The sequence below is a fragment of the Neobittarella massiliensis (ex Bilen et al. 2018) genome (assembly GCF_900289145.1).
Lineage (GTDB): Bacteria > Bacillota > Clostridia > Oscillospirales > Ruminococcaceae > Neobittarella > Neobittarella massiliensis.
The window spans coordinates 1-52,386 of sequence record NZ_OKQO01000012.1 but is presented as its reverse complement, the minus strand read 5'-3'; the positions used below and the strand labels follow the sequence as shown (position 1 = coordinate 52,386).

The following is a 52,386-nucleotide window of genomic DNA, read 5'->3' as shown; positions in this document are numbered from 1 at the left end:
CGTTCGTCCTGAGCCAGGATCAAACTCTTTATCATAGTTGTATCTAAACAGACTCACGCCTGTCCAAATCTAGCTCATTTCAAACTCTAACGTTTAAAATTACTTGAATGATTTCTTTATCTAGAAATCTAGAATCTTGGGTTCCGTTCAAGCTTTAGTATTGTTCAATTTTCAAGGTCCGTGTGGTCCAGCGCCCCGTTTAGCGCTGTTCCTTATTCTATCATGCGGCTTCCAGTTTGTCAACACCTTTTTGAGATGTTTTTTTCGCCGGAGCTTTTCGCCCCCGCCGACAAACCTGACTGTTAGGCCATTTTCTCGGCCCCCTGTCGCTGACAGCTTGTTTATATTACCACACCCCTCGACGCCTGTCAACGCCTTTTTTACATCTTTTTTGCAAATACGACAAAAAACTTTACAAGTTATACTTGGGGTTATAAAAGGTGGGCTATGTGGGGCGATAACATTACAGAATGCAATATTTTCCTCTTTGCTGTGAGAGATCGCCTTTTGACAGAAAGTGTAAAACCTCTGCGGCCTATTATATAGGAACAAAGTTTACTTTGCAGCCTGTACACAGTCTTTTCACCTGGTGGTCACAATTGACGGCTTTCTTTGTGCAGTTAGACCGATGGGCCCCAAGAATTTTTAAACAGCACCACAAATCGGCGGTTTCTGGCCGCTTACGCATTGTGCTACTGCCGGTATTCGTTTATAATGGGAAAGAAACTTTTCTAGTTTTTTAACACATAGCGGCGGCATTTTTGCTAGGATAGAGCTATGTGCAGACAGCGCGCAGACGACCGCCGGCCGGCGGCGCTGCCGCTTTTCCATTACGATTTCGCCGCGCTGGTCTGACCGCGGCAAGAGAAAGGCACGGTTTGCAAACATGATAGAAGTCAAAAACCTCGTGAAGCGCTACGGCAAAAAAGCCGCGGTGGACGATATCAGCTTCACCATCAACAAGGGGGAGATCCTGGGCTTTTTGGGGCCCAACGGCGCCGGCAAGTCGACGACCATGAATATCATCACCGGGTATCTATCCTCCACTTCGGGTACGGTGCTGGTGGACGGGCACGACATTTTAGAGGAGCCGCTGGAGGCCAAGCGCCACATCGGTTACCTGCCCGAGCTGCCGCCTTTGTATGTGGACATGACGGTGACCGAGTACCTGAACTTCCTCTACGACCTGAAAAAGGTAAAGCTGCCCCGGGCCGAACACATCGAGGAGATCTGCAAGACCGTAAAGATCGACCACGTGGCCGGCCGGCTGATCAAGAACCTGTCTAAGGGCTACCGGCAGCGCGTGGGCGTGGCCGGCGCGCTGGTGGGCAACCCGGACGTGCTGATATTGGACGAGCCCACGGTTGGCCTGGACCCCAAGCAGATCATCGACATCCGCAATCTGATCAAAGACCTGGGCCAAAAGCACACCGTGATCCTGTCCTCGCACATCCTGCCCGAGATCCAGGCGGTATGTGAACGGGTCATCGTCATCGACAAGGGCCGGCTGGTGGCCGACGACACCCCGGACAACCTGTCGAAAGTGCTCAGCGGCTCGAGCAAGGTGACCGCGCGGGTGGTGGGCGACGAGCAGGAAGTGCTGGCGGCCATCCGCCAGCTGCCGGACGTGCAGTCGTGCACCCCGCTGGGCTCGAAAGAGGCTGGCTCGTACGAGTTTTCTATCGAGCCCAAAGAGGGCAAAGACGTGCGCGGCGCGCTGTTTGAGACGCTGTCGCGCCACGGCTGGCAGCTGATCGGCCTCAAGGGCAGCGAGATGACGCTGGAGGATATCTTCCTGCGGCTGGTGAGCGACGACGCCCAGACCAGCCAGGAAAAGACCGAGCCGGAGAAAAAGAGCCGGTTTTCCAAAAAGAGCAAAAAGCACACAGGAGGCGAAGAGTAGATCATGAGAGCCATATTCAAACGGGAATTTCGCGCCTACTTCACCTCCCCGCTGGGCTATATCTATCTGGCGGCGGTGTTCGTGTACTCGGGCATCTTGTTTTACATCAATAACCTGCAGGCCACCTCGACTGATATGCGGCCGCTGTTCGTATCGCTGTGTAGCGCGGGCATCATTTTGATCCCCATTTTGACCATGCGCCTGTTCAGCGAGGACAAAAAGCTCAAGACCGACCAGGCGCTGCTCACCGCCCCCATCACACTGAGCGAGCTGGTGCTGGGCAAGTTCCTCTCCTCCTTTGCGCTGTACCTGTGCGGCAGCGCTATCACGCTGGTATACGCGCTGTTCATGTCGGCCTTTTCGTCGGTGAGCTGGTCTATGGTGCTGGGCTGCTTTATCGGCTACGCGCTGTCCGGCGCAGCGCTGATCGCGGTGGGCATGTTCATCTCGGTGCTGACCGAAAACCAGATGATCGCCGCCATCGCCAGCTTTGTCGCATCGCTCTTCCTACTGACCTTTTTTGACACCCTGGTCAAGCAGATCCCGATGGCGGGCCTCCGCCAGGTGCTGCTGAGCCTGTCGGTGGTACAGAATTTCGCAAACTTCACCATTGGCGTCATCGACATAGCCTCGGTGGTGTTCTTTGTGAGCTTTGCCGCGCTGTTCATCTTCTTCACCGTCCGCATCATCGACAAGCGGCGCTGGAGCTGACACTGTGTACCCGCGCGTGCGCAAACAAGACATTTACGGAGGAATCTAACTGATGAAACAACCCAAAACGGCAAAAAGCAGGAAATTTCGCTACGGAAGCTTTGCCACCCTCCTCACCGTCGGCGTCATTGTGCTGGCGGTAGCTGTCAACGTGGTGATGGGCCTGCTCAGCGACCGGTTCTCGCTGACGCTGGACCTGACTCCGTCCACCGCCTTTAAGCTGTCGGACGAGAGCAAAGAGGTGCTGGGCACCCTGACCGAGCCGGTGACCATCTATGTGCTCAACGACGAGAGCACCTATGTGGCCGGCAGCGGCCAGACGGGGCTGGACCCCAACTACTCGCAGGCCAACGAGATGTTTAAACTGTTTGCCGGCAACAAAAACGTGACGCTGGAGTACGTGAACATGGTCAAAGACCCGTCGTTCAAATCGAAGTTCCCCGACCTGGAGCTCAATGAAAACGACGTGATCATCTCCTCGAGCACCCGCAACGTGCACATCGGCGGCGCCGACCTGTTTAACCTGCAGACCACGGCCTACGGCAGCCGCATCATCTCCTCCAAAGCCGAGAGCACGCTGGCCTCGGGCATTTTGATCGCCACCTCGAAAGAGGCCACCAAGGTCACGGTGCTCACCGGCCACGACGAGTTCACCGCCGAGCCGCTGTCGAACCTGCTGCAGCAAAACAGCTTTGATGTGGACACCCAGAACATCGTGGGCAACAGCGACCCCATCCGCCCCGAGAGCTCGATTCTCATCCTCTGCGGCCCCAAACGCGACTTTACCGATGAGGAGATCGACAAGCTGGATACCTTTTTGACCAACGGCGGCGACTACGGCAAAACGCTCCTATACTTTGCCGACAGCGAGCAGCCCGAACTGCCCAAGCTGGAGAGCTATCTGGCCGAGTGGGGCATTACCGTAAAGCCGGGCGTGCTGTTTGAGGGCGACAACTCCCGCGTGATCCAGAGCGACCGCTTCAACACCATCGCCGACTTTACCCAGAACAGCTTTACCTCGGCTCTCATCGAGAAAAATCTGTTCCCCTCTATCCCCTACTGCGTGCCGCTGGAAGAAACCAACACCAGCGACGCCATCAAGGTGTCGACGCTCATCCGCTACGGCGACCAGGCGGGCATCTACCCCGAGGACGCCCCCAGCAACTGGAAGGCCACCGCCCAGGACATGGTGCAGTACCCCACGGCGGCGGCCATCAGCACCAAGACCATCAGCGACAAGTCCTCTTACGTGGCGGTGTTTGGCAGCGTCAACTTTATCAACGAGTCGCTGCTGGCCGAGTCGAGCCTGGGCAACGCCAAGCTGCTGACCAGCCTGGCCAACACGGTGACCGACCGCGGCGATATGGTCACCATCGAGCCCAAACGGGTCTCGGGCGGCTATCTCGACATCAAGCAGGACGAGAGCAACATGATGTTTGCGCTGTTTATCGTCATCGTGCCGGTGGCGGTGCTTGGCTGCGGCATATTCGTATACCTGCGCAGGAGGCACCTGTAAATGGGCAAAAAGCAAAAGCGTACCATTTTTTTGCTGCTGGGAGCGCTGCTGGTGGTAGCAGCGGCTATAGCCGTGCTGCTACTGCTCCCCGAAAAAGAGGAGGGGGGGCAGGATGGGCCCTCGGTCGTGCTGACTGATCGGCCGGTAGACGAGGTGGCCTCGCTGGCGGTAGAGAATGAAAAGGGCAGCTATCAGTTTATACAGGCAACTACCGGCAGCTGGCAGGTGCCGTCACTGGGAGATATCCCCCTGGGCAAAAATAAGATCTACGAGTGCTCAAAGACCGCGGCCAAGATCAGCGCCACCCAAAAGGTGAGCGACAGCGCCGACGACAATGCCAAGTACGGACTGGACCAGATACAGGGTACCGCCACCGTCACCTATACCGACGGCACCAGCGTCAAGTTGGAGTTCGGCGACGAGATAGACGGCGGCGGGCGCTACTTCCGCATTGCCGGCAAAGACGCCATCTACGCCGGAAGCGCCAACGCGCTGGCCTATCTGACCGGGCAGGACCTGGACCTGATCGATCTGGAGCTGTCGCCGTACGACTCCACCTCCTCAGACAACCTGAAGCGGGCGGAGTTTCAAAATGCCAGCGGAGTGTTCGTCATCGAGAACATCCAGTCGCAGCAGGTGACCGACGGGTATGGCAACTTCTTTAAATACCGGGTCTCCGGTGCGGCACAGGGATATGTCGACCCCGCCTTCTTTGCCGAGAACTTCACCAATCTGGTGCAGTTCAGAGCCTCGAGCGCCATAGCGGTCGACCCCACGCCGGAACAGCTGGCCGGCTATGGGCTGGACGCCCCCCAGAGCTACCTGCTGCTGGGCGAAGGAGACAGCGCCATCAAGGTACTCATCGGCAGGGCCGACGGCGATATCTATTACGCCATGCGCGACGGCTATCCGGTGGTGTTCAAGCTGGCCGACTACGTGGTCAACTGGCTGGAGATATCCCCCTTTGATATCCTCAACAAATACGCCACCGCCCCCGCAATGGATCAGGTGCGCGAGGTGACGCTGGATATTGGCGGCGAAAAGACGGTGCTGGCGGTGACCGATGCCGCCACCAGGACCGGCACCTGCAACGGGCAGGCGACAGACGCCAAACTGTTTGGCGAGATGTACCAGCTGCTTTGCAGCGCCCGGCCGGAGGAACAGACCGGCAGCGCCCAAAAAGGCGAGCAGGTGGCTGCGATCACCTTTACCTATAACGACGGCAGCCAGGACGTGATGGCCCTGTTTAGTACCGAGAGCCGCAAGCTGTTGGTGCAGAAAAACGGGCAGGACCTAGGGCTTGCCCGCCGGGCGCTGTTAGATGCCCTCAAACAGGGGGCCGAAAACCTGCAGGCCGGCAAACAAGTCTCTAAACAGTGGTAGCGCATACCGGCCGCCGGCCGGCACTGCGCCCCGCTGCCCGGGCGGCAGAGCGCCCGGACCACAAGTAAAAGATCCCCCGTCGGGGGCAGAGTGATACCCGGTCGCAGGACTGGGTATCACTGTTTTTGACGGCCCGACACACCGGTGCGCCAACATAGCAACACACCAGTATACCAACACACCGCATAAAGGAGCAATGACCATGGACATCACACAGAGGCTGAGCCAGGAACTGCACATCCCACTCAAGAGTGCGGCAGCGGCCGTTGAGCTGATCGATGAGGGGAATACCATCCCTTTTATCGCCCGCTATCGCAAGGAGCGCACCGGCAATCTGGACGACCAGCTGCTGCGCCAGCTGAGCGACCGGCTGGAATATCTGCGGGGGCTGGACAGCCGCCGCGCCGAGGTAGGACAGGCCATCGACCGACAGGGGCTCATGACGGCTGCCCTGCAGGCCCAAATAGACGCCGCCACCACTCTGACCGAACTGGAGGATCTGTACCGTCCCTACCGGCCCAAGCGCCGCACCCGCGCCAGTATTGCCCGGGAAAAAGGTCTGGAGCCGCTGGCCGACTGCATTTATACCGGCAAGCGGCCAGCTGGCAGTGACGGGCCGGACCTTGAGCGGGTGGCGCTGGCCTTCACCGCCCCGCAGAACACGGCTGAAAACGCCCCCGACACCGCTCAGGCGGCCATTGCCGGGGCCATGGACATCGTGGCCGAGCAGATATCCGACAGCGCCCAGGTGCGCCACGCGCTGCGGGAGCTGCTGCTCTCTGGGGCGGCGCTGTGCTGTCAGGGCAAAGAGGGCTGCCAGGAGAGCGTGTACCGCACCTATCAGGACTTCTCGCAGCCGCTGCAGCGGCTGGCCGGGCACCAGGTATTGGCCATCGACCGGGGTGAAAAGGCCGGCCTGCTCAAGGTGTCGCTGCAATTTGACCGGCCGCGGGCGCTGGGGGCGCTACAGCGCTGCCTGCCGGGGCGGCACCCCTACAGCAGTTACCTGTACCGGGCGGCGGAGGACGCCTTTGACCGGCTGATCCTGCCCTCGGTCACCCGCGAGATCCGCACTCAGCTGACCGAGCGGGCGGTGGAGGGAGCCATCAATCTGTTTGGCCAAAATCTAAAACAGCTGCTGATGCAGCCGCCGGTGCGCCAGATGGTGACGATGGGCTTTGACCCGGCCTACCGCACCGGCTGCAAGATCGCGGTGGTCGACGATACCGGCAAGGTACTGGCCACCACCGTCGTCTACCCCACTCCGCCGCAAAAAAAGACCCGGCAGGCCGCAGAGACGCTGCTGGACCTTATCAGAAAGCACGGGGTGCGAGCCATTGCCATCGGCAACGGCACCGCCTCGAAGGAGTCGGAGATCTTTGTGGCCGACCTGATACGGGAAAACAAGTTGGACGTATCCTACCTGGTGGTGAGCGAGGCGGGGGCCTCGGTGTACTCGGCCTCCAAGCTGGCAGCCGAGGAGTTCCCCCAGTACGACGTGTCGCTGCGCAGTGCCATCTCTATTGCCCGGCGGCTGCAGGACCCGCTGGCCGAACTGGTGAAAATAGACCCCAAGAGCATCGGTGTGGGCCAGTACCAGCACGACATGCCCGCCGCCCAGCTGGATCATGCCCTGGACGGGGTGGTGGAGGATTGCGTCAACGCGGTGGGGGTGGACCTAAATACCGCCTCTCCCTCGCTGCTGCGGCGGGTGGCGGGGCTATCGCCGGCGGTGGCCAAAAACATCGTCGCATTCCGCGAGGAAAACGGCGCCTTTACCAGCCGGACACAGCTCAAAAAGGTCAAGGGATTGGGCCCAAAAGCCTTTTCGCAGGCGGCGGGCTTTTTGCGGCTGGACCCGGCGGCCGCCAAAGACCCGCTGGACACCACCGCCGTGCACCCCGAGAGCTACCCGGCAGCAAAAAAGCTGCTGGCCCTGTGTGGGTACAGCAAAAAGGACCTGCTGCACGGCGACCTGAGCCAGCTGCGGCAGCGGGCGGCGGAGCTGGGGAGCCAGGCATTGCAGCGGGAGACCGGCGCCGGCGACTACACCCTGCAGGACATGATAGACGAGCTGCTGACCCCCGGCCGCGACCCCCGCGATGAGCTGCCCCCGCCGCTTTTGCGCAGCGACCTGATGGATATCGCCGATTTAAAGCCGGGCATGCAGCTGCAGGGGACGGTGCGCAACGTCATCGACTTTGGCGCCTTTGTGGATATCGGGGTACACCAGGACGGGCTGGTGCACATCTCGCGGCTGTCCAAGTCGTTTGTCAAGCACCCGCTGGACGTGGTGAAGGTGGGCGACATCGTGACGGTGTGGGTGCTGGAGGTGGATACCGGACGCGGGCGCATATCGCTGAGCATGGCGGGCCCCGACTGACGAGCGTCAACGCCGAGAGCGCACAAAAACCACTAAAAAAATACCGTCCCGCCTTGTCAAATCGGCGGCGGGTCACTATACTAGAGGTGTGTCGGCCTTTATCGTTTCCCGGCGGTAGAAAAGGGCCGAAAAGGAGCATGTGCTTTTCTATTTTTCACCTGCGGCAAAATCTCTTCCCGCCGCACGGATTATCGCCGGAGAAATGGAGAACCCATGAACGAGAGACTTAAACGCGAGGAAAAGTGGTGGCGCAACGCCACCGTGTACCAGATCTACCCCCGCAGCTTTTTCGACGCTAACGGCGACGGCGAGGGCGACCTGGCCGGTATCACCGCCAAGCTCGACTACATCAAGAGCCTGGGGGTCGACGTGGTGTGGTCCTGCCCCTACTTCGTGTCGCCCAAGGCCGATAACGGTTACGACGTGGCCGACTACCGGGATATCGACCCCGCCTTTGGCACCATGGAGCAGTGGCGGGAGATGGTGGACGGCGTGCACCGGCGGGGCATGCGATTTGTGATGGATTTTGTGGGCAACCACACCAGCGACGATCACCCCTGGTTTCGCCAGGCCTGCCAGTCAAAAGACAGTCCCTACCACGACTACTACATCTTTAAGCCCGGACGGGCAGACGGCAGCGAACCCTCGAACTGGATGTCGGTGTTCGGCGGCAGCATGTGGGAGAAAAACCCCGCCACCGACGAGTACTACCTGCACACCTTTGCGGTCAAACAGCCCGACTTAAACTGGGAAAACCCCAAAGTGGTGGATGAAGTGGTGGACATCATGCGCTTCTGGATCGAGCTGGGAGTGGACGGGTTTCGCCTCGACGCCATCAACTACCTCTACAAAGAGCCCGGCTACCCCGATGTGGAGCCGCTGCCCGGTTCCAAGTACGGTTTTGCCACCGAGCACTACGCCAACAAGCCCCGGGTACACGAGCATTTTAACACCCTGAACCGGCGGGTATTCTCTAAATACGGGGCCATGACGGTGGCGGAAGTGGCCTATGTGGACATGGACACCGCCCGCGGCTACTGCGGCCCCGACCGTCAGGAGCTGGACATGCTCTACCCCTTTGATATCCTCAATGTCGACCAGGAGGGGTTTGACAAATTCGCCCCCAAGCCGCTGGATCTGCCGCTGCTCAAGTCGGAACTGGCCCGCTGGCAGACCGGCCTGCACAATAGCGGCTGGCTGGCGCTGTTTATGGGCAACCACGACCAGTGCCGCGCCGTGAGCCGCTTTGGCGATGACGGCAAGTACTGGAAACAGTCGGCCAAAATGCTGGCCAACTGCTTTTACATGATGCAGGGCACCCCCTACATCTTCCAGGGCGACGAGATCGGCATGACCAACGTCCACTACGACAGCGTGGATAAATTCCGCGATGTCGAGGTGTATAATACCTACCGGGAGCACGTGATCGAGGGCGGCGAGGACCCGCAGAAATGGCTGCAGCTGTTCTGCGACCGGGCACGCGACAACGGCCGCACCCCCATGCAGTGGGACGACAGCAAAAACGCCGGCTTTACCACCGCCGACGAGCCCTGGATCGAGGTGGTAGACAACTACCCCCGCATCAACGTGGCGAGCCAGGAGAAAGACCCCGATTCGATCTTAAACTTCTACCGGGAGCTCATCGCCAAGAGAAAGCAGTGGGACGTGATCGCCTACGGCGACTTTGCCCTCCTGCAGCCCGACAGCACCGAGCTGTTTTGCTACACCCGCCACTGCGACGGCCAGGACCTGCTGTGCGCCAACAACTTTACCGACCACGAGGTCAGCTTTGACCTGCCGGCGGCGTTTACCAGCGAAAATGTCACCGTCCTGCTGCAAAACTACCCCGACTTAGCGCTGTCTGGCACCGTGACGCTGCGCCCCTACGAGTGCTTTACCCTCATCTGCGGCGACTAGTTCGCTTTACCGCCATTTAGGGCGCGTACAGATCTGCAAATTAAAAAGGGAGTATTCCACATCTTTTTACAGAGTGTGGGATTCTCCCTTTTTTGTTTTTCTCTTTTGTTGTGGCTATTTGGATCGGCGGCAACCGCACCATTTTTTGTTTACGACATCGCTACAGGCTGTAGCCGAATTTAAAGCGCACCCGGTCCCCCACCCACAGCGTGGCCGAGTGCTCCAGTGCGCGGCCATCCTGCAGGTAGGCGGTGCCTTTGAGCAGCAACAGGCTGCTCTCGCGGGTGATCTGCAGCTGCTGGGCCTCGCTGGCGGTGGGGGCTACCACCTCCAGATAGTCCTCCACCCGCGAGGCCTGCAGCCCATAACGGCGGTACAGCTGGGGGGAGATGCGCCCCTGGGGCAGCGGGCTGTCGCCCAGCCCCGGCACCAGCTGCTGCGGCAGCCAGGAGCAGGAGAGCGCCACCGGCCGGCCCTCCAGCAAAAACAGGCGGCGATAAAACACTGCCGATTCCTCCAACACAAAGCCGGTGCGGCTGTCGGCCAGCTGCCCGGCGGCCAGCTGTCGGCAGCACAGCACCTGTGCCGTGAGGGATACCCCTTCTCCGGCAAAGCGCTGGGAGGAGGTAAGCGTGTAGTCCATGGCGTGCACGAACGGCACCGCCCGCCGGGTGAGAAAGCTGCCTTTACCGCGGCGCTTGACGATGAGACCGTCTTTCTCCAGCTCGGCCAACGCCTGACGCACGGCGATACGGCTGACCCCATATTGGGCGGTGAGCTGATTTTCAGAGGGGAGCTTGTCCTCCGGTCCCCAGCGACCGGAGGCGATCTTCGCCCGCATATCCTGGGCGATCTGGTAGTACAGAGGGGTAGGATCATTTTTATCGATACCGACGGCTGCCATAAAGAGCCTCCTCATTTTGTAGGTTTGATGGCGGCAGAGATGCTCTCGACCGGCCAGTGCCAACTGAACCGCTAAACTTTTTCGCAGTAGCGCACAGCACCGCCGGATCTGCGGATGCCGGCACTATCGGGTAAAGGCAAAAGCACACGCACAAAAAAGTGCTTGCCAGGCGGTGCAGTCATATGTCTACACACCCCAGCTGAACGCAAAAGTCACCGAGTAATTTTATAACACGAGCGCCCAAGATCTGCGGCTTTGGGGGCAACCGCACAGCTGGCGATAGACAGCTGCCGGCGTTTTTAAAAAATGTACTGTATGGGGGCCCTGCATCCCATACAGAGAGTGGCCTTGGCCGCGGTATGCCGCATATCGGCTATTTTTTATTATGGCAGAACACACCAGAAAATGCAATGCGGGCATTGACAGTCGGCCCCAACTTGTGCTATTCTTAATACAAGTTAACCAGCAGGAGGTGTTCATATGTCCTGTATCTCGATCGTGGGGGCGGCCGCCGTATACGACTGGGCCTATACGGTAGATGCTCTGCCCCGGTTTGGGGATATCGTATTTATCGATCAGCCCTGTCAAAAACCGCTGTTTGGCGGCTGCGCCATCAACATGGCCGTGGGCTTTGCCCGGCTGGGCGGTTTTACGCCGCGGCTGTTCTATCCGGTGGGAAACGACTTCTGCTATCCCCCCGGCCAAAATCCCTTTGAGCAGCAGGGGGTCGACTGCCGGCAGTTGGTACACGTGCCCGATGTGCCCAGCGGTTTTGCCCACCTGTACATGCAGCCCGACGGCACCACCATGTGCTTTGCCTACCCCGGCGCCAGCGCCGTGGCCCGCTACCGGCAGCCTGCCCAGCTCGACGACTGGGTGATCGTCACCCCGGTGTTGGGCGATTTCTGTACCGATTTGCTCGAGCAGGCGGTACAGCAGGGCAAAAAAGTGGTCTTCTCCGGCATTACCGGCCCGGCGCTGCTGTCCTGGCTGCCTGCGGCAGCGGCGCTATTTCTCAACAGCCACGAGCTACACCTGCTCATGCAGGCCGGAGGCTTTAGCGGTCCTGCCCAACTGCAGGCACAGTACCCCGATCTGCTGCTGTTCGTCACCGACGGGGCCCGCGGCAGCACAGTGTGGCAACAGGGGTTTGACACTCCGGTACCGGTTGCCCGCCCACAGCAGGTGACCGAGTCGACCGGCGCCGGTGACTCGTTTGCCACCGGTACGGTGCACGCGCTGATGCGCGGCAGCGACCCGGTGACCGCCGCCCATTTTGGGGCGGTGGTGGCCAGTTTTGTGGTAGAGCAGCTGGGAGGGCAAACAGGTCTGCCCTCAGCCGCTATGGCCCGCGACCGGTTCGCGCAGCAGTTTTCGCACCTGCTGCCCCGCCTGCACTGACTTATTTTGCACACGCCATCCATTTATATAGAGACCAGAAAAGGAGCAGCGATATGAGCGAACATTTGAACCTGTACGACCGTGTACTGGGCAGCATTTACGGGGTAGCTGTAGGCGATGCACTGGGCATGGCCACCTCGTTTTTGACCCCTGAACAGATCAGAGAACAGTTTGGCGACTGGGTCGATACCTTTCACGACCCCGAGCCCGGCCACATCTTCCACGACGGCCTAAAAGCCGGCGAGTACACCGACGACACCGAGCAGACGGTGGCCATCATGAACTCCTTCATCAAATACCACAAGGTGGTGCCCGAAGATATCGTCAGTGAGATACTGGCCTGGGCCGAGCGGGTAAAAGATAAATACGCCTCTCCCCTGGGCCCCAGCACCGAGCGGGCACTCAAATCAATCAAGGCCGGCGGCTCTTATGAGGATACAGGCAAACGCGGCAACACCAACGGTTCGGCCATGCGTATCGCACCGGTGGGCATCGTGCACGGTATTTTGGGCTCCACCCTGCAGGAGATGATGCCCGATCTGGTGCTGGTGTGCAAGCCCACCCACAACACCCCAGCCGCCATCGGCTCGGCGGCGGCCATCGCCTGGGGCATCGCCAAAGCTATTCAGGGCGAGAGCGACTACCGGGCACTGCTCGATGAGATGGTCACCGCCTGTATAGAGGGCGAAAAGTACGGCGAGCCCTGGGTTGGCGCTCGGGTCTCTACCCGTATGAAGTGGGCTATCGACACCGCCCTGCACGCCACCGACGACCGCCAGACCATGCGGGAGCTGTACGAAATGATCGGCGGCTGCGATCTGTGCGCCGACAGCATCCCTCTGGCGGTGGGTATGTACGCGCTGGCTGGCGGCGATACCATAAAAACGCTGGAGTACTGCGTCAACTGCGGCGGCGACTGCGACACCAACGCCTGTATGGTGGGCGCTATTGCCGGAGCCGTGGGCGGGGCCGGTTCCTTCAGACCCGACTGGATCAAGACGGTGGAGGAGAAAAACCCCACCGACTATAAAGACTACGCTCAAAAGATGATCGAGGTAGCCGGGCAGTGGGAAAAAGCGACTTTTTGATCCACCTCGTATAGTCAGACCAATAAAGAGAAGCAGGTCATTTTATACCGAACATAACAAAAAGCAGGTGTTTGCGACAATGTTTTTGTGCACACCTGCTTTTTTGCTGCTATACTATAAGTGGCAACGGCCCGTATGGTCCTGTCTTTCGGCGTTGCTGGCCGCTGCCGACCCAAGGTCTGTTCACTGTCCTTTGCTACTCGGTCAAAGACCGGTACCAGGCGAAAAACAAACCTGTAGTTTTTGATCTTTGCCGCCCGGCGGCCCCTGCACTCTATGCCGTCTCCGCCAGGCGATCGGATCTCGGCCTCCTCTCTACCGGTAACGCCCCGGCTGGTATGCAGACACTTCCCGTAACGGTACACCGCTGCCCGTGCAGCTGACATAAACCACATTTTACTTTTGCCGCTGCTCAAACCGGCTGCGGCACCATTAAGGAGGTCTTGTTGTGAAACTCGGCATACACACGCACGCCTGGGGCGGCCATTTTGGTGGCGATACTCTGTACATCATCGACCGCTGCAAACAGCTGGGGATGGACTTTATCGAGTTCCCGCTGATGGAGATCGATGCCTTTGACCCGGTTGCGGTAAAGGCGCGACTGGAGGGCGCCATCGAGCCCACCTGCTCCACCATCATCCCCGATCCCCACTGGGACATCGGCTCTGAGGACCCCGCCTGCCGCCAGCTGGGCATCGACTTTTTAAAGGGCTGTATCGACAAGACCCGCGACGTGGGGGCCACTGTGTTCTCGGGCATGTGCTACTGCCTGCCCTCTAAGCAGGTGCCGCCGGGCTACGATCCGCGCGCCGAGCGCAGTCGCTGTGCCGCCGCCGTAAAAGAGATCGCCCGCTACGCCGCCCAGTTCGGCATCACCGTGGGCATCGAACCGGCCAGCCGGTTTTCTAATCACCTGGTAAACACCACCGGGCAGGGACTCGACTTTTTAGCCGAGGTGGACGAGCCCAACACCATCCTGCACCTGGACAGTTTCCACATGTGTTACGAGGAGCGCGACTTCTATAAAGCGGTGGTGGCCGCCGGCGACAAGCTGGGCTATTTCCACATGTGCGGCAACGACCGGGGCCGACCCGGCTACGACGACATCATCGACTGGGACGGCGTGTTCCACGGCTTTTTGCAGGTGGGCTTTAACGGCTACCTGGGTTTCGAGGGGTTTGATACCACCTGTAAGTACATCTACCGCGATATCATCGGCAACCCCGACGACTTTGCCCGCCAGAGCATGGCCTTCGCCGACGAGATGCTCAAAAAATACGGGTATACCCGGGGGTAGGCACGCATCTGTGCAAATAAAAAAGAGGGCAGGCACCAGATCGAGGTGCCTGCCCTCTTTTTTATTCGGCGGTACTGGGCCCCCTACACCACATACCCGTTATACAGCTCCCGCAGCTCCTCTGCCACCTCGGGGTGGGCAAAGTCTTTGCGGTACACCATGTTCACCTTGCGCACCATGCTGGCATTTTCGATGGGCAGCACTGCCAGCTTACCTTTGCGCTGCTCCTGTATGCAGGCGCTGTGTCCGATCACCGATACCCCCAGCCCCTGCTCCACCAGCTCTTTGATGGTGGCCACGTTGTCCATCTCGATCATCACGTTGTAGTCCTGGATGGTGTGAAAGTTCCCCAGCAGATAGCTCTCAAACAGCTTGCGGGTCCCCGCTCCTTTTGAGCGCAGGATGAACCTCTCCCCCTGCAGCTCCTCCAGCCGCACGCTGGCCCGGCCGGCAAAAGGATGGTCGGCCGGCGCGATGAGGCAGAGGTAATCGGTGTCCAGCAGCACCGATATCAGGCTGTCGTCCGACAGCTCCCCCTCGATCACGGCCAGGTCCACCTCAAAGGTTCGCAGCAGGTCGTGGATATCTTTGAGTCCCGCTGTCTGGATGTGCATGTGCACGTCCTGGTGGCGCCCGCAGTAGGCCGCCATCACCTGGGGCACCAGGTGTTCGCCCACCGTGGGGGTGATGGCCACCGACAGATGGCGGATGTTTTTCTGCCGGTCCAGGATGGCCTGCCGCGCCGCTGCCGCTACCGCCACCGCCCGCCGGGCGTACTTTTCGAGCACCGCCCCTTCGGGAGTGAGCAACAACTTTTTTTTGCTCTTATAAAAAATCTTTATGCCGTAGCTCTGCTCCAGCTGCCTTATGTGGTTGCTCACCGCCGGTTGGGTGAGCGATAGCATTTTAGCCGCCTCTGTAAAGCTTCCGGTGGAGATCACCGTCAATAACGTGTGTATTTTCGCCTCTACCATCTCTGCTCCCCCCTCATTTTGACCTGTCTTTTTTATAGTCGACGCTTTTATCCACCCTATTATAAATTTATTTTATATTATATGCAAAAATCTTAATTTGATTTTATCACTGATTTTACATAAAATCAACAGTAGACAATTTTCAAGAAGGGATGTGCAGAAATCATGGCAAAATGGCTATCTTCCTTAAGTGGTTCAGCCGCTGTCATCCTCTGCCTGGCCATCATGCTGATCGCTGGCTTTCTGATGACCCGGCTGACAAAAAAATGCAAACTGCCCAACGTGACCGGCTACATCTTCGCCGGTATCATTTTAGGCCCCTACCTGTTGGGGGCCATTCCTCAGCAGACCATCGCCAACATGAGCTTCGTCACCGATATCGCCCTGTCGTTCATCGCCTTTGGGGTGGGCCGTTACTTTAAGCTGGAGGCCCTTAAGCGCAGCGGCAAGCAGGTGCTCATCGTCACCCTGTTCGAGTCGCTGCTGGCCGGGGTGGTCATCACGCTGGCCATGATCTTCATCTTCCGGCTGCCGGTCTCGTTCTCGCTGCTGCTGGGGGCCATCGGCTGTGCCACCGCCCCCGCCTCCACCATCATGACCATACGCCAGTACCACGCCAAGGGGCCCTTTGTGGATATGATCCTGCAGGTGGTGGCCCTCGACGACGCCGTAGCGCTGATCGCCTTTAGCATCTGTACCGCTGTGGTGCAGGTACTCGATGGCGGCGGCCATATCGATCCCAGCGTATTTCTGCTGCCGGTACTCACCAACATCGCCGCTATTTTGGCCGGCGGTGCTATGGGCTGGCTGCTGCACCACTGCATCACCGAGCGCCGCTCGCAGGACCACAAGCTGGTGCTGGTCTGCGCCATGATCCTGGGCCTGTCGGGCTTATGTGCGGCGCTGGACGTATCGCCGCTGCTGTCCTGTATGGCTATGGGCACAGTGTACATCAACGTCAGCGGCAACAAAAACCTGTTTAAGCAGGTCAACAGCTTTACCCCGCCCATCCTCCTGCTCTTCTTTGTGCTCTCAGGCCTCAACCTGAATGTACCCATACTGCTGACCGCCGGCATCACCGGGGTGGGTTATTTCTTCGTGCGCATCTTGGGCAAATACGCCGGCGCCTGGCTGGGGGCGGCTGTCAGCCACGCCAGCAGCAACATCCGCAACTACCTGGGTCTGGCCCTCATCCCCCAGGCCGGTGTATCTATCGGTCTGGCCGTCTTGGGGCAGCGGCTGCTGCCGGGCAAATACGGCACGCTGCTCTCCACCATCATCCTCTCCTCGGCAGTGCTGTACGAGACTGTGGGTCCGGCCTGCGCCAAAGCCTCGCTGTTTTTATCCCACACGATCACCCGCCAGCAGGCCGAAGAGCAAGACGCCCAGGCCGCCGCTATCCAGCAGGAACACCGGCGCCCCGAGCTGCCGCTCGCCGCCCGGCCGGCCGTACAGCCCATCCCCATCGCCCACCAGCACCACCGGCCCTAACGGCGGCCAGCCAGTGACAGCACCCCAACAAAAAAGCGCTGTGGAAAATTTCCACAGCGCTTTTATACATCACCTACCGCCGCAAGGTCACTGTGAGGGTAGTCCCCCGGCCCTCGGCCGACTGGATCTCCACCGTGCCGCCGTAGCGGTTGGCGATATGCTTGACGATCGACAGCCCCAGGCCGGTGCCGCCCACCTGTTTGTTGCGGTCTTTATCCACTCGGTAGAAACGCTCGAAGATGCGGTCTAAGTGTACCCGGGCAATACCGATACCGGTGTCGGCCACCGTGATCTGTACCCCGTCGGGCAGACTGCGCAGCCGCACGTCCACCGTGCCGCCCGGCCGATTGTACTTGACGGCGTTGTCGCACAGGTTCGAGAGCAGCTCCTCTAGGTCCTTGCGAGAACCGGCGATACACAGGTCGCTGCCGTCCAGGTGCAGCGCCGTCTTTACCTGGGCGCGGGCGGCGGCAGGCTGCAGCCGCTCCAGCACCTCCTGCGCCACGGCGGGGATGTCTACCCGCTGGTCCCGGTCCCGATCGGGGCTCTCCTCGTATTTCGAGATCTTTAAGATATCGCCGATGAGCTCTCCCATGCGCTCGCTCTCGGCCACGATCTTGTCCAGGTAGCGCTGCCGGGTGACGGGGTCCTTTACCATCCCGCTCTGCAGCAGCTGGGCAAATCCACCGATAGAGGTGATGGGGGTCTTGAGCTCGTGGGAGGCGTTTTGGAAAAACTCGCTGCGCATCTGCTGGCGCAGCCGCTCCTCGGTCACCGCCCGCAGCACGATGATGGCCCCCATGCGGGTGCCGCCCTGACGGCCGGCCAGCCAGCTGTCGCGCACCGGCAGCACACTGCAGGAGAGCACCTGTGCCCCCGGCCCTTCCTGCTGGGTGCCGGTCAGGTCAAACACCTGGCCGCTGCCCTGACCCTGGCATACTCTCTGCACCGCCTCTAAGATCTGGCGGTCATAGGTGGCGTGCGACAGCGTCTTGCCGCTCAGATCGCCGCCGGCCTGCAGGTACTCTCTGGCTGCCCGGTTAATGGTGACGATATGGCCGTCGGTGTCCACCGCGATGAGGCCATCGGCGATGTTATCCAGCAAAAAGCGGCTCTTTTTCTTCTCGTCCTCCAGGTCCTGTAACGTGTTCTCAATGTTTTCCGCCAGCGAATTGATGCTCACGATCAGCGGTGCCAGCTCGTCGTACTCGGGCAAGGTGAGGTGCTTGTCGTACTGGCCGGCATTGATGTCGCGCAGCCCCTGGGCCGCCAGCTCCACCGGCTGCGCCACCTTTTTGGCCATGCGGCCGGCGCCCCAGGCCGCCACCGCCACCGCCAGCAGCACGCTGGCCAAAATGGCCGGCAATATGGCGGTGAACGACTTGTCGATGCCCCCCACATGCTGGGCTGCCCGGTACACGTAGCCATCGCTGCCGAGAATGGCAATGTAGCTCATATCGGTGCCCAGCGTCTGCGAAAAGCGCTGGTGGTTGACGCCTATCCCGGTCTTGAGGGCCTGCTGCACTTCTGGCCGGTCGGCGTGGTTTTGCATGGTAGCCGGGTCCTGATGCGAGTCGCCGATCACCTTGCCGTCCCGGTCGATAATGGTCAGCCGGGCCCCCGCAAAAGTCCTCGCAAAGGTCTTGGCCGCAGTGGTGTAGTCCTCGGCCACCGGGTTTTGGCCCATGGTCTCACTGACCAGCGTCAGCCCATTTTGCAGCGAGGTCTCCCACTCGCTCTTCTTTTCCCGCTGCAGGATATACGCCGAGAAGATCGCACAGATGAGCACCGCCGCCACTGAGCAGAGCAGTCCGCGGCGAAATATCTCTCTTTTCAAGCGCCGTCCCCCCCTGCTGTGCGGCTGGGCTCCATAAATTTATAACCCACCGAGCGCACGGTCTTGATGTAGCGGGGCGTCTCGGCGTCGTCCCCCAGCTTCTGCCGCAGCGAGCGGATGTGCATATCCAGCGTGCGGGTCTCGCCGATGTAATCATAGCCCCACACCTTATTTAGGATCTCCTCTCTGGGCAGGGCGATCCCGCAGTTGCGCATCAGCAGGCTCAGCAGTTTAAACTCCTTGTTGGTCAGTTCCAGCTCCTGCTTGCCCTGATACACCACCACTCTGCCGCTGTCTAAAACGATATCTCCGATCTGTATGACCTGGGCCGGCCGCCCGCCCCGGGCACTGCGGCGCAGCACCGCCTTTACCCGGGAAGAGAGCTCCAGTATACCAAACGGCTTGGTGATGTAGTCGTCGGCCCCCAGGTCCAGTCCCCGCACCTTGTCGATCACGGCATCTTTGGCCGTCACCATAATGGCGGGCAGGTCACGGGTCTCCTCCCGCTGGCGCAGCTCGCTCAGCGTCTGCAGGCCGTCCTTTACCGGCATCATGATGTCCAGGATCACCAGGTCCGGCAGACAGGCGGGCTCTATCTGGTCCAGCAGCGCCTGTCCGTCGGCAAAATCGCTCACGGTATAGCCAAAGCTCTCCAGCGTGCAGCGCAGCAGCTCCCGTATACTGTCGTCGTCCTCGGCGATAAATATGCGCTCTGCCATAGCTCTCTCCCCTTTCTATGCTTCCCGGCTGCTTGGCAGCAGGTCCTCTTTTCCCTCGCCGCCCCGGTGCACGCCGGTGATGTAATACTCCACCCACTCACAGATATTCACTGCGTGGTCGGCGATGCGCTCTAAGTACTTGGCGATCATCAGCACATCGATGGCCTGGTCGGCCGACTTGCCGCCGTCGTCCTCCCGCAGCAGCTCGATGAGATCGTTTTTCACCACGTCAAACAGGTCGTCCACCTCGTCGTCGCGCTCCATAGTCTCCAGCGCCAGCTCTAAATTGCGGCCCACAAAGCTGCGGATGGCGGCGCTGACCATATCTTTGGCCACCCGCTCCATGGCCGGTATGTGGTAGACCATGTCGCCAAAGGTCTGCCGCTCAAAGCGAAACGACAGCGCCGCGATATCCGCCGCCTGATCGGCGATGCGCTCCATGTCGGTGATCATCTTCAGGGCGGCGAACACGATGCGAAAATCCCCCGCCACCGGCTGCTCGCGCATCAGCAGCCGCAGGCAGGTGTTCTCGATCTGCTGTTCCATATCGTCGACCTGTTTGTCGCCCTCGATGACCCGCTGGGCCAGCTGGGTATCGCGCCGCATCAGCGCCCCGATGCCGTCCTCGATAGACTGTTCTACCATGCTGCCCATCTTCACCAGATCCATATGCAGCAGCTCCAGCTGCTTTTCAAAATGCAAACGAATGGCCATGCTCTCCTCCTGCTCTCACGACGTGGGGGCCACACCCCCAGTATAACCTACCCGCCGGGCGGGTGTAAATGCGTTGCCGCCCATTTTCGGGCGCCGGTATCAGCCGAACCGGCCGGTGATGTACTCCTCGGTCTTTTTGTTTTGGGGCATCGAGAACAGCTGTTCGGTCTCGCCGTATTCGATCATCTCCCCCAGCAAAAAAAATGCCGTCTTATCCGATATGCGGGCCGCCTGCTGCATGTTGTGGGTGACGATGACCACCGTGTAGCGCTGCTTTAAGCTGCTCATCAGGTCCTCCACTTTCATGGTAGAGATGGGGTCCAGCGCCGAGGTCGGCTCATCCATCAGCAGGATATCCGGCTGCACCGCCAGCGCCCGGGCAATGCACAGCCGCTGCTGCTGCCCGCCCGAGAGCCCCATCGCCGACTTTTTGATGCGGTCTTTCACCTCGTCCCAAAGCGCCGCTCCGCGCAGGCTCTCCTCAACGATCTCGTCGAGTTGGCGTTTGTTTTTGATGCCGTGACAGCGGGGCCCATAGGCGATGTTGTCGTAGATGCTCATGGGGAACGGGTTGGGCTTTTGAAACACCATCCCCACCGCTTTGCGCAGCAGCGTCACATCCACCTTGGGGTCGTAGATGTTCTGCCCGCCAATGCGCACCTCGCCGGTGATAGACACCCCGTCCACCAGGTCGTTCATGCGGTTGAGCGTCTTTAAAAAGGTGGATTTGCCGCAGCCCGAGGGACCGATGAACGCGGTGATCTCGTTGGGGCTTATCTCCATGCTCACCCCTTTCAGGGCGTGGCTCTTGCCGTAATACAGGTGCAGGTCGTTTACTGAAATACCCAGCGCCGCCGGGCGCGGGTCCTGTGTCGTCGTACTCATAAATGCTTCCGCCTTTCTGCCGGGCCGGTGGGCCGCGCTAGTCTCGTTCGGTCTTTTTTTCTTTGCCGAGCACCATGGTAAAGATGTTGATCAGCAGCACGATCAGCACCAGGATAGAGGCGATGGCAAAGGTGAGGTCGGCGCTCTCGCCCCGGCCCATGGCATAGGTGTACAGCGCCACGGTCAGGGTCCCGCCGGAGGAAAACAGCTGGCTGACAAAGCCGCCGGTCAGTTTGTCGCCGATGCCGGCAGTAAAGATGAGCGCCGCCGATTCGCCCACGATGCGCCCCACGCTGAGGATGACCGCGCTGACGATGCCGGCCTTAGCCGAGGGCAGCAGCACCGTTTTAATGGTGTACCACTTGGTCGCTCCCAGGCCGATGGCCCCTTCGCGAAACGAGTCGGGCACCGCCTTCAGTGCCTCCTGGGTGGTGCGGATCAGGGTGGGCAGCAGCATGATGGTCAGGGTGAGTGCCCCGGCGATGATCGAGGTCTGCAGCTTCATCATGGTGACAAAGAACATCAGGCCAAACAGCCCGTAGATGATCGAGGGGATGCCCGCCAGCGTCTCTACCGTAAACTCGATGATGCGCACCAATCGGCCGCCCCGGGCGTATTCGTTGAGATAGATGGCCGCCCCAATACCGATCGGCACCGAGAACACCAGACTGACGGCGATCATCAGCAGCGTGTTGACGATATTGGGCAGGATGCCGATGGTACCTTTGAGCACGCTGGGCGACGAGGTCAAAAACTCCCAGCTCACCGACGGCAGGCCCCGCACAAAAATGTAGCCGATCATGGCCACCACCAGCGCCACGGTAAAAAAGGCGCACAGGTAGATGAGCGCTTTCAGCAGGTGTTCGCCCAGCCTGCTGCGCCGCCCGGTAAAATCTCTCATGAGCGGGCCTCCTTATCCTCCGACTTGATGATGCGGTTGAGCACGATGTTGATGACCATGATAAACATAAACAGCACCAGGCCGATACCGAACAGCGCCTGCCGGTGCAGGCCGGCCGCGTAGCCCATCTCCATGGCGATGCCGGTGGTCATCAGCCGCACACTGTTAAACAGGCCCGGCATGTTCACCGCGTTGCCGGCCACCATGATCACTGCCATAGTCTCGCCCACCGCGCGGCCGATACCCAGCACGATCCCGGCAGCAATACCCGATTTGGCCGCCGGCAGCACCACTTTAAAGATGGTGTACACCTGGGTGGTACCCATAGCCAGCGAGGCCTCGCGGTACTCCTTGGGCACCGCCCGGATGGCATTTTCGCTGATCGAGACGATGGTCGGCAGTATCATGATCGCCAAAATGAGCATAGCCGAAAACAGCGAGGAGCCCGAGGGCAGCCCGAAGATCTTGGCCACCGCCGGCACCACCACGATCATGCCCACCAGACCATACACCACCGAGGGAATGCCCGATAGCAGGCTGATGACGGTGCGCAGCACGGTGGTAATCTTTCCCTTCGAGAACTCGGCCAGGTAGATGGCGGTGAACAGGCCGATGGGTACGCCAATGATCACCGCCCCCACTGTGGCCATAATAGAAGACAAGATCATGGGCAGGATGCCAAAGCTGGGATCTCTGGTGGTGGCGGCGGGGAACCACTCGGTGCCGAACAGAAACTCGCCTACCCCGATCTTGCCGATACCCGGCGCCCCCAACACCACCATATAGATGGTGATGAGCGCCACCGCCACCACCGACAGGTAGCCGCACACCTTAAAAATACCGCTCATCAGCGTCTCGATGCGCTGCTTGGTGGTCTTGCGGTCGGTCAGCAGCGGCGCTGCCGACGACGCCGCCTGCCCACTGGTTACAACACGCGCCATAAGGGTCTCTCCTTTGCCGTTTTACATGGCCTTTACGCCGATTTTACCCCATCCTCGGTACAGCACAAAATACGGACCGTCCGTGGCGGGTGCATTCGACCGCTGGGTCCGTATCTGTGTTTTGGGATGTATACATGTACGTGAATGTGTACGTACAGGTACCAGTGCCTGCTTATAAGAGAAGAAGAAACGGGTACACTATTTGACCGAGATCAGCTTCAGCTGGGTCACGATCTCCTGACCCTCGTCGCTCACCGCCCACTCGAGGAAGTCTTTCGTGGCCTGCGAGGCGTCGGGCTTCGACACCATTAAGAAGGGGCGTTTCAGCGCATAGCTGCCCGACTTGGCATTTTCTTCGGTGGGCTCTACCCCATCTACCTTTATACCGGTCACGGTGCTGTCTACCGCCGACATCGACACGTAGCCGATAGCGCCCGGGGTAGAGGCCACCTTGGTCTTTACCGCACCGGTCTCGTTGAGCTCCTCGGCGTATTTGCAGGCGTCCTCGACGCCCAGCAGTTCCTCAAAGGCGCCGCGGGTGCCCGAGCCGGCCTCGCGGCCCATGACCACGATCTCGCCGTCAGCGCCGCCCACATCCTTCCAGTTGGTGATCTCACCGGTAAAGATCTTTTTCAGCTGATCGCTGGTCAGGTCGGCCACCTTGTTCTGCGGGTTGACGATCACGGTGATCCCGTCGATGGCCACCACCGTCTCGGTCAGGCCCTCGGCCTTCTCCTCCTCTTTCAGCTCGCGGGAGATGTTGCCGATATCCGACACGCCTTCCTGCACATTTTTAAAGCCCACCGACGAACCGCCCAGCTCAACGGTGATGGTGGTCCCGGCCTTTTCGCCGTAGGCCTCCGAAAAGCCTTTTGCCAGCTCCTCCATCGAGGTCGAACCCGACATCTTGATGGTCTTGCTGCCCGTATCCGAGCCGCTGCCGGTGCTGGCGCTGTCGCCGCAGCCGGCCAGAACAGCCAGGGCCAGAGCCGAGGCCATGAGCACAGAAACTAACTTTTTCATGGATAAAACGCTCCTCACTGCTTTTAGATTTTTCTCTCTCTTGAACGCACCTTTACTATACTGCTGCCGCAGCGGTGGCGACAGCACGCTTTCGTAAAGCTACTGTAAGGTCTGTGTAAACCTGCCGCCGCTCTTTTTCCATTAAAAAAGCGGGCTGTTTGGCCCCGCCACCGTTCGACAGCACCCGTTTTGATAAGCAGGCCATTTTGTGGTAAAATAGCTGCAAAGTACACGTCGGCAGTAGCTGCCGATCTTTAGAGAGGAGGGGCGCCATGGAGGACCGAACAGACGCGGGCTATCTGCGCCCCAGCATCGTCTGCGTGTGTATCTACTACATCCGCACCATCTGCGTCTCCTTTGTCTACATGCTGCTGGTCTGGCTCTTTTTGCGCGCCCACACCACCCTGTGGCAGATCGCCGCCGGGCTGTGGGCGGTAGTATTTTTACTGCTGTGGCTCATCTACTACCCGGTCAAGTACTTTAAGCACCGCTACAAGCTGCAAGACGGGGTGCTGTATGTCACCAGCGGCGTGGTGTACACCCACTATAATGCGCTGCCCTGCGGTCTGATACAGATGGTCTCGGTCTCGCGCACACCGCTGCAGCTGCTGTTCGGAGTAGCCGACCTCACCGTCTTTGCCGCCGGGTCGCGGGTGTCGGTACACTCTATCCCCCACAGCAGAGCGGTGCTGCTGGCCTCGCTGCTGGCCCCGCCGCCCGAGGAGGAGAGCCGTGATTAGGCGCACTCATCCGGTCACCATTTTTGCCAACATCGGCCGCTTCCTGTTTTTGCTGCTGGTGCCGCTGGTGCGCAGTTTGTTTTATATCCGCTCCGGCTTTTTTGCCTGGCTGGAGGGCGCCTGGGTCGACATCATCGTCCTGCTGTTTATTTTGGCCCTGGCGGTGTTGCGCTGGTGGTGCATCTACTACTATTTTACCCCGTCGGCCATCCACATCCACGAGGGGTTTCTGCTGGTGCGCACCCGCTCCATCCCCTACCAGAAACTCAGCTCCATCTACCTCGAAGATCCGTTTTGGTACCGCCCCTTCGGCGCGGTCACGCTGCGTTTAGACACCGATGCCGGCTCGGTCAAGTCCCACGACGCCATCCTGGTGCTCAAAAAGTCGGCGGCAGTGGAGCTCTTGCAGATGGGCGGCATCCGCCAGAGCCTCGAGTCGCTCACCCACCAGCAGATCTTTATGTCCCGCAACCTGTATGTGGTCATCCTCTCCCTCATCACCACCAACTACTTTGCCGGGGTCACCTTTCTCTCGGTCTTCATCACCAAGGTCGGCGATATCCTGGGGGAGGAGATCGCCGGCCGGGTATACGGCACGCTGGCCCATGTGGCCCAGCTGGTGGCGCTGGGCATTCCGCCGGTGGCTGTGTTTTTGGCGGTCTTGCTGCTGCTGGGCTGGGCCATCAGCTTTGCGCGCAACCTCATCCGCTACTACAACTTCTGTATTACCCGTGCGCCGCACCGTCTATTTATAACAGGTGGTATTTTTGTTCAACGTGAATACTCTGTGTTATTTAATAAGATCCACTTTCTCGATATCCAGCAGACGCTCTTTACCAAAATACTGGGTATCTACTCGGCCTATATCAAGTGTTCAGGCTACGGCAAATCCGACGATATCCGCCCGGTGATCATCCCTGCCGCCGGCAAAAAAGCCTACCGCCAGTATCTGCAAAAACTGGTGCCCGAGTTCCTGCTCTCCGAGCGCACCATCGGCCCCAACCTGTTTTCCATCTTCAAATTCATCATCGACCCGCTGGGCTATCTGCTGGCCGACCCGCTGCTGTGGTGGGCGCTCTGCAAACTGCTCCCCAGCTGGGAGTCGCTCATCACCGTGGTGGCCCTGCTTCTGCTGGTGCCCATCCTCTGGTTTTTGTGTCTGCGGGTGGCCGACTTTTTACAGTCGGGCATCGGCGTGCAAAAGGACTGCTATACCCTGCGCTACTCCAAGGGTTTTACGCTCCACACTGTGGTGGTGCACCGGGACAAGATCGCCCGGGTGCGCTGCCGCCAGAGCATCATCCAAATGGGCGACGACGCCTGTGACGTGTTCATCTACACCTACGGTGAGGGCCTTACCCGGCACCACCTGAAAAACCTGCCCCGGCAGGAGGTCTGCCGCCTGTTTGGCCTGGATCCCCGCAAGCGCCACCGCTTTTCGCTCAAATCGCTGGTGCGGGAGTTCTGATGTCGTTCTGTCTGCTCACCGGCAGCCGGTACCGCACCCTCATTTAGGTCCCCGCCGCCTAGGGCAAATAACGGCGGCAACCTAAACCTGACCTACGCACGCTCTCTCCTATCCATGTGTGCTCTGTTCCTTTTGGGCTATTCTCGCCCCTCCGTTTCGGTATCTACCTACTCTATCTCCTCCTTTCCCTACCGTCCGACGAGCAGCGGCCAAACGGCTTTTAGCTCTTCGACAAGGCAAAACTCAGTCTTTGAATAAATACAATTTGTAATATTTTTATTCAATATAACCATTGTAGCTAAATATTGGCCTCTTTCTCCCCTTAGCTGTCTCTCATCAACAAAAAAGCGCCCCACCGCACGCACGTGCAGGGGCGCTCATTTTTTGTCTCAACACCAACAGATCAGCTCTGGGCCGTATAGGGCAGCAGTACAAATATAGAGTATACAGTAGACCCGCACTGCCAAAAACGGCGGTAAGTCCAAATCCAAAGCTCGCCGCCGGACAGCCCAACCAGTCACCGGCCTGCCGGTCTTGGCTGAGCGGCCGTCGGGCCAGCCATCTGCTGGTGCAGCCGTGCAAAGGTGTTTTTTGACAGCAGGGCAATAACCGCCGACACCACTGCCGCTCCCAACAGTACCGCCCAGGAGGAATGCGCTGCCGCGCCGAACAACACACCATAGATAGCCTGCCCTACAGGCTGGGCGCACATCGATATGGCGATCATCACCGCCATGATCTTGCCCACCAGCGCCGGCGGGGTCTGCTGCTGCACCACCGTCAGCATCTGCACCGAAAACAGGGTGGATACCGCCATCGCCACAAAGCTCATGCCGGTGATCACCGCGTAAGTGGCCATTACCGGCAGGTCCATCAGCAGGGCCAGCCCGATCACGCCCACCGACAGCGCACAGATGATCAGCAGCCGGTGTGCGGTGCGCATGGTCAGCTTCTTGGCTACGACCGCCATCAGCAGTCCGCCGGCCAGCCCTCCCAGCGCCATAATGCCCTGGGCGTAGCCCAGCATGCTGTCGCTGAGCTGTAATACCTGCACGATGAGGATGGGCATGCCCACCACCATCATGGCGCTGAGCACCAGATTGAATGCCGCCACGATGGCCACTACCGAAAAAAAGATCGGCCGCTTTTCCCGCACAAAACGAAAGCTCTCCACCAGATCATCCCGCACCACCGCCAAAACACCCACTGTACGGGGCCGCTTTTGATGGGGGATGTGAATAAAGATCTCCATAATGGCCGACACCGCAAAACATCCGGCGCTCACCATCAATATGGGGGTAATGCCCCAGGTGCCAAACAGCAGCCCGCCGATCACCGGTCCCAGCAGGCCCGAGAGCGTACTCACCTGGTTGATGATGGCGTTGGCCACCATCAGCTTATCACCCGCCACCAAAATGGGGATGCTGGCCTGTACCGCCGGCTGATAGGTACCCGATATCCCGTAGAGCATCATCAAAAACAAGATCATGATGGGCACGGTGGGCAGTTCGCCCAGACCCAGGTAAAACAGCAGTACCAGCGCGGCGGTGGTAAAGTCCAGCGCCACCATGATATTGCGCTTGTTTACCCGGTCAGCCAGCACGCCGCCCATCAGCGAGAGCACGATCATGGGCAAAAACGAACAGGCCGTCACCACGCCGAACAATTCCGACGAGCCGGTCTGCCGCAGCAGGTAGAGCGGCAGCGCAAAGCGCAGGATGGCGTTGCCAAAAAGAGAGATGATCTGCCCGATGACCACCAAAATAAAGTCGCGTCCAAACGGGGCCGACCGGGCCCGGGGCGGGGTATTGTTGCGGGGTGCTGTATCCATTGTAATCCTCCTACAGATCCATTGTGACGATTTAAAAGACCGACCGTCGGTTTGTATATCCGGTAAAAGATGCGCCCGCTCCGGGGCGCTTTTTTCTATTCTGCCGGCTGCTGGCTCGGGGGCAACTTATCCCGCAGGCTGCAGTAGCCCACATACCGCTCGACCAGCTCGTCGTCCATCAGCTCGATGCCGATGCCCTGCATCATGCTGCAAAAGGTCTGGCAGCGGCGGCGGGTGCCCGCCTCGTCGGTCTCGTGGACCAGTGGGTTGAGCCATAGATTGGTGAGCACCATAATGGCCTCAGCCAGCTCCTTGGGGTTCTCTACCGGGATCGACCCCTCCTCCATCCCCTGCTGCAAAATAGGCTGCACAAAGTCAGGCGCCACGATGGTGTAGAGCTCATTCACCTGGGCGGCTAAAAAGCGCGGGTTCTTCAGCAGACTGGGGCTGGTGGAGATAAAAAAGTCCTGGTTGGGGTTTGCCAGAGCAGTGCGAAACATGGCCTTCATCTTTTGCGGGGCGGTCATATGGGGGTCGCGCACCACCCGGGCCAGCGCCTGTACATTTTCGCGCGACAGCTGGTCGCAGATGGTCTCAAAGATCTGCATCTTCGAGGAAAAGTGGTGGTAGATGGCCCCTTTCGACAGCCCGGTCTTATCCATAATATCCTGCATCGAGGTACCGTCGTACCCCTTTTGCGCAAAGAGATGCATTGCCGCCTCCAGGATGGCGTGTACCGTCTCCTCGGGATATTTGTTCCTGCTCATGGTGATCCCCCTCATACCGACTAACGGTCTGTATAGACTATACCACCTGCAGCCCCCACCGTCAACCGCTTTTTTTAAAGGGCTGTCAGGTATCTCCGTCACATATTCCACACTGTTTCCACAAGTTGTGGAAAACATTCACTTTCTATTTATTATACCACTATATCTGGTATTAAAAAAAGAGAGGTCCGACCCTCTCTTTTCACCTGCTGTCCACTTCTCTGCTGCCCGGCAGCTCCACCTCTAAAAACACCACTTCCGGTGGGCAGGCCAACCGCAGTGGCACTTTGGTGGTGCCAATACCGCTGGTCACATACAGCAGGCGCGGTCGGCTCCCCTGCTGTAAGGTGTATAGTCCCCGGTCGTATTTTTTGCCGCCGGTGGGCAAAAAGGCCTTGGTGAAAAACGGTAGCCGCACCTGTCCTCCATGGGTGTGCCCGCTCAAGATCAGGTCCTGCCGGCCATCCTGTATGCCGGCCACCGCGTCGGCAGCGTGCGAGATCACGATCTGGTAGCTGTCGTCTCCCAATCTCTGTAACAGCTGGTGGTCCGGTCTGCCCAGCAGGTAATCGTCCATACCGGTCAGGCACACCTGGTCGGTCAGCTGGTAGCTGTCGTTTACCAGCAGTACAAACCCGCCCTGCGCCATCACATCCTCGTATGTGTACTGGGCGCCACCGCCGTAGTCATGGTTGCCAAATACCGCAAATTTGCCCAACGGCGCCTCGATCTCGGCCAGTCCGGCGGCAATGGCTGCCGTATCTACCGGGTCACTGGCCAAGCTGTCGATCAGGTCGCCGGTAAAGATCACCACATCCGGTTTTTCGCGATCGATCTTTTCTGCAATGCGCCTCATGCGGCTGACCGGGTAGACACTGCTAAAATGAGTGTCGCCAAACAGGGCGATCTTCAGCACCGTCTTTTCCTCTCCGCCGCTCTTTTCCCCCAGTTTGTCCGGTGGGGGCAGCGTCTGCTGCACATGGCGCAGCATAGCCGGCTCTATAAATCGCGCCCAACCAAGCACTGCACATGCGCTCAGCACTGCCAGCAGGGCCGCTAGCAGCCACCTGTTTTTAAGCATCTTCATCTATCGCCACCCCACACTGTTTTCATATCTCACCGGCAGCTGTCTCGCTCTCACTCTTTGCCGCGATGTACCTCATACGTTTTTGACCCACTTCTACCTGTATCTCACCATCTATTCGGGTGCTGCCGCCATCATATAGATCTGCTATATCACCGCCGCCACTGCACTGGCTATATACCTAAAATACACCATGCGCCCAGCAGCTGTCCGGCAGCGGCCATGCAGCGGTCTTGTAGTGGCCCAATGCCTCCCAAAACGCCTTTTCTGGTACCGCCCCTTTTTGCCACCGGCCACGAAACCGGACCACAGCAGAACACAACAGAACGCGGCAGAACAAGGCATCCCAGATAGCACCCAGATTAGCTCCCGTCAGGCCGGCAGCGTCGTCTTTACTCCCAGGAAACAGGATCTGGGCCGCACATTCTCTCCTCAAAGCCCATCATGTCGGGGCCGTTTCATTACCCATACAAAACACACACGGCACTTACCAGCTCGCCCATCTGTCATTTGCCCCACACCCATATTGCCGCCGCAATGTCCATGCTCTGCACCCGTACCCCGTCCAGGGCCGGTATCACCTGTCACCCGGCCCTATCTACTGCGAAATTACATATATACCGTAAGACCGCACCTGGCGCGCTCCCGAAAATGAGCACCACGCCGCTTCTATCCTTCCGGCTGTCTTCGTGCAGACCGTACTTTTCACCGCCCAAATGAACATAAGAAAAAAAGCCTCGTCCCTCCCCCAGGGACAAAGCTTTTTTATGGTGACCCGAGGGGGAATTGAACCCCCGTTACCGCCGTGAAAGGGCGGTGTCTTGACCTCTTGACCATCGGGCCAAAGTTGGTAGCGGTAATTGGATTCGAACCAATGACACTGCGGGTATGAACCGCATGCTCTAGCCAACTGAGCTATACCGCCATAAGAAGTTCCCAAAATATCGGGACGTGGTCACCGACATCCCGTCATGGGAACAAGCATTATTATATTGTATTTTACGGGGTTTGTCAACACTTTTTTCCAAATCCGGCGGCGGCACCGGCAGTGCTGGCTACCCTGATAGTGTTGCCTTTTTTACGGCGTCCATACCTTTTGTACACACCACAAATTTTCCAATATCTGTAAAATCAGCTGTCTATTATCCCCGTATCCTACAATTAAATCCAACAAGATCTGCTCGTCATTTTTCTACCGCTGTTTTCCACCTCACCGTCACTCAATGTGCAAAACTCTGGTCTGTTTTAAGCCATATGTTCTCTTTTCCACACAGTTTTACACATTGGTGGAAAACTCGATCAAAAAACAGGAGCACCTGCCTCAGCAAATGCTCCTGTTTCTATTTTATCGGTCTGGATCAATCGCCTACCGAGTAGTTGGGCGCCTCTTTGGTGATATACACATCGTGGGGATGGCTCTCTTTCAGCCCCGCACCCGAGATCTTGATGAACTGGGCGTATTTGCGCAGGTCATCCACTGTGGCTGCACCGCAGTAGCCCATGCCGGAGCGCAGACCGCCCATCATCTGGTACACGGTGTCGTTGAGCGGCCCCTTGTAGGGAACACGGCCCTCGATACCCTCGGGGACCAGTTTCTTGTTGTTCTCCTGGAAGTAGCGGTCGCTGCTGCCCTGAGAGCCCGACATGGCTCCCACGCTGCCCATACCGCGGTAGGTCTTAAAGCGGCGGCCCTGGTAGATCTCCTCCTCTGAGGGAGATTCGTCACAGCCGGCCAGCAGCGAGCCGATCATCACACTGTTGGCACCGGCAGCCAGCGCTTTTACGATGTCGCCGGAGTACTTGATACCGCCGTCGGCGATCACCGGAATGCCTTTGCGCGAGGCGACTTCCGCCACATCGAAGATAGCCGTCAGCTGGGGCACACCGATACCGGCTACCACGCGGGTGGTGCAGATAGAACCCGGGCCGATACCCACCTTCACCGCGTCGGCGCCGGCCTCGATCAGGTCGCGGGCCGCGTCGGCGGTGGCGATGTTGCCGGCAATGACCGGGATGTCGGGGAAGGCGTTCTTCACCTTGTACACGCAGTCCATAATGTTTTTCGAGTGGCCGTGCGCCGAGTCCATGCAGAACACGTCGGCCTCTACCTCGGCCAGCGCGCGGGCGCGCTCCAGCACGTTTTTGGTGACGCCGATGGCGGCGCCGCACAGCAGGCGGGATTTCTTGTCGCGGGCGGTATTGGGGTACATAACGGCCTTCTCGATATCCTTTACGGTGATCAGGCCTTTCAAGTTGCCCTCGTCGTCGACCAGGGGCAGCTTCTCGATCTTGTTTTTCCACAGGATGTTCTTGGCGGTCTCCAGGGTGGTGCCTACCGGGGCCACCACCAGGTTCTCATGGGTCATGACCTCTTTGATGGGTACATTGTAGTTGGTCAAAAACTTCAGGTCGCGGTTGGTGATGATGCCCACCAGTTTTTTGCCCTCACAGATAGGCACGCCCGAGATCTTGTACTTGGCCATCAGCGCGTCCGCCTCCGACACCAGGTTCTCCGGAGCCAGAAAAAAGGGGTTGACGATAACGCCGTTCTCGCTACGTTTTACCTTGTCCACTTCTTCGGCCTGGCGCTCGATGGTCATGTTCTTGTGGATAAAGCCGATACCGCCCTCTCTGGCGATCGCAATAGCCATCGCCGACTCGGTAACGGTGTCCATAGCCGCAGTCACCAGCGGGATGTTCAGCCGAATATCGCCCACCAGCACCGTAGAGGTATCCACATCGCTGGGCAGCACCTCGCTCTTGGCGGGGATCAGCAGCACATCGTCAAAGGTGAGGCCCTCTTTTGCGAACTTGTAATTGTAATCCAAAAAACCCATTTTCGCCCTCCTGCACTTCTCACGCGTTTGTGTAAATTGAATATATTCTAACACCTTTATTGGTGCGGCGCAACCTGTTTTTCCCCATTCCCGGCGCTTTGTGCAATCCCTCTAAAAACAGCTGCTGCCGCGGCTCTAAAACCGCCCGAAAAGGTAGCTTCAGCGGGAGTCCTGGCGGGTCCCGCCAGCCCCTTCTGCGGTCCCTTTTTTCCACCCAGTCTTTCTGCCGCCACCGCGGTACCTCCTCTCCCCTGCCGCACACCTTAGTCTCTGATCTTATCGTGCCGCATAGTGTCTTGTCGGGCCACACAGCAGATCGCCGATCCGTATAAAAACCAGCAAATGAGAAAAAGCAGCGATCTATAAGGCCCATGCATAAAACACGATTTTAAGAGGGCAAACACAGCTGTATATACGGCGGTCTCTATTGCCAAAAAAGGGCCGGGCATAGCGCCCAGTCCTCTTTTTTCTCTCTTCTCTATTTCGACTCGTCTACATACGTGGGGGCAAACTTGCTCGACTTGAGTTTCTTTACCTGGCGGTAGTAGTTATAGGTCATGGGCACGGCCTCTTTGTCCACCACTTCCCCGTCCTCTACCGAGCAGATAAACACCGTGTGAGTGTCCAGATCCACCGTCTTTTCCACCTTACAGCTAAAGTAGCTCACGCAGTCGTCGAGGATGACCGGGTTGCCCAAACAGTCGGTCTTGGTGTGCAGCGCGGTAAACTTATCCACCTCGCGGCCGGTGCGGTAACCCAACAGGCCCAAGTTGGCCGTCTCGGCCTCGGTGCCCACCACCGTCACCGCCACTGAGCCCTTGTTCAAAATGGTGTCGTGGGTCTGGTTCTGTTTCGATACGCTCACCGCCACCTGAATGGGCTCAGCCGTCAGCTGAAACACGGTATTTACCAGGCAGGCACTCTTTTGGCCCTGGTGCTCGGCGCTGATGTAGTAGATGCCGTAGCTGATGTTAAAAAGCGAAGTGATATCCATAACATTTCCTCCTATTAAAAAGGCCACTGCCTTTATAAGATACAAATTCTATTACCGGTGCAGGGTCACCCGGGCGGTAAAGCAGTCGGTCTGTCCCACTCGGCCCACAATATCGCTGCTGTCGGTGCCGGTGGTCGTAAACAGCTCTATCACCTGCCCCAGTTTTGCCTCGTGGTGGTATACGATCTCCAGATCTGCCAGCGACCGCTCATCAAGGCGCTCCCACAACAGGTCCTGAATAAAATCTCCATACACAGCGTTGTTCAAATGCCCGTTCGAGTCCAGCTGCGAATAGTGTACCCGCCGCCGGTCGGTCAGCTCCAGCGGCTGCTCAACGCGGATGCGCCGCGGGCTGGTAATGGGAAAATCGTGGGGCTCCTGCGGCAGCAGATATGGACTGTCTTTGGGTTTTACCACCCCGCGGCTGGCCGCGTCCACCAAAAACCAGTTGCAGCTGCACTGCACCAGAGGCCGCTCGTCAGCATCCAGTATTTCGGTGTTGCGCACCAAAAATACGCCTTTGGGACCCGAAAAATAGGTCCGCAACACCACCGGCTGTCCCATCTTAGGCAGCTGTGCCACCCGCAGGTGCATGCTGGCAATAAAAAAGTGTACTTTCCAGGCCAGCTTATCGTGCAGATCGTTGACCAGTGAAAAGTGGTTGGTGGCCACCTCCTGCAAGTTGCGCAGCACATAGCCAAGTTTCATACGGCATCGGGTATCACACTGGTGCTCGGGCACTGTCAGCTCCATGGTATACATCGCGTCGTCACCTCGTCTCGGCCGTCCGCCGGTCAGCTCATACTTTCTCGTTAAAAATACCGGCCAGCTGGATCAGATCATCTTTCGAGAAGTACTCGATCTCCAGCTTGCCCTTCTTGCCGTCGGTAGTCACCTTTACCCGGCGCCCCAGCGTCTCGGTCAAGCTCAGCTCCACCTCTTTAAAAATGGGCGCTACCAGCTTTTCGGTCCTGGGCTTCTGCCCTGCCTCCAGCTGTTTACAATAGCGCTCGGTCTGGCGCACCGTCAGCTCATGTTGCACCACATATTCGGCGGCCCGGCAGAGTGTGTCGGCATCTTTTACCATCAGCAGCGCCTTAGCGTGGCCGGTGCTCAGCTTGCCGGCGGCCAGCAGGTCGATCACCGGCTGGGGCAGCGACAGCAATCGCAGTGCATTGGCCACCGCCGAGCGCGATTTCGATACCTTTTGGGCCACCTGCTCCTGGGTCATATGGTACTGTTGCACCAACTGTTGGTAGCCCAGGCTCTCCTCCACCGGGTTTAGGTCCTCCCGCTGCAGATTTTCTACCAGTGCCGCCTGGTATACCTGCTCGTCGGTCATCTCCCGCACTACAGCCGGTATTTGGCCCAGACCGGCAAGGCGGGCCGCGCGCCAGCGCCGCTCACCGGCCACGATCTGGTAGCCGCCGCCAGCCAGCGGCCGCACCAAAATAGGCTGCAGCACCCCGTGCTCGGCGATCGAGGCCGCCAGCTCATCCAGCGCCTGCTGGTCAAAAGCCCGCCGCGGCTGGCCCTGATGCGGCTCTATCTCGGCCACCGGCAGTGCCGTCACAGCGCTGTCACTATCTACAGCATTGTCTACAAACAGAGCGTCTAAGCCTTTGCCCAGTCCTCTTTTTTTGCCGGCCATTTACACCACCGCCTTCTCGCCGTTTTTCTCCAGCAGTTCTTCTGCCAGTTCCAAATATGTTCGTGCACCTTTCGAGCTGCGGTCGTAATACAGCACCGGTTGGCCAAAGCTGGGGGCCTCCGACAGCCGCACATTGCGGGGAATAGCCACGCTGTACACCTTGCCGCCAAAGTACTTCTTTACTTCCTCCACCACCTGCATGGTCAGGTTCAGGCGGCTGTCATACATGGTCAGCAGCACGCCCTCCACGTCCAGGTGCGGGTTATACAGCCGCTTTACCTGCCGCACCGTGCTCATCAGCTGCGACAGTCCTTCCAGCGCGTAGTACTCACACTGAATGGGCACCAGTATCGTATCCGCCGCCGTCAGCCCATTCAGCGTTACCAGCCCCAGCGAAGGGGGGCAGTCGATGAGGATATAGTCATACTGCTCCCGCTGGCCCACAATAGCCTTTTTAAGCCGAGAGGGCCGATCGGCAAACTCCACCAACTCGATCTCCGCCCCTGCCAGATCGATGCTGGCCGGCAACAGGTCTACATTTTTAAAAGGTGTGTGCACCAGTACCTCGCCAAATGGGGCGTCGGCCACCATCAGCTCATAACTGGTCTTTTTTACGTTGCGCTTGTTTACACCCAGCCCGCTGGTAGCGTTTCCCTGGGGGTCGATATCGATGAGCAGCGTCTTTTTGCCCAATTCACCCAGTGAAGCCGCCAGGTTGACCGCCGAAGTAGTCTTTCCCACGCCGCCTTTCTGGTTCGCTATGGCGATGATCTTACCCAATCTTACCTCTCCCCCGCTTCTGTAGTTTGTATTGCCATTATAGCACAGGGCTGCGTCAAAAAAAAGGCGCTCACTAGTAAACTTATTGTTTCCATATGCTGGCTATATCATTGTTGCCAGTGTTCCACGTGAAACATTTCCCCCCTCCCCCGTCTATTTGTTCCACGTGGAACATTCAAATATTAAAAAAAGCGAGAGCGATGATCGCTCACCGCTCCCACTTTTAGTACTCTTTTAGCGGCAACTGCATATACAGTGTACACCCGTGAAACAATTTGCGCCGTATCCAGCGCCGGTCACTTCCGTCCATCCAAATACGGCCGCTCTCTACCAGTATCTTCAGTTCACCGGCCGAAAACTCCATCTTTTTTCTCAGCACTGTTCCCACTCGCACCGGCAACGCATAGCGGCTGTATTTTTCCCATCTGGGGAGTGGGCAGCAACCCCTGTATCTGGTAATCCACCGTGTCCAACACCACTCCATTTTTCTGCAACACGCTATTGTCAGTGGCATATTGCCAGGCCAGCTGCTCATCATTTTGCAAAAAGCGGGCCAGCTCTGACGGCGGTATGCTGTCCGGCCCCACCCGGCTGTACACATCCATATTATAGGTGGTGTGGCAGCAGGCACAGCGGTAGATCAGCCAAATATCTAAACTCTTGCGCTGGGCATTTACCCGAAAGTTGCCGCTGCACACAAAGCGGCTGGGGCCGCCGCATTTTTGGCAGTGTCGCCGTATCGCCGGCAGCGAGAGGTACTGTACCTCCCAATCGATATGTTCCATAGCTCTTCCCTTCTCCAAACTTTGTTTAAGAGAAGATCGCAAAATGGCGGCAGATAAAAAGCAGTAATATACAAGATCTTATTTCCTCCAATTTCTATTTTGTTCTTTAGCATATAGCATACCACAGTCAGGGGTCCTGCTGACCCGCACGGTTTTTTCGCAAAAAAACATGCGCCGGCACAGATCTTCTCCGTACCGGCGCATCATCCATCTTCTTCTACTTTTACTCTTCTACCTGCTTTTGCTGCCGCTGACTGCGCAAAATGCGCTGAATAGATTTCTCCGACAAAAAGTACTTCTTCGCCAGCGCCCGGGTTGGGCAGCCGCTCTGGTGCTCGCGGTAGATGGCGGCATCCCGGCGAGCCAGCTCGTCTCGCAAAGTCGTATTGCTCCCCCAGCTGCCTCGGTTCTGCGCCACTCGGGGGATGTAGATATAGGCGCCGTCCACATAGTCTTGTACCTGTCGCAACAGGTCCTCGGGCAGTATCTGCGCCGCTTTTATGTAACTCATGCCTGCTCTCCTCGCTCGGTAACTTGGTCTTCAGGTTATAGAGAGCGAGCAGGGGCCTCCCGCCGCTGTGCGGGTTCCTGTATCTTTGTAGTTTTCTCTATTCTGCCCCTGCTACGCGGCAGTTGTCTTTGGTCCAGTCATATCAAGTCTGCTCCTTTGTGTGTAGATTGCTATCCATCTCTGTACCGCATCAGCAGTCCCCAAACACAGGTATAGAGGGCTATTGGCGTACCACTGGAATCCAGTATCCAGTATCCAATACTCAGTACACGGCACGCGATGCATAAGCGTTTTTAGCATAGCACTCGCCGGTCGGCACTGTCAAGCATTGCCCACTCTGTGTGCTACTGTCTCCCCTCTTTACCTGTAAAAACCAGTTTCTCCCCGCCGTACCTATTTACCCGCAAAAAAAGAGCAGCCGACGGGCTGCTCCTCATCACGATCTTCATCGCGGCAAAACTGCCATCTACTTGGCCAGCGGTATGCGAATGTTGTACTCGATGTAGTCGCCGCACTGGGTGGTATTGGCCACCGCGTCTACCCCCGCCTGCTTCATCATATCGATCGCCTTACCCACGGTATTCAAAAAGATGCGCACATCCTTCACAATAAACAGGTTGCGCCGCTGGGGCTTCTTTGCGGCCATCTCCATCTTCTCAATATACTCCTCGGTCTGCACCACGTTCAGGTGCCGGGCACACACCGTCTGTGCCACCTCCATGCGGTGGGCGCGGTCCACTGTCAGCAGTGCCCGGGCATGCCGCTCCGATAATTTTTGTTCCACCACATATTTCTGCAGGTCCTCTTCCAGCCCTAACAGCCGCAGCTTGTTGGCCAGCGTCGATTGGGCCATACCCAGCCGGGCCGCCGCCTGCTCCTGGGTAATGCCCCAGCACTCGATCAGCTTTTTAATGCCCCGGGCCTGCTCAAAATAATCCAGATCCTGCCGCTGAATATTCTCCAGCAGGGCAAAAACAGCCGACTGCTGCTCGTCAGTATCCACGATGATGCAGTTTATCTGCCGCAGCTTGGCCAGTTTGGTAGCCCGCAGCCGCCGCTCACCCGATATCAGCTCGTAGCCGTCGCCCACCTCCCGCACGGTAATGGGCTGCAACAGCCCATTTTGGCGAATGCTCTCGGCCAAGCTGATCAGCTCATAGGCGTCAAAGCGCAGCCTGGGTTGGGCCGGATTGGGCCGGATCTGCGATACCGGCAGCGATACTACCTTGCCCACCACTTTTTTGCGGCTAAAAACCATAGACATCTGTACTTCCCTCCGTGTGCTCTCTCAACAGCTGCAGCCTCTCCCCTTTTCCCGGGGAAATTCGCCTTTTACCAGCCGTGTTTACTGCTCTACTGTCTCTTTTTCCTGCTGCTGCACCATATTTAGCCTACTCTGGCCTATTCTGTCCGCATTTTGGGCTGGACCGGTCAGAGTTTGGCCTATGTTTGGCCTGTCCACCTCGGTGACCTTTTTGTCGCCATCGGGCAAAAGGTGTAAGCTCATGCAGCTTTTTTCTGTAGTTTCAGTGTATCACACGGGAAATAAGATTTCCATTATTTTCCATCTACCAATACCGACAACAGCTCCCCCATTTTGTCATCAGCTTCCGCCGCTACAGCGGGGATTTTTTGATTTTTCCCCCGTTCCTCGGGTATTTTGTCGGGGTTTGCGATATTTTTTTCACCGCGATGATGGTCCGGCGGCTGTCGTCGGGCAGCGCACAGTGCCGCACCTCCTGCACCTGTCCGCCCAGCAGCGTTATAGCCCTCTGCGCCTGGGCCAGCTCCTGCTCGCCGTCGGGCCCCTTCAGGGCGTAAAAGGTCCCCCCCACCTGCACGTAGGGCAGGCAGTACTCGCACAGCACCGCCAGGTTGGCCACCGCCCGGGCGGTGGCGCAGGGGTACTGCTCCCGGTACATCCGGTCGCGGCCCGCCTCCTCGGCACGGGCGTGTACCAGCTGTACCTCATCGCCAAAGCCCAGCTTTTCTGCCAGCTGCTGCAAAAACACCAGCCGCTTTTGCAGGCTGTCCAGCAGCGTCAGCTGCAAACTGGGGTCAAATATTTTTGCCACCATGCCGGGAAATCCCGCCCCGGTGCCGATATCGATCAGTGCAGTCCCGGTCGGCAGCAGTTTGCAAAACAGCAAACTGTCCAAAAAGTGCCGCTGGGCGATCTCCTCGGCGCCGGTGATGGCCGTCAGGTTCACCTTCTCGTTATACGCCACTAAAAATGCCGCGTAAGTGTCCAGCTGCTGCAGCTGGGCCGGGCTCAGCTCTATGTCCTCTGCCGCCGCTATGCGGTGCATATACGCTGTGTCGATCATCCTACTCCCCCCCTTGTGCGCGCTGGCTCATCCAGATCAGCAGCACCGATATATCGGCCGGCGACACACCGGATATGCGGGAGGCCTGGCCAACGTTCAGCGGCCGTATGCGCTGCAGCTTTTCCCGCGCCTCCAGCCGCAATCCGGCCATCTGCGTGTAATCTATATCTGGTGGCAGCAACTTTTTTTCCAGCTTTTGCATCTGCTCCACCTGCTGTTTCTGCCGCCGTATATACCCCTCGTACTTCAGCGTTATCTCCACCTGCTCGCGCACCGCTGCCGGCAGCGGCGGGCGCTGGGGGTCAATGGGTGCCAGCGCATTGTAGCACACCTGGGGCCGCCGCAGCAGGTCGGCCAGTTTGGCCCCGCTGGTCAGCGGCACCGTCCCCAGCTCTTCGAGCAGGCTGTTCACCGCCGACGTCGGCCCCACCGATACCGCCGCCAACCGCGCGATCTCCTGGGCGATCATCCGCTCCTTCTCCCGCAGCGCCGCATACCGCTCCTCCGATATAAGGCCGATCTCATGGCCGATAGGGGTCAACCGGCTGTCGGCGTTGTCCTGCCGCAAGATCAGCCGGTACTCGCTGCGCGAAGTCATCATGCGGTAGGGGTCGCTCACCCCTTTGGTCACCAGATCGTCGATCAGTGTGCCGATATACGAGCTGGAGCGGTCCAGCACCAGCGGCTCTTTTCCCTTTACCGTCAGGGCGGCATTTATGCCCGCCACCAGTCCCTGGGCCGCCGCCTCCTCATAGCCGGAGGAACCGTTGAATTGCCCGGCCCCGTACAGCCCCTCTATCTGTTTGCAGGCCAGCGTGGGGTCCAGTTGGGTGGGGTCCACACAGTCGTACTCGATGGCGTAGGCGTGGCGCATGATCTCGATGTGCTCAAAGCCCTCGATGGTGCGGTACATCTGCAGCTGTACATCCACCGGCAGCGAGGAGCTCATCCCCTGCAAGTAGTACTCGTCGGTAGATAGCCCACAGGGCTCCACAAAGATCTGGTGCCGGGGCTTGTCGGCAAAGCGCATCACCTTGTCCTCGATGCTGGGGCAGTAGCGGGGTCCAATGCCCTCGATCTTGCCGCCGTACAGCGGCGAGCGGTGGATGTTTTCGCGTATGAGCTGGTGGGTGCGCTCGTTGGTGTAGGCCACATAACAGCGCACCTGGTTTTTTAACTGCCGCTGGCAGGCAAACGAGAACGGCACCACCTGCTCGTCCCCATCCTGGGGCTCCAGCTTCGAAAAGTCAATGCTGCGGCGGTGCACCCGGGCCGGGGTACCGGTCTTAAAGCGGCGCAGCACAAGGCCCTCCCGCACCAGCGCCGCCGACAGTTCATCCGCCCCGCGGCTCTCGTCCGGGCCGCTGCGGTAGGCGCTGTCGCCCACATACACCACAGCGTTTAAAAAGGTGCCGCTGGCAATGATCGCTTTCTTGCAGCCGTACACCGCCCCCAACTTGGTCACCACCCCGGTCACCCGGTGGTCCTGCACCACGATATCCACGATCTCCGCCTGCTTTACCTCCAGCCCCGGCTGGCTCTCCACCACCTGTTTCATATAGGTGTGGTAGGCCACCCGGTCCGACTGCACCCGCAGGCTGTGCACCGCAGGTCCTTTGCCGCGGTTGAGCATGCGGCTCTGCAAAAAGGTGGCGTCGGCGGCCAGCCCCATCTGCCCCCCCAGCGCGTCGATCTCCCGCACCAGGTGGCCCTTGGCCGTCCCCCCGATCGAGGGGTTACAGGGCATGTTGGCAATAAAGTCCAGCGATATGGTAAACAGCACCGTACTGCAGCCCAGTCGGGCCGCGGCCAGCGCCGCCTCCACTCCGGCGTGCCCGGCCCCAATGACCGCCACGTCGTAATCGCCCATGTGTAGTGTCTCCATAACTGCCTCCGTCTCGCGCTGTAACTGTATATATCCTCTATTTGCCCACACAGAAGTTGGCAAACACCGTGTCGATCACCTGCTGGCTGGCGCTCTCGCCGGTCAGCTCCGACAGCGCCTCTACCGCCGCATCGATATCCACCGCCACCGCATCATAGGTCATGCCCATCTGCAGGGCCTGTCGTGCTCCGCGCACCGCCGCCAGCGCCTGCACGGCGCTCTGCCGCTGGCGCTCGCCCACCAGCACCCCGCTGTCCATATCCAAATGTCCCAGCGCAGTAGCCGTGTAGATGGCCTGCTGCAGCTCCTCCAGCCCCTGGCCGCTGCTGGCCTGCATCAGCACCACCTGGGGCACTTTTTCGCGCAGTTCATCCAGATCGATGGCACAGGGCAGGTCGGTCTTGTTCACCACCACTACGGCCGGCCGGCCGGCTATCTTTTCCAGCAGCTCCCAGTCCTCGCCGGCCAGTGGGGTCGAGTAGTCAAACAGCGCCAAAATGAGCGCCGCTCGGTCCAGCTTCTGCACCGAGCGCTCCACCCCGATGCGCTCCACCGGGTCGTCGGTCTCGCGCAGTCCGGCGGTGTCGGCCAGCCGCAGCACCACCTCGCCCAGCTCCACCACTTCCTCCACCACGTCGCGGGTGGTGCCCGGTATCTGGGTAACGATGCTCTTGTCACAGCCCGCCAGCAGGTTCATCAGCGTCGATTTGCCCACGTTGGGCCGCCCCACAATGGCCGTCTCTATACCCTGCTGCAGCATCTTGCCGGTATCAAAGCTATCCAGCAGCGCCGCCAGCCTGTCCTCCGCCAGCGCCAGCGTCTTTCCCAGCACCTGTCCCTCCAGGTCGGGGATGTCCTCGTCGGGGTAATCCACATAGGCGGCCATCTGCGCCGCCACCTCCAAAAGCGACTGCTTAATGGCGCTGGTGGTGCGGTACAGCCGCCCGTCCATGGCCGATAGCGCCGCCGCCGCCCCCTGTCTGGTCTTGGCCGATATGAGTTCCATCACCCCTTCGGCCTGAGTCAGGGTCATCTTGCCCCCCAGCACCGCCCGCTTCGAAAATTCGCCCGGCCCGGCCATCACCGCCCCGGCGTCCAGCACGCAGCGCAGCACCTCTCGCAGCACCGCCACGCCGCCGTGGCAGCTCAGCTCCACCACGTCTTCACCGGTATAGCTGTGCGGGGCGCGAAAAAACAGCGCCACCGCCTCGTCGACGGTCCGCCCCCGATCATGAATGTGCCCAAACAGGGCGGTATAACCCTTCTGCTGCCGCACATCTTTGCCCGATACCGGGCTAAACACCTTGCCGGCGATCTCATAGCTCTCGGGGCCGGAAATGCGTATCATCCCCACACCGCCCATCGCCAGCGGGGTGGCGATGGCTGCAATGGTCGTATCCATAGGTACTCCCTCCTCTTTGCGCGCTGCCGCGCGCCGGTATCTCCTGGCAAAAAGTAGGGAGCAGACACCAAGCTGTCTGCTCCCACTTGTTTTGTAACGTGATGCGAGCCGGTCTACAGCTCTGCCGGCGCCCGCCGGCCGCCCAGTTTTACAGGTCGATCTTGCCGTACAGCGGCAGGTCGATGTCCGCGTCGTCCAGATCCGACTTGGGCGCCGCCGTCACCGGCTTTTGGCCGCTATCCTGGGGCAATACGTGATCGCGGGAGCTGAACTCGCGGCGGGGCGGTCTGGGCCCTCTCCCGCGGCCGCCGCTGCGGCGATCGCGCCGCTCCGGGCGGTCCGGCTTTCTCGGGTTCTGCGAGCTGATGACCACCTTGCGGTAGGGGTCCTCCCCCACCGAGCGCGAGGTGGCCCCCTCTACCGTCTGCACCGCCGAGTGGATGATCCGCCGCTCATAGGGGTTCATGGGCTCCAGCGTCGTCGAGCGCCCGCTCTTCACTGCGCTGGCAGCGATCTTCTTAGCCAGCGCCTCCAGCGTCTGGCGGCGCTTCTCGCGGTAGTCGCCGCTGTCCACCGTCACCTTCAGGTAGTCGCCGCCGCCTTTGTTGCAGCACAGCCCGGTCAGGTACTGGATGGCGTCCAGCGTCTCGCCGCGCCGCCCGATGAGCATGCCCACCGAGCCGCCTTTCAAGTTGAGCGTCAGGTTGCTGTCACAGAGCTGCTGCTCGATGCTCACGTCCTCGATCTGCATCTTCTCCAGCAGCCGGGCAATGTAATCGCAGGCGATCTGGGCTTTGTGCTGTCGGTTCGCTTCCACCTCGGCCGGGTCGCGCTCCGGGGCCGGCTGCTCCTGCTCGCCGGCCGCTGTCGGGGCGCTCTGCTCCTTAGCTGCCGGCGCGCTCGCCGCAGCTGGCGCCGGGGCGGGTTGTCCGTCGCCGGGCTCCTCTATGTACACCCGCACCTTGGCCGGCGTGCTGCCCAGCAGGCCAAACAGCCGCTTTTGGGGCATCTCCAGCACCTCGATGAGCACCTCGTCCTTTTCCAGGCCCAGCTCCTCACAGCCCAGCCGGATAGCCTGTTCCACGGTACCTGCCGTTTTGATCGTCTCTCTCATGATCTTCTCCCCCCTGGAAGTGCAGCCCTACTTTTCCTGTGGGTCCTCGTTTATATCGCCGTATTTCTTGGCGTCCAGCTCGCGGGCCTTGGCCAGCCGCAGCCGGTTGATCTCCTTTTCAGACAGAGTTTTTTCCACGACCTTCTTGCTGCCGGTCTTTTTGTCCTCCACTTCGATCTTTACCTTTTTCTTCTTGCTCTCCTGCACCGCCTTCATCTTTTCCTCGTAGGCCACTGCCAGCTTTTTGGGGTTATAGATGCGGTTGAGCAGGTAGCTCTGGCCGATGAGGATCACGTTCTGAAAGATCCAGTACAGGCCAACGCCCATGGGCACCTGAAAGGCAAATACCGCCGAGAAGATGCTCATGCCGTACAGCATGAATTTCGAGGTGTTGCCGCCGGCGCCGGCCGCCATAGCTTGTCCGGAGCCGCTGAATTTCATCGAGCACACCGACGACAGGATCATCGACAGGCCGGCCAAAATGGGGATGAGCAGCGCCGCATTAAAGGCCAGCTGCGGCATCTGCGACAGGTCCAGGCCAAAAAAGCTGAAGTTGATCTCCTGGATCTTGGTCATCTGCCCGGCCGAGAAGATCTTGCCGAAGGCGTCGGGGCTCGTCTGCACCGCCGAGATCAGGCTGACTTGCGGGTTGATCGAGTTGACGGTGATGCCCGGCAGCTCCTTGGCGATCTCTATGCCCTTGGTGATCACGTCCGACGGGATGCGGATGATGTGGGTCAGGGGCTTGTAGATCACGTCGATAAGACCAAACAGAATGGGGAACTGGATCAGCATCGGCAGGCAGCCGCCGGCCGGATTGTACCCGTAGTCCGAGTACAGCTTCATCATCTCATCCTGTTGTTTTTTCTTGTCGTTGGCGAATTTCTTCTGGATCTCGGTTATCTTGGGCTGAAATACAGCCATCTGCGCCGTCGACTTCTGCTGTTTGACCGCCAGGGGAAAAAGCAGCACCTTGGTGACCAGAGTAAACAGCAGCAGGGAGAGCGCGTAGTTGTGGGTGAGGTAGTAGCACCCCTGCATGATATACCCCAGCGGGTAGCCGAATATTTCGCTGATAAAGTTCATTCACAATTCCTCCGTTTGGAATTTGCCCGATGGTGTTTAGGGGGCGGCACGGGGTCGTACCCACCCTTAGAAAAGGGATTACAGCGCAAAATGCGCCAGATCGCCAGCAAACTGCCCTTGAGTGCACCGTGGGTGCTGATGGCCTCGATGGCGTAGGCCGAGCAGGTGGGGTAAAAGCGGCAGCTGGGCGGTGTCGCCGGCGAGATATGCTTCTGGTAAAAGCGGATGAGCGCCGTGAGCAGCTTTTTCAAGGTTTTAAAAGGCCTGCCTTTTTTAAATTTTTCTTCATGGCGCTCTCGATGGCCCACTCTTTTACGTGGGGGGTCTTGCCGCGGGCCACAAAAACGATGTCGTAGCCCGGTCTTATCTGGGGCAGCAGTGCCCGGTAGGCCTGCCTGATCACCCGCCGGGCGCGGTTGCGCTGCACCGCCCCGCCGATCTTCTTACTGGTGGTGATGCCCACCCGGGTATATCCCAGCCGGTTTTTAAAAATATATGTGACAATAAGGGGATGCACGACCGAGCGTCCCCTCTTGTAAGTGCGCAAAAACTCAAAGTTCTGGGTCAGGGTGATGATCTTCCCGCCCGGCGCCGTGTTTTCTATTCTGTCACCGGCCGCAGCCGGCGCGCTGTCGCGCATTACACCGTCCATGTATTTCTCTTTATTCTGGGTAAAATGGGGCAAATACACCTCTGCGCCCCAATGCCAGCTCTATGTGGCAGCGGGGCGCAGGGCCGACTTGCAAAAATACTCCGCACAGAAAAACAATAGCCACAACGCAACACATTGTGGCCATCGATTAGTAGCTTAAACGTTTTCTGCCTTTTGCCCTTCTGTGAGCGAGCACTTTCCGGCCGTTGCTGGTTCTCATTCTCTTGCGGAAACCGTGTTCTTTTTTTCTCTGTCTCTTTTTGGGTTGATAGGTTCTGAGCACTTGTAAACCCTCCTTTCGAGGCGAAACCTTGCATTTAATTAGTATATAGGCTGCTCACCGTTCTGTCAATCTTTTTTTCTAAAAAAACCGATGACTACCGCGTTTTTCGGGGGTCCGGCCGCCTGTTGTCGTCTCTTTTGGCCCCTGTTTTGGCCCGCTGGGGCCGCTCGTCCTCTCCCACAGCTCCACACAGCACGTCCACAGCACGCCCCAGCTGCCCCGGGTCCCCGCGGCAGCCTAGCCGCTGCCGTGCGCCCGCAGTCTGCCTGGCACACCTCAGGCGGGCGGCCGGGCGGCTGTCGAGCGATGATCGGGCAGCGGGCATTTCTGCCCCCGCTTCTTTTCTCCATCACCCCGTTGCCGCTGCCGGCGCCCCCCTGCTGTCTTTTCCACATTCCCGCCAAAATCTGCCCGATTTGCCCTGTTTTTTCCTATTATATATACCGCGGGGTTTTGGTGTTTAATTGTTGATAACTATGTGGATTTTGTGTTAGAATGGGAGAGTGAATTACTATGACCTTTTTGGAGGATGGAAAACCTATGGAATCATTTAGCGACGTGTGGGAACTGGTGGCGCACCACTGCAAGACCCAACTCAGCGATATGGTGTACGATCTGTGGATCAAGTGCATCGAACCCATCAAATTCGAGAGCGACACCGCCCTGCTCTATGTGCGCAGCAAATTCCAGCAGGAGCTGATCGAGGAAAAATACCTCGACATCATCAAAGAGGGCTTTTTAAACGTGCTGGGCTTTGACGTACAGGTAAAGATCAGCTGCGACGCCAAGCTCAAAGAGGGCCATGTGGAGCACCCGGCCTCTCCGGCAGTGGCGGCCCCCTCCATCGCCGCCGGCTCCTCGTCGGCCACCTTTACCAAAGAGTTTACCGGCGGCGGCGACTACGACTATACCTTCGAGTCATTCGTGGTCGGCTCCTCCAACAACTTCGCCCACGCGGCGGCCATGGCGGTGGCGGCCAACCCCTCCAATGTGTATAACCCCCTGTTCATCTACGGCGACTCCGGCCTGGGCAAGACCCATCTGCTGTTTGCCATCTGCAACGAGATCAAGAAAAACGACCCCTCCACCAATCTGGTCTACGTCAAGGGTGAGGAGTTCACCAACGAGATGATCTCCGCCATCGCCGCCGGCACCACCATGGACTTTCGCAACAAGTACCGGGTGGCCGACGTGCTGCTCATCGACGATATCCAGTTCATCGGCGGTAAGATCTCCACCCAGGAGGAGTTCTTTCACACCTTCGAGACGCTGTTTTTATCCGGCAAGCAGATCGTGCTCTCCTCAGACAGGCCCCCCAAAGAGATCAAAACACTGGAGGACCGGCTGCGCTCCCGCTTCGAGTCCGGCCTGCTGGCCGATATCCAGCCGCCCGATTTCGAGACCAGAGTGGCCATCATCCGCCGCAAAGCGGAGCTGCTGGGCCTCAACCTGCCGCCCGAAGTGACCGAGTTCATCGCCAACCGCATCAAAAACAACATCCGCCAGCTGGAGGGCGCCGTCAAAAAGCTCAACGCCTACAAAATGCTCGAGGGCATCTCCCCCACCGTGGCCGTGGCCCACACCGCCATCAAAGATATCCTCAGCGACAACCAGCCCATCCCGGTCACCGTCGAGCGCATCATCAACGAGGTCTCGCGCACCTTTAACGTCTCCCCGGCCGACATCAAATCCAAAAAGAAATCGGCCAACATCTCCAGCGCGCGCCAGGTGGCCATCTACGTCATCCGCGAGGTGACCCAAATGCCCATGAAGGCCATCGGCGTCGAGCTGGGCGGCCGCGACCACTCCACCATCGTCTACTCGCTGGGCGAAGTCAAGCAAAAACTCGAGCACAACCAGAAGTTTGCCGAGACCATCGAGGACATCATCAAAAACATCAAAAAGTAAAGCTGGCAGGGGAAAAAGTGTTCCTATATCGCGGTGCGAAATTTCGTGTCGCCCTCTGCCGTCCATGCAATTTTATGCGCATAATCATTCCACCATTTCTTTCACCATCCTTTAACATTTAACAACCGATATTCCACCAAAATGTGGACATCCTCTTTTTCCCCTCATATTCCACAATTTCACAAACAGGCATTCTACATGTCCAAAAAAAGTGAAAAACTGGGCTGTACAGGCCTATTTCCACCCCCGCCTAACAATTCCACCGACACTACTACTATTACTATTTCTTATATATTTTCTTCTCACCAGAAAGGAGCGTTTCCATGAAATTCGTCTGTGACCGGCAATCTCTCAGCGAAGCGATGTTGAACGTACAAAAAGCTGTGCCGGGCAAATCCAACATCCCCGCCCTCGAAGGCGTGCTCGTGCGCACCGAGGAAGACTGCATCACGCTGTCGGGCTACGACCTCGAGCTGGGCATCACCACCCGCATCCCGGCCGAGGTCAGCGAGCACGGCACCATCGTCCTATCGGCGCGCCTGTTTTCCGACATTATCCGCAAACTGTCCGACCAACAGGTCTCGGTCGAGGTCAACAGCCAGCTGCTCACCACCATCAAGACCCAGCAGACCGAGTTCACCATCATCGGTATCGACGCCGACGAGTTCCCCGAAATGCCCGATCTTGACGGCGAGATCACCCTCTCGCTGGATCAGCTCACCTTAAAATCGATGATCGACCAGACGCTGTACGCCGTGGCCCAGACCGATCAAAAACCGGTACACACCGGCATCAAATTCGAGGCCGAGGACGGCATGCTCACCCTGGTCACTGTCGACGGCTACCGCCTGGCCCTGCGCCGCGAGCACGCCGACACCCACCAGAACTGCCAATTCATCGTCCCCGGCAAAGCCGCCAGCGAGATATCCAAGCTGGTCAAAGACTCCGACGAGGTGGCCGAGATCTACCTCTCCGACAAACACATCCTCTTTAAAGTAAACGGCTACCACATCATCTCCCGCCTGCTCGAGGGCAACTTCCTCGACTATAAAAACTCCATCCCCAAAGAGTCCGAGACCACCGTCCTCTGCTCCACCCGCGATTTTATCGACAGCGTAGAGCGCGCCTCCATCATCATCAGCGACCGCTTTAAAAATCCCCTCAAGATCACCTTCGAGGGCTCCACCGTCTCGGTGCTGTGTAAAACGCCGCTGGGCAAGGTGCAAGACGCCTTTACCGCCAACAAGCAGGGCGACGACGTCGAGATCGGCTTCAACAACAAATACCTGCTCGACGCCCTCAAATACACCCACTGCGACGAGGTCAAGCTCTCCTTCGGCGGCTCGCTGGCCCCCATGACCATCACCCCGCCCGAGGGGGACAGCTTCCTCTTCCTGGTGCTGCCGGTGAGGCTCAAAAATGAAAACTGAGATACCGATCCACACCCCGTTCATCAAGCTGGATGCACTGCTCAAATTTGCCGGCCTGTGCGCCACCGGCGGCGAGGCCAAGATCCGCATCACCCAGGGTGAAGTGACCGTCGGCGGCCAGGTCTGCACCCAGCGCGGCAAAAAGATCTACCCCGGCGACACAGTGTGTCTCCAGGGCCGCGAGATCGAGGTAACGGCGTGCGATTAGAAAGTCTCCGGCTGTGCGGCTACCGCAATCTGCAGGAGGTGCAATTTACCCCCCACGTGGGGGTAAACATCGTATTTGGGGACAACGCCCAGGGCAAGACGAACCTGATCGAGGCCATCTGGATGCTCACCGGGGCCAAGAGCTTTCGCCCCGGCCGCGAGCGCGACCTCATCCAAAAAGGGGCCGCCCAGGCCCGGGTAGAGGGCGCCTTTTTTGCCCAGGACCGGCACCAGACCGCCGCCATCACCCTGGGCGATAAGCGGGGCGTGCAGCTCAACGGGGTCGAGAAAAAAAGCGCCAGCGCGCTGGCCGGCAGCTTCTGCTGCGTGGTGTTCTCCCCCGCCCACCTCTCCATCGTCAAAGACGGCCCCCAACTGCGGCGCCGCTTTCTCGACGGCGCCATCTGCCAGATACGCCCCCAGTTCATCACCGCCCTGTACCAGTACCGCCAGGCACTGGCCCAAAAAAACGCCCTCATCAAAGACCTCTATAAAAACGCCGAGCTCTACGACCTGCTGGCGGTGTTCGACGAAAAGCTCTGCCAGCTGGGGGTGCGGGTATACCAGATGCGGCGGCGCTACTTTGCCGCTCTGTCTAACTGGGCCGGCCAGATCTACAGCGGTCTCTCCGGCGGCCGGGAAACGCTCACCCTGTGCTACGACAGCGTCTTTTCCGGCGACGAGCAGGCGCTCGACGCCCCACAGCTGCAGCAGCTCTACAGCCAGCGCCTGCAAGAGGCCAAAAAAGACGACCTGCGCGCCGGCTACAGCACCGTGGGGGTGCACCGCGACGACCTGCGCTTTCTCATCGGCGGGCTCGACTGCCGTCTCTACGGCTCTCAGGGGCAGCAGCGCAGCGTGGCGCTGGCCCTCAAATTGGCCGAGGGCTACCTGCTGCGCGAGTTTATCGGCGAAACGCCGGTGATGCTCTTAGACGACGTGATGAGCGAGCTCGACCCCAGCCGCCAAAACTACATCCTCAACCACCTGGAAGACGCACAGGTATTCATCACCTGCTGCGACCGGGCCCCTATCGAGCAGCTGCTCACCGGCCGCGCCTTCTATATGAAAAGCGGCCATCTCGAGCCCTGCGGCAGCGAGGAGGACTAGACGTGTACATCCATCTGGGGCAGGATACCGTGGTGCGCACCCGCGATATCGTCGGCATCTTCGATATCGACAACACCTCGGTCTCCAAAGACACCAAAAATTATCTCAAACGATCCGGCACGCGCGGCCAGGTGCGCAACGTGTGCGGCAGCGGCGACATCCTCGATATCGGGCTGCCCAAATCGTTCGTGGTCATCACCGGCCCCGGCGGGCCCATCACCTATATAAGCCCTATCTCGCCGGCCACCTTAAAAAAACGGGTGGCGGCCAGGCGGCGGCTCCCGCGCGCCAAACATCGATAATACCGTCTGCCCCAGGGGCGGACTTTTACACGGAGGGATCACTTTGGAAAACATGCCAGAGAACATCAAGCAGGAGAATCGGGCCTACGACGGCGAACAGATACAGGTGCTCGAGGGGCTGGAGGCAGTTCGCAAGCGGCCGGGCATGTATATCGGCTCCACCGGCAGCCGCGGCCTGCACCACCTGGTGTACGAGATCGTCGACAACGCCATCGACGAAGCCATGGCCGGGTACTGCGACCGCATCGGCGTCGAGATCTTGCCGGGCAACTGTATCCGCGTCACCGATAACGGCCGCGGCATCCCGGTCAGCATCCAGCCCAAAATGGGCATCCCGGCAGTCACGGTGGTGTTCACCGTGCTGCACGCCGGCGGCAAGTTCGGCGGCGGCGGGTACAAGGTCTCTGCCGGGCTGCACGGCGTGGGCGCATCGGTGGTCAACGCCCTGTCCGAGTACCTGGAAGTCTGGGTCCGCAAAGAGGGCAAGATCTACTACCAGCGCTTTGAAAAAGGGGTAGCGATCGGCGATCTGGCGGTCATCGGCGACTGCGGCGCCGACGAGAGCGGCACTACGGTGCTCTTTCACCCCGACAGCGAGGTGTTCGAGGACATCCAGTTCGAGTTCGACGATCTGGCGTCCCGGCTGCGCGAGCAGTCCTTCCTGAATGCCGGCGTCAAGATCGTGCTGGAAGACAAGCGCGACGAGGAGGACCCGATCACCGAGGTGATGCACTACGAGGGCGGCATCCGCAGTTTCGTCGAGTACATCCACAAGAAAAAAGGCCTCGATGTGGTCCACCCCGACGTCATCTACCTGTCCGGTCAAAAAGAGGACGCCATGGTCGAGGTGGCGCTGCAGTATAACGACAGCTACAACGAAGTCATGCTCTCTTTTGCCAACGACGTGCACACCACCGACGGCGGCACCCACGAGCAGGGATTTAAGGCCGCGCTCACCCGCGTATTCAACGAGTACGGCCGCAAAAACGGCATCCTGAAAGACGCCGACAAAAATCTCTCCGGCGAAGACGTGCGCGAGGGGCTCACCACCATCATCAGCGTCAAGGTGACCGAGGCCCAGTTCGAGGGCCAGACCAAGGCCCGCCTGGGCAACACCGAGATCCGCTCCATGGTCGACAGTCTGGTGTACGACAAGCTCTCCACCTATTTCGAGGAGAACCCCGCCACCGTCAAGCTCATCTTCGACAAGGCCCTCACCGCCGCCCGCGCCCGCGAGGCGGCCC

At 59.0% G+C, this 52,386-nt stretch carries 46 protein-coding genes and 2 tRNA genes; 18 read left to right on the top strand and 30 right to left on the bottom strand.

What is annotated here, in order from left to right; translation table 11 throughout:
- Window positions 1–886 precede the first annotated feature (886 nt).
- From C6Y32_RS14335 to C6Y32_RS14310, 6 genes are all read left to right on the top strand, one after another.
- Window positions 887–1,903, top strand: a complete 1,017-nt coding sequence (locus C6Y32_RS14335; protein ID WP_105205960.1) for an ABC transporter ATP-binding protein — start codon at window positions 887–889, stop codon at window positions 1,901–1,903.
- A gap of 3 nt (window positions 1,904–1,906) precedes the next feature.
- Complete coding sequence (locus C6Y32_RS14330) at window positions 1,907–2,614, top strand: ABC transporter permease (protein ID WP_105205959.1); 708 nt, start codon at window positions 1,907–1,909, stop codon at window positions 2,612–2,614.
- A 52-nt stretch (window positions 2,615–2,666) separates the two neighbouring features.
- Window positions 2,667–4,130: a GldG family protein gene (locus C6Y32_RS14325; RefSeq protein WP_105205958.1), complete on the top strand. Its 1,464-nt coding sequence runs from the start codon at window positions 2,667–2,669 to the stop codon at window positions 4,128–4,130.
- Window positions 4,131–5,513, top strand: coding sequence for a DUF4340 domain-containing protein (locus tag C6Y32_RS14320; RefSeq protein ID WP_105205957.1), 1,383 nt, complete (start codon window positions 4,131–4,133; stop codon window positions 5,511–5,513).
- Window positions 5,514–5,715: 202 nt separating this feature from the next.
- Entirely contained in the window at window positions 5,716–7,896 is a 2,181-nt protein-coding gene (locus tag C6Y32_RS14315) for a Tex family protein (RefSeq protein WP_105205956.1), read from the top strand.
- 213 nt (window positions 7,897–8,109) lie between these two features.
- Window positions 8,110–9,813, top strand: coding sequence for a glycoside hydrolase family 13 protein (locus C6Y32_RS14310; protein WP_105205955.1), 1,704 nt, complete (start codon window positions 8,110–8,112; stop codon window positions 9,811–9,813).
- 160 nt (window positions 9,814–9,973) lie between these two features.
- Here the strand turns inward: C6Y32_RS14310 and C6Y32_RS14305 are convergent, their stop codons facing one another.
- The gene (locus C6Y32_RS14305; RefSeq protein ID WP_164998303.1) at window positions 9,974–10,717 is read right to left on the bottom strand and encodes a GntR family transcriptional regulator; all 744 of its coding nucleotides are present in this window, start codon (window positions 10,715–10,717) and stop codon (window positions 9,974–9,976) included.
- A 480-nt stretch (window positions 10,718–11,197) separates the two neighbouring features.
- Between C6Y32_RS14305 and C6Y32_RS14300 the strand changes: the two genes are divergently transcribed.
- The 3 genes from C6Y32_RS14300 to C6Y32_RS14290 all read left to right on the top strand — a co-directional run bounded on the left by C6Y32_RS14300 (window position 11,198) and on the right by C6Y32_RS14290 (window position 14,503).
- Window positions 11,198–12,118 carry a PfkB family carbohydrate kinase gene (locus C6Y32_RS14300; protein WP_105205953.1) on the top strand — a complete coding sequence of 307 codons (921 nt, stop codon included), beginning with the start codon at window positions 11,198–11,200 and terminating at the stop codon, window positions 12,116–12,118.
- Window positions 12,119–12,171: 53 nt separating this feature from the next.
- Window positions 12,172–13,206, top strand: coding sequence for an ADP-ribosylglycohydrolase family protein (locus C6Y32_RS14295; protein WP_105205952.1), 1,035 nt, complete (start codon window positions 12,172–12,174; stop codon window positions 13,204–13,206).
- Window positions 13,207–13,654: 448 nt separating this feature from the next.
- Window positions 13,655–14,503 (top strand): sugar phosphate isomerase/epimerase family protein, encoded by an 849-nt coding sequence (locus tag C6Y32_RS14290; RefSeq protein ID WP_105205951.1) that lies wholly within the window; start codon window positions 13,655–13,657, stop codon window positions 14,501–14,503.
- Between the two features lie 83 nt (window positions 14,504–14,586).
- Here C6Y32_RS14290 and C6Y32_RS14285 read toward each other — a convergent pair whose 3' ends face one another.
- On the bottom strand, window positions 14,587–15,477 hold the full coding sequence (locus C6Y32_RS14285; RefSeq protein ID WP_105205950.1) for a LysR family transcriptional regulator: 891 nt from the start codon (window positions 15,475–15,477) through the stop codon (window positions 14,587–14,589).
- A gap of 165 nt (window positions 15,478–15,642) precedes the next feature.
- Between C6Y32_RS14285 and C6Y32_RS14280 the strand changes: the two genes are divergently transcribed.
- The gene (locus C6Y32_RS14280; RefSeq protein ID WP_105205949.1) at window positions 15,643–16,968 is read left to right on the top strand and encodes a cation:proton antiporter; all 1,326 of its coding nucleotides are present in this window, start codon (window positions 15,643–15,645) and stop codon (window positions 16,966–16,968) included.
- 73 nt (window positions 16,969–17,041) lie between these two features.
- Here C6Y32_RS14280 and C6Y32_RS14275 read toward each other — a convergent pair whose 3' ends face one another.
- The 7 genes from C6Y32_RS14275 to C6Y32_RS14245 all read right to left on the bottom strand — a co-directional run bounded on the left by C6Y32_RS14275 (window position 17,042) and on the right by C6Y32_RS14245 (window position 23,988).
- Window positions 17,042–18,805, bottom strand: a complete 1,764-nt coding sequence (locus tag C6Y32_RS14275) for an ATP-binding protein (protein ID WP_105205948.1) — start codon at window positions 18,803–18,805, stop codon at window positions 17,042–17,044.
- Window positions 18,802–19,524 (bottom strand): response regulator transcription factor, encoded by a 723-nt coding sequence (locus tag C6Y32_RS14270; RefSeq protein ID WP_105205947.1) that lies wholly within the window; start codon window positions 19,522–19,524, stop codon window positions 18,802–18,804. The genes C6Y32_RS14275 and C6Y32_RS14270 overlap by 4 nt, the downstream gene beginning before the upstream one ends.
- A 15-nt stretch (window positions 19,525–19,539) precedes the next feature.
- On the bottom strand, window positions 19,540–20,238 hold the full coding sequence (gene phoU / locus C6Y32_RS14265) for a phosphate signaling complex protein PhoU (protein WP_105205946.1): 699 nt from the start codon (window positions 20,236–20,238) through the stop codon (window positions 19,540–19,542).
- A 99-nt stretch (window positions 20,239–20,337) separates the two neighbouring features.
- Window positions 20,338–21,123, bottom strand: coding sequence for a phosphate ABC transporter ATP-binding protein PstB (gene pstB / locus C6Y32_RS14260; RefSeq protein ID WP_105205945.1), 786 nt, complete (start codon window positions 21,121–21,123; stop codon window positions 20,338–20,340).
- A gap of 37 nt (window positions 21,124–21,160) precedes the next feature.
- Entirely contained in the window at window positions 21,161–22,024 is an 864-nt protein-coding gene (pstA, locus tag C6Y32_RS14255; protein WP_105205944.1) for a phosphate ABC transporter permease PstA, read from the bottom strand.
- Window positions 22,021–22,965, bottom strand: a complete 945-nt coding sequence (pstC, locus tag C6Y32_RS14250; protein ID WP_105205943.1) for a phosphate ABC transporter permease subunit PstC — start codon at window positions 22,963–22,965, stop codon at window positions 22,021–22,023. The genes pstA and pstC overlap by 4 nt, the downstream gene beginning before the upstream one ends.
- Window positions 22,966–23,163: 198 nt before the next feature.
- Window positions 23,164–23,988 carry a phosphate ABC transporter substrate-binding protein gene (locus C6Y32_RS14245; protein WP_105205942.1) on the bottom strand — a complete coding sequence of 275 codons (825 nt, stop codon included), beginning with the start codon at window positions 23,986–23,988 and terminating at the stop codon, window positions 23,164–23,166.
- A 272-nt stretch (window positions 23,989–24,260) separates the two neighbouring features.
- On the opposite strand from C6Y32_RS14245, the gene C6Y32_RS14240 reads away from it, so the two are divergent.
- A complete protein-coding gene (locus C6Y32_RS14240) occupies window positions 24,261–24,728 on the top strand; it encodes a PH domain-containing protein (RefSeq protein ID WP_105205941.1) in 468 nt (155 codons plus the stop codon).
- Complete coding sequence (locus tag C6Y32_RS14235; protein ID WP_164998302.1) at window positions 24,721–26,196, top strand: PH domain-containing protein; 1,476 nt, start codon at window positions 24,721–24,723, stop codon at window positions 26,194–26,196. Before C6Y32_RS14240 ends, C6Y32_RS14235 begins: the two co-directional genes overlap by 8 nt.
- A gap of 517 nt (window positions 26,197–26,713) precedes the next feature.
- Here C6Y32_RS14235 and C6Y32_RS14230 read toward each other — a convergent pair.
- From C6Y32_RS14230 to rpmH, 21 genes are all read right to left on the bottom strand, one after another.
- A complete protein-coding gene (locus C6Y32_RS14230; protein ID WP_105205939.1) occupies window positions 26,714–28,027 on the bottom strand; it encodes an MFS transporter in 1,314 nt (437 codons plus the stop codon).
- 95 nt (window positions 28,028–28,122) lie between these two features.
- Window positions 28,123–28,794, bottom strand: coding sequence for a TetR/AcrR family transcriptional regulator (locus C6Y32_RS14225; protein WP_164998301.1), 672 nt, complete (start codon window positions 28,792–28,794; stop codon window positions 28,123–28,125).
- A gap of 202 nt (window positions 28,795–28,996) precedes the next feature.
- Entirely contained in the window at window positions 28,997–29,881 is an 885-nt protein-coding gene (locus C6Y32_RS14220; protein WP_105205937.1) for a metallophosphoesterase, read from the bottom strand.
- A 765-nt stretch (window positions 29,882–30,646) separates the two neighbouring features.
- Window positions 30,647–30,721: transfer RNA gene (locus tag C6Y32_RS14215), tRNA-Glu, on the bottom strand.
- A gap of 5 nt (window positions 30,722–30,726) precedes the next feature.
- Window positions 30,727–30,803: transfer RNA gene (locus C6Y32_RS14210), tRNA-Met, on the bottom strand.
- A gap of 433 nt (window positions 30,804–31,236) precedes the next feature.
- Window positions 31,237–32,715, bottom strand: coding sequence for an IMP dehydrogenase (gene guaB, locus C6Y32_RS14205; protein WP_105205936.1), 1,479 nt, complete (start codon window positions 32,713–32,715; stop codon window positions 31,237–31,239).
- Window positions 32,716–33,193: 478 nt separating this feature from the next.
- Window positions 33,194–33,709, bottom strand: a complete 516-nt coding sequence (locus tag C6Y32_RS14195; RefSeq protein ID WP_105205934.1) for a flavin reductase family protein — start codon at window positions 33,707–33,709, stop codon at window positions 33,194–33,196.
- A gap of 51 nt (window positions 33,710–33,760) precedes the next feature.
- Window positions 33,761–34,471, bottom strand: a complete 711-nt coding sequence (locus C6Y32_RS14190) for an acyl-[acyl-carrier-protein] thioesterase (protein WP_105205933.1) — start codon at window positions 34,469–34,471, stop codon at window positions 33,761–33,763.
- Between the two features lie 37 nt (window positions 34,472–34,508).
- Entirely contained in the window at window positions 34,509–35,360 is an 852-nt protein-coding gene (locus C6Y32_RS14185; protein WP_105205932.1) for a ParB/RepB/Spo0J family partition protein, read from the bottom strand.
- Window positions 35,361–36,140 carry a ParA family protein gene (locus C6Y32_RS14180; protein WP_105205931.1) on the bottom strand — a complete coding sequence of 260 codons (780 nt, stop codon included), beginning with the start codon at window positions 36,138–36,140 and terminating at the stop codon, window positions 35,361–35,363.
- 344 nt (window positions 36,141–36,484) lie between these two features.
- Window positions 36,485–36,925, bottom strand: coding sequence for a DUF1062 domain-containing protein (locus tag C6Y32_RS14175; protein WP_105205930.1), 441 nt, complete (start codon window positions 36,923–36,925; stop codon window positions 36,485–36,487).
- A gap of 223 nt (window positions 36,926–37,148) precedes the next feature.
- Window positions 37,149–37,436: a CD3324 family protein gene (locus C6Y32_RS14170; protein WP_105205929.1), complete on the bottom strand. Its 288-nt coding sequence runs from the start codon at window positions 37,434–37,436 to the stop codon at window positions 37,149–37,151.
- A 466-nt stretch (window positions 37,437–37,902) separates the two neighbouring features.
- Window positions 37,903–38,700, bottom strand: a complete 798-nt coding sequence (locus C6Y32_RS14165) for a ParB/RepB/Spo0J family partition protein (protein ID WP_243206428.1) — start codon at window positions 38,698–38,700, stop codon at window positions 37,903–37,905.
- 352 nt (window positions 38,701–39,052) lie between these two features.
- Window positions 39,053–39,763, bottom strand: coding sequence for a 16S rRNA (guanine(527)-N(7))-methyltransferase RsmG (gene rsmG, locus C6Y32_RS14160; RefSeq protein ID WP_105205928.1), 711 nt, complete (start codon window positions 39,761–39,763; stop codon window positions 39,053–39,055).
- Window position 39,764: 1 nt separating this feature from the next.
- Window positions 39,765–41,648 carry a tRNA uridine-5-carboxymethylaminomethyl(34) synthesis enzyme MnmG gene (gene mnmG, locus C6Y32_RS14155; protein ID WP_243562791.1) on the bottom strand — a complete coding sequence of 628 codons (1,884 nt, stop codon included), beginning with the start codon at window positions 41,646–41,648 and terminating at the stop codon, window positions 39,765–39,767.
- Window positions 41,649–41,685: 37 nt separating this feature from the next.
- Window positions 41,686–43,050 carry a tRNA uridine-5-carboxymethylaminomethyl(34) synthesis GTPase MnmE gene (gene mnmE, locus C6Y32_RS14150; RefSeq protein ID WP_105205926.1) on the bottom strand — a complete coding sequence of 455 codons (1,365 nt, stop codon included), beginning with the start codon at window positions 43,048–43,050 and terminating at the stop codon, window positions 41,686–41,688.
- A gap of 148 nt (window positions 43,051–43,198) precedes the next feature.
- Window positions 43,199–44,164: an RNA-binding cell elongation regulator Jag/EloR gene (gene jag / locus C6Y32_RS14145; protein ID WP_105205925.1), complete on the bottom strand. Its 966-nt coding sequence runs from the start codon at window positions 44,162–44,164 to the stop codon at window positions 43,199–43,201.
- Window positions 44,165–44,191: 27 nt separating this feature from the next.
- The gene (locus tag C6Y32_RS14140; RefSeq protein WP_105205924.1) at window positions 44,192–45,250 is read right to left on the bottom strand and encodes a YidC/Oxa1 family membrane protein insertase; all 1,059 of its coding nucleotides are present in this window, start codon (window positions 45,248–45,250) and stop codon (window positions 44,192–44,194) included.
- Entirely contained in the window at window positions 45,247–45,501 is a 255-nt protein-coding gene (yidD, locus tag C6Y32_RS14135; protein ID WP_207204839.1) for a membrane protein insertion efficiency factor YidD, read from the bottom strand. The genes C6Y32_RS14140 and yidD overlap by 4 nt, the downstream gene beginning before the upstream one ends.
- Window positions 45,498–45,902 carry a ribonuclease P protein component gene (rnpA, locus tag C6Y32_RS14130; protein ID WP_243206431.1) on the bottom strand — a complete coding sequence of 135 codons (405 nt, stop codon included), beginning with the start codon at window positions 45,900–45,902 and terminating at the stop codon, window positions 45,498–45,500. The genes yidD and rnpA overlap by 4 nt, the downstream gene beginning before the upstream one ends.
- Before the next feature lie 148 nt (window positions 45,903–46,050).
- Window positions 46,051–46,185: a 50S ribosomal protein L34 gene (rpmH, locus tag C6Y32_RS14125; RefSeq protein WP_105205922.1), complete on the bottom strand. Its 135-nt coding sequence runs from the start codon at window positions 46,183–46,185 to the stop codon at window positions 46,051–46,053.
- A gap of 540 nt (window positions 46,186–46,725) precedes the next feature.
- Here rpmH and dnaA point away from each other — a divergent pair.
- The 6 genes from dnaA to C6Y32_RS14095 all read left to right on the top strand — a co-directional run.
- The gene (gene dnaA / locus C6Y32_RS14120) at window positions 46,726–48,093 is read left to right on the top strand and encodes a chromosomal replication initiator protein DnaA (protein WP_105205961.1); all 1,368 of its coding nucleotides are present in this window, start codon (window positions 46,726–46,728) and stop codon (window positions 48,091–48,093) included.
- 323 nt (window positions 48,094–48,416) lie between these two features.
- Window positions 48,417–49,523, top strand: coding sequence for a DNA polymerase III subunit beta (gene dnaN, locus C6Y32_RS14115; RefSeq protein WP_105205921.1), 1,107 nt, complete (start codon window positions 48,417–48,419; stop codon window positions 49,521–49,523).
- A complete protein-coding gene (locus C6Y32_RS14110; protein WP_105205920.1) occupies window positions 49,513–49,731 on the top strand; it encodes an RNA-binding S4 domain-containing protein in 219 nt (72 codons plus the stop codon). The genes dnaN and C6Y32_RS14110 overlap by 11 nt, the downstream gene beginning before the upstream one ends.
- Window positions 49,722–50,840, top strand: coding sequence for a DNA replication/repair protein RecF (gene recF / locus C6Y32_RS14105; RefSeq protein WP_105205919.1), 1,119 nt, complete (start codon window positions 49,722–49,724; stop codon window positions 50,838–50,840). The genes C6Y32_RS14110 and recF overlap by 10 nt, the downstream gene beginning before the upstream one ends.
- Before the next feature lie 2 nt (window positions 50,841–50,842).
- Window positions 50,843–51,142, top strand: coding sequence for an extracellular matrix regulator RemB (gene remB, locus C6Y32_RS14100; protein ID WP_105205918.1), 300 nt, complete (start codon window positions 50,843–50,845; stop codon window positions 51,140–51,142).
- A 52-nt stretch (window positions 51,143–51,194) separates the two neighbouring features.
- A partial coding sequence (locus C6Y32_RS14095; protein WP_243562794.1) for an ATP-binding protein occupies window positions 51,195–52,386 on the top strand: 1,192 nt, incomplete at its 3' end.

What these genes read in the sequence shown, in the direction of transcription:
- C6Y32_RS14310 (WP_105205955.1), top strand. Translation starts at nt 8,110, where the DNA reads ATGAACGAGAGACTTAAACGCGAGGAAAAGTGGTGGCGCAACGCCACC.
- C6Y32_RS14300 (WP_105205953.1), top strand. Translation starts at nt 11,198, where the DNA reads ATGTCCTGTATCTCGATCGTGGGGGCGGCCGCCGTATACGACTGGGCC.
- pstA (WP_105205944.1), bottom strand. Translation starts at nt 22,024, where the DNA reads ATGAGAGATTTTACCGGGCGGCGCAGCAGGCTGGGCGAACACCTGCTG.
- C6Y32_RS14270 (WP_105205947.1), bottom strand. Translation starts at nt 19,524, where the DNA reads ATGGCAGAGCGCATATTTATCGCCGAGGACGACGACAGTATACGGGAG.
- C6Y32_RS14185 (WP_105205932.1), bottom strand. Translation starts at nt 35,360, where the DNA reads ATGGCCGGCAAAAAAAGAGGACTGGGCAAAGGCTTAGACGCTCTGTTT.
- C6Y32_RS14165 (WP_243206428.1), bottom strand. Translation starts at nt 38,700, where the DNA reads ATGTCTATGGTTTTTAGCCGCAAAAAAGTGGTGGGCAAGGTAGTATCG.
- C6Y32_RS14225 (WP_164998301.1), bottom strand. Translation starts at nt 28,794, where the DNA reads ATGAGCAGGAACAAATATCCCGAGGAGACGGTACACGCCATCCTGGAG.
- jag (WP_105205925.1), bottom strand. Translation starts at nt 44,164, where the DNA reads ATGAGAGAGACGATCAAAACGGCAGGTACCGTGGAACAGGCTATCCGG.
- C6Y32_RS14285 (WP_105205950.1), bottom strand. Translation starts at nt 15,477, where the DNA reads ATGGTAGAGGCGAAAATACACACGTTATTGACGGTGATCTCCACCGGA.
- C6Y32_RS14335 (WP_105205960.1), top strand. Translation starts at nt 887, where the DNA reads ATGATAGAAGTCAAAAACCTCGTGAAGCGCTACGGCAAAAAAGCCGCG.
- rsmG (WP_105205928.1), bottom strand. Translation starts at nt 39,763, where the DNA reads ATGATCGACACAGCGTATATGCACCGCATAGCGGCGGCAGAGGACATA.
- C6Y32_RS14140 (WP_105205924.1), bottom strand. Translation starts at nt 45,250, where the DNA reads ATGAACTTTATCAGCGAAATATTCGGCTACCCGCTGGGGTATATCATG.
- C6Y32_RS14195 (WP_105205934.1), bottom strand. Translation starts at nt 33,709, where the DNA reads ATGGATATCACTTCGCTTTTTAACATCAGCTACGGCATCTACTACATC.
- C6Y32_RS14325 (WP_105205958.1), top strand. Translation starts at nt 2,667, where the DNA reads ATGAAACAACCCAAAACGGCAAAAAGCAGGAAATTTCGCTACGGAAGC.
- C6Y32_RS14280 (WP_105205949.1), top strand. Translation starts at nt 15,643, where the DNA reads ATGGCAAAATGGCTATCTTCCTTAAGTGGTTCAGCCGCTGTCATCCTC.
- phoU (WP_105205946.1), bottom strand. Translation starts at nt 20,238, where the DNA reads ATGGCCATTCGTTTGCATTTTGAAAAGCAGCTGGAGCTGCTGCATATG.
- C6Y32_RS14305 (WP_164998303.1), bottom strand. Translation starts at nt 10,717, where the DNA reads ATGGCAGCCGTCGGTATCGATAAAAATGATCCTACCCCTCTGTACTAC.
- C6Y32_RS14245 (WP_105205942.1), bottom strand. Translation starts at nt 23,988, where the DNA reads ATGAAAAAGTTAGTTTCTGTGCTCATGGCCTCGGCTCTGGCCCTGGCT.
- C6Y32_RS14315 (WP_105205956.1), top strand. Translation starts at nt 5,716, where the DNA reads ATGGACATCACACAGAGGCTGAGCCAGGAACTGCACATCCCACTCAAG.
- C6Y32_RS14190 (WP_105205933.1), bottom strand. Translation starts at nt 34,471, where the DNA reads ATGTATACCATGGAGCTGACAGTGCCCGAGCACCAGTGTGATACCCGA.
- dnaA (WP_105205961.1), top strand. Translation starts at nt 46,726, where the DNA reads ATGGAATCATTTAGCGACGTGTGGGAACTGGTGGCGCACCACTGCAAG.
- dnaN (WP_105205921.1), top strand. Translation starts at nt 48,417, where the DNA reads ATGAAATTCGTCTGTGACCGGCAATCTCTCAGCGAAGCGATGTTGAAC.
- pstB (WP_105205945.1), bottom strand. Translation starts at nt 21,123, where the DNA reads ATGAGTACGACGACACAGGACCCGCGCCCGGCGGCGCTGGGTATTTCA.
- C6Y32_RS14240 (WP_105205941.1), top strand. Translation starts at nt 24,261, where the DNA reads ATGGAGGACCGAACAGACGCGGGCTATCTGCGCCCCAGCATCGTCTGC.
- C6Y32_RS14230 (WP_105205939.1), bottom strand. Translation starts at nt 28,027, where the DNA reads ATGGATACAGCACCCCGCAACAATACCCCGCCCCGGGCCCGGTCGGCC.
- C6Y32_RS14170 (WP_105205929.1), bottom strand. Translation starts at nt 37,436, where the DNA reads ATGAGTTACATAAAAGCGGCGCAGATACTGCCCGAGGACCTGTTGCGA.
- rnpA (WP_243206431.1), bottom strand. Translation starts at nt 45,902, where the DNA reads ATGGACGGTGTAATGCGCGACAGCGCGCCGGCTGCGGCCGGTGACAGA.
- pstC (WP_105205943.1), bottom strand. Translation starts at nt 22,965, where the DNA reads ATGGCGCGTGTTGTAACCAGTGGGCAGGCGGCGTCGTCGGCAGCGCCG.
- mnmE (WP_105205926.1), bottom strand. Translation starts at nt 43,050, where the DNA reads ATGGATACGACCATTGCAGCCATCGCCACCCCGCTGGCGATGGGCGGT.
- mnmG (WP_243562791.1), bottom strand. Translation starts at nt 41,648, where the DNA reads ATGGAGACACTACACATGGGCGATTACGACGTGGCGGTCATTGGGGCC.
- C6Y32_RS14220 (WP_105205937.1), bottom strand. Translation starts at nt 29,881, where the DNA reads ATGAAGATGCTTAAAAACAGGTGGCTGCTAGCGGCCCTGCTGGCAGTG.
- C6Y32_RS14175 (WP_105205930.1), bottom strand. Translation starts at nt 36,925, where the DNA reads ATGGAACATATCGATTGGGAGGTACAGTACCTCTCGCTGCCGGCGATA.
- C6Y32_RS14110 (WP_105205920.1), top strand. Translation starts at nt 49,513, where the DNA reads ATGAAAACTGAGATACCGATCCACACCCCGTTCATCAAGCTGGATGCA.
- C6Y32_RS14295 (WP_105205952.1), top strand. Translation starts at nt 12,172, where the DNA reads ATGAGCGAACATTTGAACCTGTACGACCGTGTACTGGGCAGCATTTAC.
- C6Y32_RS14320 (WP_105205957.1), top strand. Translation starts at nt 4,131, where the DNA reads ATGGGCAAAAAGCAAAAGCGTACCATTTTTTTGCTGCTGGGAGCGCTG.
- guaB (WP_105205936.1), bottom strand. Translation starts at nt 32,715, where the DNA reads ATGGGTTTTTTGGATTACAATTACAAGTTCGCAAAAGAGGGCCTCACC.
- C6Y32_RS14330 (WP_105205959.1), top strand. Translation starts at nt 1,907, where the DNA reads ATGAGAGCCATATTCAAACGGGAATTTCGCGCCTACTTCACCTCCCCG.